General features: G+C 64.1%; 53 protein-coding genes. 25 read left to right on the top strand and 28 right to left on the bottom strand.

Annotation, left to right across the window (positions count from 1 at the left end; translation table 11 throughout):
* Positions 1-268 precede the first annotated feature (268 nt).
* Positions 269-547, top strand: a complete 279-nt coding sequence (rpsT, locus tag ACYPXD_RS00820) for a 30S ribosomal protein S20 (protein ID WP_219797856.1) — start codon at positions 269-271, stop codon at positions 545-547.
* 174 nt (positions 548-721) lie between these two features.
* Here rpsT and ACYPXD_RS00815 read toward each other — a convergent pair whose 3' ends face one another.
* Entirely contained in the window at positions 722-1057 is a 336-nt protein-coding gene (locus ACYPXD_RS00815; RefSeq protein ID WP_459706355.1) for a DUF3579 domain-containing protein, read from the bottom strand.
* 473 nt (positions 1058-1530) lie between these two features.
* Here ACYPXD_RS00815 and argF point away from each other — a divergent pair, with 473 nt between their 5' ends.
* Positions 1531-2460 carry an ornithine carbamoyltransferase gene (gene argF, locus ACYPXD_RS00810; protein ID WP_459706353.1) on the top strand — a complete coding sequence of 310 codons (930 nt, stop codon included), beginning with the start codon at positions 1531-1533 and terminating at the stop codon, positions 2458-2460.
* Between the two features lie 165 nt (positions 2461-2625).
* Positions 2626-3855 carry an argininosuccinate synthase gene (locus tag ACYPXD_RS00805; RefSeq protein WP_459706351.1) on the top strand — a complete coding sequence of 410 codons (1230 nt, stop codon included), beginning with the start codon at positions 2626-2628 and terminating at the stop codon, positions 3853-3855.
* 167 nt (positions 3856-4022) lie between these two features.
* On the opposite strand, the gene murB is transcribed toward ACYPXD_RS00805, so the two are convergent.
* Complete coding sequence (gene murB / locus ACYPXD_RS00800; protein ID WP_459706349.1) at positions 4023-5102, bottom strand: UDP-N-acetylmuramate dehydrogenase; 1080 nt, start codon at positions 5100-5102, stop codon at positions 4023-4025.
* A 305-nt stretch (positions 5103-5407) separates the two neighbouring features.
* Here murB and ACYPXD_RS00795 point away from each other — a divergent pair, with 305 nt between their 5' ends.
* Positions 5408-5893 carry a YajQ family cyclic di-GMP-binding protein gene (locus ACYPXD_RS00795; RefSeq protein WP_459706347.1) on the top strand — a complete coding sequence of 162 codons (486 nt, stop codon included), beginning with the start codon at positions 5408-5410 and terminating at the stop codon, positions 5891-5893.
* 112 nt (positions 5894-6005) lie between these two features.
* On the opposite strand, the gene plsY is transcribed toward ACYPXD_RS00795, so the two are convergent.
* Positions 6006-6656: a glycerol-3-phosphate 1-O-acyltransferase PlsY gene (gene plsY, locus ACYPXD_RS00790; RefSeq protein ID WP_459706345.1), complete on the bottom strand. Its 651-nt coding sequence runs from the start codon at positions 6654-6656 to the stop codon at positions 6006-6008.
* Positions 6657-6877: 221 nt separating this feature from the next.
* Complete coding sequence (ybaK, locus tag ACYPXD_RS00785; protein WP_459706343.1) at positions 6878-7369, bottom strand: Cys-tRNA(Pro) deacylase; 492 nt, start codon at positions 7367-7369, stop codon at positions 6878-6880.
* Between the two features lie 270 nt (positions 7370-7639).
* On the opposite strand from ybaK, the gene ACYPXD_RS00780 reads away from it, so the two are divergent.
* A complete protein-coding gene (locus ACYPXD_RS00780; RefSeq protein WP_459706422.1) occupies positions 7640-9136 on the top strand; it encodes a class I adenylate-forming enzyme family protein in 1497 nt (498 codons plus the stop codon).
* Between the two features lie 220 nt (positions 9137-9356).
* Here ACYPXD_RS00780 and xerD read toward each other — a convergent pair whose 3' ends face one another.
* The 3 genes from xerD to queG all read right to left on the bottom strand — a co-directional run bounded on the left by xerD (position 9357) and on the right by queG (position 12253).
* Positions 9357-10301 carry a site-specific tyrosine recombinase XerD gene (gene xerD / locus ACYPXD_RS00775; protein WP_459706341.1) on the bottom strand — a complete coding sequence of 315 codons (945 nt, stop codon included), beginning with the start codon at positions 10299-10301 and terminating at the stop codon, positions 9357-9359.
* Positions 10298-10768: a methylated-DNA--[protein]-cysteine S-methyltransferase gene (locus ACYPXD_RS00770; RefSeq protein WP_459706339.1), complete on the bottom strand. Its 471-nt coding sequence runs from the start codon at positions 10766-10768 to the stop codon at positions 10298-10300. Before ACYPXD_RS00770 ends, xerD begins: the two co-directional genes overlap by 4 nt.
* 111 nt (positions 10769-10879) lie before the next feature.
* The gene (queG, locus tag ACYPXD_RS00765; protein WP_459706336.1) at positions 10880-12253 is read right to left on the bottom strand and encodes a tRNA epoxyqueuosine(34) reductase QueG; all 1374 of its coding nucleotides are present in this window, start codon (positions 12251-12253) and stop codon (positions 10880-10882) included.
* Positions 12254-12270: 17 nt separating this feature from the next.
* Between queG and tsaE the strand changes: the two genes are divergently transcribed.
* Together tsaE and ACYPXD_RS00755 are read left to right on the top strand one after the other, a co-directional pair.
* Positions 12271-12822: a tRNA (adenosine(37)-N6)-threonylcarbamoyltransferase complex ATPase subunit type 1 TsaE gene (tsaE, locus tag ACYPXD_RS00760; RefSeq protein ID WP_459706334.1), complete on the top strand. Its 552-nt coding sequence runs from the start codon at positions 12271-12273 to the stop codon at positions 12820-12822.
* Positions 12804-14408 (top strand): N-acetylmuramoyl-L-alanine amidase, encoded by a 1605-nt coding sequence (locus ACYPXD_RS00755; RefSeq protein ID WP_459706332.1) that lies wholly within the window; start codon positions 12804-12806, stop codon positions 14406-14408. The genes tsaE and ACYPXD_RS00755 overlap by 19 nt, the downstream gene beginning before the upstream one ends.
* Before the next feature lie 48 nt (positions 14409-14456).
* Here ACYPXD_RS00755 and ACYPXD_RS00750 read toward each other — a convergent pair whose 3' ends face one another.
* Positions 14457-15338, bottom strand: coding sequence for an EamA family transporter (locus ACYPXD_RS00750; protein WP_459706330.1), 882 nt, complete (start codon positions 15336-15338; stop codon positions 14457-14459).
* A 171-nt stretch (positions 15339-15509) separates the two neighbouring features.
* Between ACYPXD_RS00750 and ACYPXD_RS00745 the strand changes: the two genes are divergently transcribed.
* The gene (locus ACYPXD_RS00745; protein WP_459706328.1) at positions 15510-16385 is read left to right on the top strand and encodes a pirin family protein; all 876 of its coding nucleotides are present in this window, start codon (positions 15510-15512) and stop codon (positions 16383-16385) included.
* 152 nt (positions 16386-16537) lie between these two features.
* Complete coding sequence (gene trxA / locus ACYPXD_RS00740) at positions 16538-17386, top strand: thioredoxin (RefSeq protein ID WP_459706326.1); 849 nt, start codon at positions 16538-16540, stop codon at positions 17384-17386.
* Positions 17387-17397: 11 nt separating this feature from the next.
* On the opposite strand, the gene tcdA is transcribed toward trxA, so the two are convergent.
* Positions 17398-18258, bottom strand: a complete 861-nt coding sequence (gene tcdA / locus ACYPXD_RS00735; protein WP_459706323.1) for a tRNA cyclic N6-threonylcarbamoyladenosine(37) synthase TcdA — start codon at positions 18256-18258, stop codon at positions 17398-17400.
* A gap of 359 nt (positions 18259-18617) precedes the next feature.
* Between tcdA and pdxH the strand changes: the two genes are divergently transcribed.
* The 3 genes from pdxH to ACYPXD_RS00720 all read left to right on the top strand — a co-directional run bounded on the left by pdxH (position 18618) and on the right by ACYPXD_RS00720 (position 21833).
* On the top strand, positions 18618-19256 hold the full coding sequence (gene pdxH / locus ACYPXD_RS00730; protein ID WP_459706321.1) for a pyridoxamine 5'-phosphate oxidase: 639 nt from the start codon (positions 18618-18620) through the stop codon (positions 19254-19256).
* A 202-nt stretch (positions 19257-19458) separates the two neighbouring features.
* A complete protein-coding gene (locus tag ACYPXD_RS00725) occupies positions 19459-20673 on the top strand; it encodes a class I SAM-dependent methyltransferase (protein ID WP_459706319.1) in 1215 nt (404 codons plus the stop codon).
* The gene (locus tag ACYPXD_RS00720; protein ID WP_459706317.1) at positions 20670-21833 is read left to right on the top strand and encodes a DUF72 domain-containing protein; all 1164 of its coding nucleotides are present in this window, start codon (positions 20670-20672) and stop codon (positions 21831-21833) included. Before ACYPXD_RS00725 ends, ACYPXD_RS00720 begins: the two co-directional genes overlap by 4 nt.
* Before the next feature lie 139 nt (positions 21834-21972).
* Here the strand turns inward: ACYPXD_RS00720 and msrA are convergent, their stop codons facing one another.
* Positions 21973-22527, bottom strand: coding sequence for a peptide-methionine (S)-S-oxide reductase MsrA (gene msrA, locus ACYPXD_RS00715; RefSeq protein ID WP_459706315.1), 555 nt, complete (start codon positions 22525-22527; stop codon positions 21973-21975).
* Positions 22528-22763: 236 nt separating this feature from the next.
* On the opposite strand from msrA, the gene ACYPXD_RS00710 reads away from it, so the two are divergent.
* The gene (locus tag ACYPXD_RS00710) at positions 22764-23273 is read left to right on the top strand and encodes a flavin reductase family protein (protein ID WP_459706313.1); all 510 of its coding nucleotides are present in this window, start codon (positions 22764-22766) and stop codon (positions 23271-23273) included.
* Positions 23274-23275: 2 nt separating this feature from the next.
* Here the strand turns inward: ACYPXD_RS00710 and ACYPXD_RS00705 are convergent, their stop codons facing one another.
* A complete protein-coding gene (locus tag ACYPXD_RS00705; RefSeq protein ID WP_219797875.1) occupies positions 23276-23767 on the bottom strand; it encodes an Lrp/AsnC family transcriptional regulator in 492 nt (163 codons plus the stop codon).
* Between the two features lie 106 nt (positions 23768-23873).
* On the opposite strand from ACYPXD_RS00705, the gene kynB reads away from it, so the two are divergent.
* The 7 genes from kynB to ACYPXD_RS00670 all read left to right on the top strand — a co-directional run bounded on the left by kynB (position 23874) and on the right by ACYPXD_RS00670 (position 32769).
* The gene (gene kynB, locus ACYPXD_RS00700; RefSeq protein WP_459706311.1) at positions 23874-24554 is read left to right on the top strand and encodes an arylformamidase; all 681 of its coding nucleotides are present in this window, start codon (positions 23874-23876) and stop codon (positions 24552-24554) included.
* A gap of 48 nt (positions 24555-24602) precedes the next feature.
* A complete protein-coding gene (kynU, locus tag ACYPXD_RS00695; protein ID WP_459706309.1) occupies positions 24603-25853 on the top strand; it encodes a kynureninase in 1251 nt (416 codons plus the stop codon).
* A 58-nt stretch (positions 25854-25911) separates the two neighbouring features.
* On the top strand, positions 25912-26874 hold the full coding sequence (kynA, locus tag ACYPXD_RS00690) for a tryptophan 2,3-dioxygenase (protein ID WP_459706307.1): 963 nt from the start codon (positions 25912-25914) through the stop codon (positions 26872-26874).
* Positions 26875-27150: 276 nt separating this feature from the next.
* Positions 27151-28560: a D-arabinitol 4-dehydrogenase gene (dalD, locus tag ACYPXD_RS00685; RefSeq protein WP_459706305.1), complete on the top strand. Its 1410-nt coding sequence runs from the start codon at positions 27151-27153 to the stop codon at positions 28558-28560.
* 135 nt (positions 28561-28695) lie between these two features.
* On the top strand, positions 28696-30183 hold the full coding sequence (xylB, locus tag ACYPXD_RS00680; protein WP_459706303.1) for a xylulokinase: 1488 nt from the start codon (positions 28696-28698) through the stop codon (positions 30181-30183).
* Positions 30184-30233: 50 nt separating this feature from the next.
* Positions 30234-31217, top strand: coding sequence for a sugar-binding transcriptional regulator (locus tag ACYPXD_RS00675; RefSeq protein WP_459706301.1), 984 nt, complete (start codon positions 30234-30236; stop codon positions 31215-31217).
* A 262-nt stretch (positions 31218-31479) separates the two neighbouring features.
* On the top strand, positions 31480-32769 hold the full coding sequence (locus ACYPXD_RS00670; protein ID WP_459706299.1) for a styrene monooxygenase/indole monooxygenase family protein: 1290 nt from the start codon (positions 31480-31482) through the stop codon (positions 32767-32769).
* Here the strand turns inward: ACYPXD_RS00670 and ACYPXD_RS00665 are convergent.
* The 15 genes from ACYPXD_RS00665 to ACYPXD_RS00595 form a co-directional block, all read right to left on the bottom strand.
* Entirely contained in the window at positions 32730-33659 is a 930-nt protein-coding gene (locus ACYPXD_RS00665; RefSeq protein ID WP_459706297.1) for an amidohydrolase family protein, read from the bottom strand. The genes ACYPXD_RS00670 and ACYPXD_RS00665 overlap by 40 nt on opposite strands.
* A gap of 143 nt (positions 33660-33802) precedes the next feature.
* The gene (locus ACYPXD_RS00660; protein ID WP_459706295.1) at positions 33803-34060 is read right to left on the bottom strand and encodes a hypothetical protein; all 258 of its coding nucleotides are present in this window, start codon (positions 34058-34060) and stop codon (positions 33803-33805) included.
* Positions 34061-34178: 118 nt separating this feature from the next.
* Positions 34179-35591 (bottom strand): NAD(P)(+) transhydrogenase (Re/Si-specific) subunit beta, encoded by a 1413-nt coding sequence (locus ACYPXD_RS00655; protein WP_459706292.1) that lies wholly within the window; start codon positions 35589-35591, stop codon positions 34179-34181.
* 10 nt (positions 35592-35601) lie between these two features.
* Positions 35602-37203: a Re/Si-specific NAD(P)(+) transhydrogenase subunit alpha gene (locus tag ACYPXD_RS00650; RefSeq protein WP_459706287.1), complete on the bottom strand. Its 1602-nt coding sequence runs from the start codon at positions 37201-37203 to the stop codon at positions 35602-35604.
* A gap of 264 nt (positions 37204-37467) precedes the next feature.
* The gene (locus ACYPXD_RS00645) at positions 37468-37899 is read right to left on the bottom strand and encodes a PAS domain-containing protein (RefSeq protein ID WP_459706285.1); all 432 of its coding nucleotides are present in this window, start codon (positions 37897-37899) and stop codon (positions 37468-37470) included.
* A 180-nt stretch (positions 37900-38079) separates the two neighbouring features.
* Positions 38080-39333, bottom strand: coding sequence for a formyl-CoA transferase (frc, locus tag ACYPXD_RS00640; RefSeq protein WP_459706283.1), 1254 nt, complete (start codon positions 39331-39333; stop codon positions 38080-38082).
* 24 nt (positions 39334-39357) lie between these two features.
* Positions 39358-41103 (bottom strand): oxalyl-CoA decarboxylase, encoded by a 1746-nt coding sequence (oxc, locus tag ACYPXD_RS00635; protein ID WP_459706281.1) that lies wholly within the window; start codon positions 41101-41103, stop codon positions 39358-39360.
* A gap of 391 nt (positions 41104-41494) precedes the next feature.
* On the bottom strand, positions 41495-42244 hold the full coding sequence (locus tag ACYPXD_RS00630) for a GntR family transcriptional regulator (RefSeq protein WP_459706279.1): 750 nt from the start codon (positions 42242-42244) through the stop codon (positions 41495-41497).
* On the bottom strand, positions 42244-43515 hold the full coding sequence (oxlT, locus tag ACYPXD_RS00625; RefSeq protein ID WP_459706420.1) for an oxalate/formate MFS antiporter: 1272 nt from the start codon (positions 43513-43515) through the stop codon (positions 42244-42246). The genes ACYPXD_RS00630 and oxlT overlap by 1 nt, the downstream gene beginning before the upstream one ends.
* Positions 43516-44057: 542 nt before the next feature.
* The gene (locus ACYPXD_RS00620) at positions 44058-45167 is read right to left on the bottom strand and encodes an ABC transporter ATP-binding protein (protein WP_459706276.1); all 1110 of its coding nucleotides are present in this window, start codon (positions 45165-45167) and stop codon (positions 44058-44060) included.
* 22 nt (positions 45168-45189) lie between these two features.
* On the bottom strand, positions 45190-45882 hold the full coding sequence (locus ACYPXD_RS00615) for an HAD family hydrolase (protein ID WP_459706274.1): 693 nt from the start codon (positions 45880-45882) through the stop codon (positions 45190-45192).
* Between the two features lie 35 nt (positions 45883-45917).
* Positions 45918-46799: a carbohydrate ABC transporter permease gene (locus ACYPXD_RS00610; protein WP_459706271.1), complete on the bottom strand. Its 882-nt coding sequence runs from the start codon at positions 46797-46799 to the stop codon at positions 45918-45920.
* Positions 46796-47731, bottom strand: coding sequence for a carbohydrate ABC transporter permease (locus ACYPXD_RS00605; protein ID WP_459706269.1), 936 nt, complete (start codon positions 47729-47731; stop codon positions 46796-46798). Before ACYPXD_RS00605 ends, ACYPXD_RS00610 begins: the two co-directional genes overlap by 4 nt.
* A 199-nt stretch (positions 47732-47930) precedes the next feature.
* Positions 47931-49253 carry an ABC transporter substrate-binding protein gene (locus ACYPXD_RS00600; protein ID WP_459706267.1) on the bottom strand — a complete coding sequence of 441 codons (1323 nt, stop codon included), beginning with the start codon at positions 49251-49253 and terminating at the stop codon, positions 47931-47933.
* Positions 49254-49355: 102 nt separating this feature from the next.
* On the bottom strand, positions 49356-50138 hold the full coding sequence (locus tag ACYPXD_RS00595) for an L-iditol 2-dehydrogenase (protein WP_459706265.1): 783 nt from the start codon (positions 50136-50138) through the stop codon (positions 49356-49358).
* A 270-nt stretch (positions 50139-50408) separates the two neighbouring features.
* Here ACYPXD_RS00595 and ACYPXD_RS00590 point away from each other — a divergent pair, with 270 nt between their 5' ends.
* The 4 genes from ACYPXD_RS00590 to ACYPXD_RS00575 are packed head-to-tail and all read left to right on the top strand — an operon-like array spanning position 50409 to position 53673.
* Entirely contained in the window at positions 50409-50888 is a 480-nt protein-coding gene (locus ACYPXD_RS00590) for a Fur family transcriptional regulator (RefSeq protein ID WP_459706261.1), read from the top strand.
* A gap of 58 nt (positions 50889-50946) precedes the next feature.
* Positions 50947-51915, top strand: a complete 969-nt coding sequence (locus ACYPXD_RS00585) for a metal ABC transporter solute-binding protein, Zn/Mn family (RefSeq protein WP_459706259.1) — start codon at positions 50947-50949, stop codon at positions 51913-51915.
* Positions 51912-52898: an ABC transporter ATP-binding protein gene (locus tag ACYPXD_RS00580; RefSeq protein ID WP_459706257.1), complete on the top strand. Its 987-nt coding sequence runs from the start codon at positions 51912-51914 to the stop codon at positions 52896-52898. Before ACYPXD_RS00585 ends, ACYPXD_RS00580 begins: the two co-directional genes overlap by 4 nt.
* On the top strand, positions 52891-53673 hold the full coding sequence (locus ACYPXD_RS00575) for a metal ABC transporter permease (RefSeq protein ID WP_459706255.1): 783 nt from the start codon (positions 52891-52893) through the stop codon (positions 53671-53673). Before ACYPXD_RS00580 ends, ACYPXD_RS00575 begins: the two co-directional genes overlap by 8 nt.
* 22 nt (positions 53674-53695) lie before the next feature.
* Here ACYPXD_RS00575 and fghA read toward each other — a convergent pair whose 3' ends face one another.
* Positions 53696-54541, bottom strand: a complete 846-nt coding sequence (gene fghA / locus ACYPXD_RS00570) for an S-formylglutathione hydrolase (protein WP_459706252.1) — start codon at positions 54539-54541, stop codon at positions 53696-53698.
* 21 nt (positions 54542-54562) lie between these two features.
* Complete coding sequence (locus tag ACYPXD_RS00565) at positions 54563-55669, bottom strand: S-(hydroxymethyl)glutathione dehydrogenase/class III alcohol dehydrogenase (protein WP_459706249.1); 1107 nt, start codon at positions 55667-55669, stop codon at positions 54563-54565.
* Positions 55670-55921: 252 nt separating this feature from the next.
* On the opposite strand from ACYPXD_RS00565, the gene ACYPXD_RS00560 reads away from it, so the two are divergent.
* On the top strand, positions 55922-56389 hold a 468-nt coding region (locus ACYPXD_RS00560), incomplete at its 3' end, for an enoyl-CoA hydratase/isomerase family protein (protein ID WP_459706247.1).

The following is a 56389-nucleotide window of genomic DNA, read 5'->3' as shown; positions in this document are numbered from 1 at the left end:
GGTCGGAATTTGCGCGGCTTGTCAGGTGGCGGTTCTATTGCTATACTCGTCCGTTTCGAAGCTTGTCCGCCTAGCATAGGGGCGCGACATAGGCCAACGCAATACAGGTCAGTCTAGGCCCGTCTTCGCATCGTTGTCGTACTTCGAATCAGATCAACGCTCGCGGGCAATCGCTTTCGCGGGTTGAATCCAGAAGCAGCGCCGGGTCGGCCGTCGGTCGGTCGAATGGGCCGGTACTGGAAACAGGAACAGGATAAGGAACCACGTCATGGCTAATACCAAACAAGCACGCAAGCGCGCCCGTCAGGCCGCCAAGGCCAACTCGCATAACTCGGCGCTGCGCTCGAAGTTCCGTACGGCAATCAAGGCCGTGCGCAAGGCAATCGAAGCCGGCGACTCGGCGAAGGCTGCCGAAGTTTTCAAGGCATCGTCGAAAACCATCGACATCATTGCCGACAAGAAAATCGTTCACAAGAACAAGGCCGCTCGTCATAAGAGCCGCCTCGCTGCAGCCGTCAAGGGCCTGCAAGCGCCCGCAGCACAGTAAATTCGCAAGTCCTGCCAACCCGCACGATGCGGGTTGTTTCCTGTTTCCGCTGCTACATTGAAGCCCGCCTCGGCGGGCTTTTTTGTTGGCCGCCCGGTCGTAAAGAATCGCCGACGCCAGTCGGGCATAAAAAAACCCGCCGTGCGGGTTTCCGGGTTCGATCGGGTCGGGTCTTTAGAACGTCCTGCCCTGCTGCGTCCCGTGATGCGGTGGCAACTCGCACGCTTCGGTCACGACGAGATCGTTGTCTTTTGCGAAGTTCATCACGAAGTCAAACGCCATCGGTTCGATATCGCGCAACCGCGAATCGAGGATCACGCATTTGAGGTCACCCAGGATGGTAGGACGTACGTACAGTGAATATTGCAGGCGCGCATTCGGCCCTCTCGCCCCCGGGCCGAAACCCGACATCACACCAGCAAGACGCTCCGACCAGTCGCTCGGCCGAAACTTCTTTCCCTTGCTGGTGATGCCTTGAATGAAGAACTCGGTTGGGGGTGTGTCGGCCATGTAGGAAACCCTGTGTGACTGCCCAGCGGAGCGCCAACGGAAAAGCTACCTGAAACACGACCACGCGAGAATCTATACGCGTACCTTGTGCGTACCTCGGTTACGAACAATACGCCCGAAATGTTCGTCGCAATGCGTTGGCGTGTTCAGGTCCTACCCACGTGCATTCCACGTGCACTTATACGCCGCGCCTTGTTCGCAAGCCGTGTTCCGCAAGCATGGAGCCTGCCTGCTGGGCTTTGAAAAGCCTACGGATTATATCGCAGCGAGGCTCTTTCCGCACTGCACACAAGACTTTCGCGAACGATACGGCAACAATTTTTCTCGCTGTCGAAGTGATCGGTCATAGGGCCGACCGTCCGTCTGGCTGACTCGTCAAACCAGGGAAAATCCTTTATGCTGCATTGACTTATCACAAACGACGGCGGCGCCGTCCGGCTCTTTAAGCCGGGTGAACCCGCCGTATTTGTTTCATGACCGCCAAAACTATCCGCCACTATCTGCAGTTCAAGGACTTTTCGCTAGGCGACTATGAATATGTGCTCGAACGCGCACGCATTCTGAAACGCAAGTTCAAGAACTACGAAACCTATCACCCGCTGCACGACCGCACGCTCGCGATGATCTTCGAGAAAAACTCGACGCGCACGCGCCTGTCGTTCGAAGCGGGCATCTTCCAGCTCGGCGGCCACGCGGTGTTCATGAGCACGCGCGATACGCAGCTGGGCCGCGGCGAGCCGATCGAAGACGCCGCGCAGGTGATCTCGCGGATGGTCGACATCATCATGATCCGCACGTTCGGCCAGGACATCATCCAGCGCTTCGCGGAAAATTCGCGCGTGCCGGTCATCAACGGCCTCACGAACGAATATCACCCGTGCCAGGTGCTAGCCGACATCTTCACGTACTACGAGCATCGCGGGCCGATTCGCGACAAGACGGTCGCGTGGGTCGGCGACGCGAACAACATGCTGTACACGTGGATCGAGGCCGCGCAGATTCTCGGCTTCAAGCTGCGTCTATCCACGCCGCCGGGCTACAAGCTCGACCGCGGGCTCGTGGCGTCCGAAAGCGCGCCGTTTTACCAGGAATTCGACGATCCGCATGAAGCATGTGCCGGCGCGGACCTCGTCACGACCGACGTCTGGACCAGCATGGGCTTTGAAGCAGAAAACGAAGCACGCAAGAAAGCGTTCGCGGACTGGTGCGTCGATGCGCAGATGATGGCGCGCGCCAATAAGGACGCGCTCTTCATGCACTGCCTGCCCGCGCATCGCGGCGAGGAAGTCAGCGCGGAAGTGATCGACGGTCCGCAAAGCGTCGTGTGGGACGAAGCGGAAAACCGTCTGCACGTGCAGAAAGCGCTCATGGAGTTTCTGCTGCTCGGCAAGCTCAATCACTGAGCTTCGTCTTCAATTTGCGGAAGCACGCTACTGCTGCAGCAGCGTGCGCCTCACCTGCCGCCGTCCGTCCAAAACGCGGGACATGCGCCGGTTTAGTGTCAAAATAGCGTTTTTCCGCGCACCGGGGCCGCCGGCGCGCACTAGTCTTCCAGCTACGAGTCCATCATGAGCGATATCAAGAAAGTCGTGCTCGCCTATTCGGGCGGCCTCGACACCTCCGTCATCCTGAAGTGGTTGCAGGACAACTACGACGCCGAAGTCGTCACGTTTACGGCCGACATCGGTCAGGGCGAAGAGCTGGAACCGGCGCGCAAGAAAGCGCTGCAACTCGGCATCAAGCAGGACAACATCTTTATCGACGACCTGCGCGAAGAGTTCGTGCGCGACTTCGTGTTCCCGATGTTCCGCGCCAATACGATTTACGAAGGCGAATATCTGCTCGGCACGTCGATCGCGCGTCCGCTGATCGCGAAGCGCCAGATCGAGATCGCGCGCGCGACGGGCGCCGAGGCGGTGTCGCACGGCGCGACCGGCAAGGGCAACGACCAGGTTCGCTTCGAACTCGGCTACTACGCGCTCGAGCCAGGCATCAAGGTGATCGCGCCGTGGCGCGAGTGGGATCTGCTGTCGCGCGAGAAGCTGCTCGCGTACGCGGAAAAGTCGGGCATTCCGATCGAAATGAAGCACAAGCAAGGCGGCGCGCCTTATTCGATGGACGCGAACCTGCTGCATATCTCGTTCGAAGGCCGTCACCTCGAAGATCCGAAGGCCGAGGCGGAAGCGGATATGTGGCGCTGGACCGTGTCGCCGGAAGCGGCGCCGGATCAGCCCGAGTTCGTCGATATCGAGTACGAGCACGGCGACCCGGTCGCACTGAACGGCAAACGCCTGTCGCCGGCTGAAATGCTGACCGAACTGAACCGCCTCGGCGGCAAGCACGGCATCGGCCGTCTCGATCTGGTCGAAAACCGCTATGTGGGCATGAAGTCGCGCGGCTGTTACGAAACGCCGGGCGGCACGATCATGCTGAAGGCGCACCGCGGCATCGAGTCGATCACGCTCGACCGCGAAGTCGCGCATCTGAAAGACGACCTGATGGCGCGTTACGCCTCGCTGATTTACAACGGCTACTGGTGGAGCCCGGAGCGCCGCGCGATCCAGGTGCTGATCGATCACACGCAGGAAAAGGTCAACGGCTGGGTGCGCGTGAAGCTGTATAAGGGCAGCGTGTCGGTCGTTGCGCGCGATTCGAAGGAAACGCTGTTCGACAAGACCATCGCGACCTTCGACGATGACGGCGGCGCGTACAACCAGGCGGACGCCGGCGGCTTTATCAAGCTCAATGCGCTGCGGATGCGGATTGCGGAGAATGCGCGTCGTAAGCGCGGGGCCTGATTCCCGGGCTTAGACTTTATTGGCCTCAGGCTTCGGCCAAGTCGAAGCCCAGTCTGACGTCGGAAAAGCGCTGGTGCACCAATGTGCGCCGGCGCTTTTTTTGGCCCGCGCCCGAAAAATCGTCACGATCGCAACGCCCTATTAGGCGCGTTTGGCGCCCGCCAGCCTCAAAGAAAGATCGGCTCCGGCTCGAGATCGACACCGAAGCGCTCTGCGACGTCGTGCTGAATCGCAGTGGCAAGCGCAAGCACGTCGGCGCCTGTCGCGCCGCCGCGGTTGACGAGCACCAGCGCCTGACGGTCGTGGACAGCCGCCGCGCCCAACGCGCGCCCCTTCCATCCGCACCGGTCGACAAGCCAGCCTGCCGCCAGCTTCACACGCCCATCGGGCTGCGGATACGACACGAGACCCGGCTCCCGCTTGAGCAGCGCATTGAACTGCGCCGCGTCCACCACGGGATTCTTGAAGAAGCTCCCGGCATTGCCGAGCGCAAGCGGGTCGGGCAATTTCGCGCGGCGCACGCTGACGACCGCATCGAAAATTGCCTGAGCGCTTGGCGCGACCGCTGCCGCGGCTGCGTCCGCGCTTCCATTTGCGACGCCGCTGCCGTTCTGCCGGGCCGCCAGTTCGCGCGCGACATCCGCATAGCCGGCACGCGGCGTCCACGCCTTCGGCAACCTGAACGTGACCGACGTGATCACGAAGCGGTCGCGCCCCTCCCGCTTGAAGAAGCTGTCGCGATAGCCGAACCGGCACGCACTGGCGTCCATTTCGACAGTCTCGCCGGATGCGAGATCGACCGCGCGCAGCGATGCGAAGCGCTCGCCCATTTCGAGCCCGTACGCGCCGATGTTCTGGATCGGCGCCGCGCCGACCGTGCCTGGAATCAGCGCGAGATTTTCGAGCCCGGGCAAACCGCGCTCGAGCGTCCATGCGACGAACTCATGCCAGTTCTCGCCGGCCGCCGCCTCGACAAACCACGCGTCGGCGTCTTCGCGCACGATGCGCCGGCCGCGCAGCACGATCAGCAACACCAGCCCGGCGAAATCGCGCGTCAGTACGATATTGCTGCCGCCGCCCAGTACGAGCCGCGGCAGCCCTGCCGCGCGCGGATCGCGCACGGCCGCCAGCAACTGGTCTTCGTGTTCGATCCGGCACGCCAGCCGCGCGCGCACGTCGAAGCCGAAGGTGTTGTGCGCGCGCAGCGGATAGTCGGCGATAAGCGGGACGGAGGCGGTTTCAGACATCGGATCGTGAGTTGGCAAGGCGTCGAACGGTTGCGTATCGGCGGTTTCAGGTGCGTTTCAGGTAGCGCTCGGGTGGCGCTCGGGTGGGCTATGGCCGTTCAGGACCGTGTCGGCATCAACCCTGCGCCGAGGCTGGACGGCAGGAAAAGCGATGCGAAAAGCCGTACCGGCAACGTGCGAACCTTGTGCGAACTTGGGCAAACGAAAAGGCGTCGGTAAAATGACATCGGTTCATGATTATAGCGAGTGCATCGCGCGCGCCCGGTGGGCGGCATGGGGGCACCGCGGCACTATGGGAGAGAAAGATGCCATCGTTCGACGTCGTCTGCGAAGCCAACATGGTTGAGGTGAAGAATGCGATCGAGCAGTCGAACAAGGAAATTTCGACGCGCTTCGACTTCAAGGGATCCGATGCCCGCGTCGAGCAGAAGGAACGCGAGCTGACCGCGTATGCCGACGACGAATTCAAGCTCGGTCAGGTAAAGGACGTGTTGCTCGGCAAAATGGCCAAGCGCAATGTCGACGTGCGCTTCCTCGACTACGGCAAGATCGAGAAGATCGGCGGCGACAAGGTCAAGCAGGTCGTCACGATCAAGAAAGGCGTATCGGGCGACCTCGCGAAGAAAATCGTGCGACTCGTGAAAGACAGCAAGATCAAGGTGCAGGCGAGCATTCAGGGCGACGCGGTGCGTGTGACCGGCGCCAAGCGCGACGATCTGCAAAGCGTGATCGCGATGCTGCGCAAGGACGTGACGGATACGCCGCTTGACTTCAACAACTTCAGGGATTAAGCCCGCGTAGCTACGCGGGCCGTCGCGGCTTCGATGTCACAGCCGCACCGCCACCGCATACCGCCGCGAGGGCCTCACTACCGGGGCGTCACCGTCGTGGCCTGTTGTGGGCTTACGGTTCGCGCGGCCCCGTGCCGCCTGCCACCCCGCCCGCCGCCTCTTTCTTCTTGTCGCCGATACGGCTTTCCTTCCCCGCCACGAGCTTCGCGATGTTCCCGCGGTGACGCCAGACGAGCAGCGCGCTCATCGCGACAACCGCAAGCGCAATCACGTTCGCACCGAACAGAAAGCCGTCGAAAAGCGGCGCGAACACGGCCGCGCAAATAGCCGCGAGCGACGAGTACCGCGTGAAGAAGGCGACGATGAGCCAGGTCAGAAGCGTCGCGATGCCGAGTATCGGGTTGATCGCGAGCAGCACGCCCGCCGCGGTCGCCACGCCTTTGCCGCCCTTGAAGCGGAAGAACACGGGGTAAAGATGGCCGAGGAACACGGCGATGGCGGCAATCGCGACGGCCGACTCATCGAGACCGAAGCGCGCGCTGAAATGTCCGGTGAGCCACACGGCCACCCACCCTTTGAACGCGTCGCCGATCAGTGTCAGCACCGCGGCCATCTTGTTGCCCGTGCGCAGCACATTGGTCGCGCCGGGGTTGCCGGAGCCGTAGGAACGCGGATCGGCGAGTCCCATCGCCGCGCTCACGACCACGGCAAACGACACCGAGCCGATCAGATAGGCAACGACGGCGACAATCAGGTTTTCCATGTCAAAACTCATATAGGAATCACAAAGCGCGATGCGGGCGCTTTCCGCTATGCGCTGCTTTTCAGCGGCATTTCAGCCGCTTTCCGCAATTTCTCAGCAACTACGCACGAGCATCGTTCAGCCTTCCGTTGCGACACCCCGCATTTCGCGACGGCGCACATTCTACCGAAGCCGTCAGCGCCGGTCTGCGCGGCCGGAGCACGCGTGGCGCTCCACGCTGCTCAATCGACGCTCGCGCACTGTACCGGTTGCGCGCGCAGCAGCCCGGTCACCACGGACGGCTCGATGCTGACAAGAAACCCGCGCCGCCCACCATTGATCCATATCCGCTCCAGTTCCAGAATGGACGATTCGACGTAGACCGGCATGGTCTTGCGCGTGCCGAACGGCGACGTACCGCCAATCAGATAACCTGAATGCCGGTTCGCAACCTCGGGCTTGCAAGGTTCGACGCGCTTCGCCCCGATCTGCCGCGCGAGGTTTTTGGTCGATACGGTGCGGTCGCCGTGCATCAGCACGATCAGCGGCTTCGCATGTTCGTCTTCCATGACGAGCGTCTTCACGACGTGATGCTCATCCACGCCAAGCTGACGCGCCGACTCCTCGGTGCCGCCATGCTCGACGTAGTCGTACGGATGCTCGCCGAATGCAACGCCGTGGCGGCGCAGGAACTGCGTCGCGGGCGTCTCGGACACGTGTCTGGATTTGCTCATGCGGGGGATTGTAATGTCGGTGCGCGGTGGCGCGCCATCTGCCGAATGGCCAGGATTGTGCGGCCTTAACGCCTGTGGCACGATTTTCGGCGATTCATCGGTGGATTGATGAAGCGGCGTCGATCGCCGCTCCCCCCCTCGCTGCCAGGGAGATATGCATTGAGTGCTTCGCCGTACCCGCCATCCGCATCGGAACCGACCGCCGCGCCGCCCACGCCCGCGAACGCCGCCGTCGATGCCACGGCGCTCGTCGCATCGCTCCCCGCGCGCATCGCCGGCATTCCCGCGCGCGGCGCCGCGCGCGATCCCGAGCATCTCGCGCTGATCGAAGATGCGCGGCGCCTCACCTATGCGCAACTGGCCGCGGCCACGAATGAAATGGCCGCGCGCTTGCGCGAACTCGGCGTGCGCGGCGGCGACCGCGTCATGATCGTTGCGGAAAACTGCGTCGCGCAAATTGTGCTGCTCCTCGCCGTGGCACAGCTCGATGCCTGGGCACTGCCCTGCAACGCGCGGCTTGTGCCGGCGGAACTCGATGGAATCGTCGACCACGCCAGGCCGCGCATCACCGCGTTTGCGACAGAAACGTCATCCGAGGCCGAGCGGCATGCGCAGCGCCGCAACGCCCGGCGCGCGCCTGCGCTTCAAACCGATATCGGCGCGTGGTCATTCACGTTCGACGCGACCGCGCCGGCCGAACCTTTGGAAACTGCACCCGACCGGCAATGCGCGGCGCTGATTTACACCACCGGCACCACCGGCGCGCCCAAAGGCGTGATGCTGTCGCATCGCAATCTGCTGTTTATCGCCGCGATGTCGAGCACGCTGCGCCGTGTCGGTCCCGACGACGTGGTCTACACCGTCCTGCCGGTGTCGCATGTGTATGGGCTCGCGTCGGTATGTCTCGGCAGCCTGTATGCGGGCGCGACGTTGCGGCTTGCGCCGCGATTCGCGCCGCAAGCCGTGCATCATGCGCTCGCCGAAGAGCAGATCTCGATCTTCCAGGGCGTGCCCGCCATGCACGCCAAACTGCTCGACTACCTGCAGACGCACCGCCTGCGCTGGCGCGCGCCGCGCTTGCGCTTTGCGTACTCGGGCGGCTCGCCGCTCGACGCGGCACTGAAGGCGAGCGTCGAAAACCTGTACGGCGTCGCGCTGCACAACGGCTACGGCTTGACCGAGACCAGCCCGACCGTCGCGCAAACGATGCTCGATGCGCCGCGCGCCGATTGCTCGGTCGGTCCGCCGATTCCGGGCATCGCCGTGCGCTTGATGTCGTCCGACGGAACGGATGTCGCAAGCGGCGAAGTCGGCGAGCTATGGGTGCGCGGCCCGAACGTGATGCTCGGCTACTATCGCGACGCCGCCCTGACACGCGCCGCGATCACCGACCACGGCTGGCTCAAAACCGGCGACCTCGCACGGCAGGACGCGGACGGCGCGATACATATCGTTGGGCGCAGCAAGGAATTGATCATCCGCTCGGGTTTCAACGTGTACCCGGCGGAAGTCGAGCAGGTGCTGAACGCGCACCCGGAGGTCGTGCAATCGGCGGTAATAGGCCGTCCGGCAGCGGGCGGCAATGAAGAAGTGGTCGCCTTCGTCGAACTGGCGGCGGGTGCGCGCGTGCGGCCGGCGCAACTGATCGAATGGTGCGGAACGCGGCTTGCGCCGTACAAGCGGCCCGCCGAAGTGAAGCTGCTGCACGCGCTGCCCGCCGCATCGACCGGCAAGATACTGAAGCACAAGCTGCGCGAGCTGGCGTAAATTCCGCCACAAGCGCCGGCAGAAGCGCTCGCGCGGGCGCCCGCCATCGCGCGCCGGCCGTCAATCACCGGTGACGCGACCGCCGCGGCGCGATCGGCCCAACGAAAGACTGCCGGGCCACCACTGCCGCGCCGTGTTCAGCCCCAACGAGCCCGCACACCGATGGAGCCCGCACACCGATGGAGCCCGCACACCGACGCGCCGCCACCGCCCCGCCCGCTCACCCGCGCGGATGATGCGCCGCATGCAGCGACCTCAGCCGCTCGCGCGCGACGTGCGTATAAATCTGCGTCGTCGAAATATCGGTATGCCCAAGCAGCAGTTGCACGACACGCAAGTCCGCGCCGTGATTCAGCAGATGCGTCGCGAACGCGTGCCGCAGCGTATGCGGCGACAGCGGCGCATGCACGCCGGCCGCTGCCGCGTGGCGCTTGATGATGTTCCAGAACTGCTGGCGTGTCATGCCTTCCGCACGCGCCGTGACAAACAGCGCATCGGCCGAACGCGCGCCCAGCAGCGCTGGCCGCGCCTCGCGCAAATACCGCTCGATCCAGCCGTGCGCCTCTTCGCCGAATGGAATCAGCCGCTCTTTCGCGCCCTTGCCCAACACCCGCACGACGCCCTCGTTGAGCCCGACCTCGACGGTCTTCAATGTGACGAGTTCGGTCACGCGCAGGCCGCTCGCGTACATCAGCTCGAGCATCGTGCGGTCGCGCAAGCCAAGCGGCGTGTCGATATCGGGCGCACCGAGCAGCGCCTCGACCTGCGCTTCGGTCAGCGTCGACGGAAAACGTGGCGGCTGCTTGGCCGAGCGGATGCGCAGCGTCGGGTCGGCCGTCGCGCGATGCTCGCGCACCGCCCAAGCGTAGTAGCGCCTAAATACCGACAGGCGCCGGTTCGAGGAAGTCGATTTGTCCTTCTGGCGTACTGCGCTATAAGCGGTCAGGTCGGCCTCGCCGGCCGTGTCGAGCGAGGCATTGCGCGTCGACGCGAGCCATTCGGCGAACAACCGCAAATCGCGCCGATACGCGTCGAGCGTGTTGCGCGACAGGCCGTGCTCGAGCCACAACGCGTCGCAGAACGCATCGATCGACGCGTTGCTCGACTGGAACAGAGGCGACGCAACGGGCGCGCCGGCGGTATCGGTGGTAACGGCGTCGCTCATGCGTAACTCACGCCTTCGTGCGCCAGCAGCCAGCGCTTGACCTTGCGGTAATAGCCATCGTCGCCGTGATGCGCGAAGCCGCCGATGCCGCCCGACGCGACGACGCGATGGCACGGAATCACAATCGGGTGCGGGTTCGACCCGCACGCCTGACCGACCGCGCGCGGCACGCTGCCGATCTCCTTGGCAAGCTGTCCGTAGGTCAGCACGACGCCGGGCGGAATCGCGCAGATGCCCTGCCACACGCGCCGCTGGAACGCGGTGCCGAGCTCGGCGAGCGGCAAATCGAAGGTTGCCGACGCGCGTTCGAGATAGCGCCCGATCTGCCTGACCGCTTCCTTCGCGAGCGCCGTGTCGGGCTCGATGCTTTGCACGGACGCGGGCAGATAGACGATCTCGCGCACGTTAGCGCCTTCGACGCGAATACCGATCTTGCCGAACGGCGCATCGATCACTGCGTTGTACATGATGAACGTTTCCTCCCGAAAACACCGGCCGTTGCCTGCGTCACGCACGCCGTGCACCGGCACGCGACAGCCACGCACGCGCGATTGCGCCAATCGATCGATCCCCGCACTCTACGCCGCCTCCAGCGCCCATTGCACATGCTCGCGCACGAGCGGCGAAGGGTCGTCGACGCGGCCGCGCAGCGCATCGACGATGCCGGCCCGCGCATGCGGCGCGAGCGTGGCCGGGTCCGCACGCAACGCATTGCCCATGCCGACCGCGAGGTTGCGCAGCCAGCATTCGTAGCCGATCCGTCGAATCGCGCTGCCTTGCATGCGCGTCTCGAAGTCGTCCGCGCTCCAGCCGAACAGTTCGGTCAACGATGCGCGATCGAGCGCATGTCTCACATCGAAGTCCGCGACCGGCGCGGCCTTAGCGAACTTGTTCCACGGACACACGAGCTGGCAGTCGTCGCAGCCGTAGACACGATTGCCGATCAGCGGCCGCAAATCCTGCGGAATACTGCCCTTCAGTTCGATCGTCAGATACGAGATGCAGCGCCGCGCGTCCACTTTGTACGGTCCGACGATCGCCCCGGTCGGGCACGCATCGATGCAGCGCGTGCAGTGGCCGCAATGCGCGCCCGCGGTCTGCGGCGCGCGCTCGGGCGCGCTCTGCGCGTCGGTCGGTAGCGGCAGATCGACATAGATCTCGCCGAGAAAGAACAGCGACCCCGCGTCGCGTTGCAACAGCAGCGTATGCTTGCCGCGCCATCCGACACCGGCCTTCTGCGCGAGTTCGACCTCGAGCACAGGCGCCGAATCGGTAAACACGCGAAAGCCATACGGACCGATTTCGGCTTCGATACGTTGCGCAAGCTGCTGCAGACGATGGCGCATCACCTTGTGATAATCGCGGCCGCGCGCGTAAATCGACACGACCGCCGCGGACGGATCCGCGAGGCGCGCATACTCGCGACTGCGCCAGTCAGGCTCGCCTGGCACTGCTGCGCGCTGCTTGCCGCTCAGTGTTGCGTCCGGTGTCGCGCCCGGTGTCGCGTCCGGTGTCGCGCCGGACGTTCCACTCGCCGTGGCGGCCGGCCCGGCACCCACGCCCCCGCTTTCATCCCCCTTTCCGGCATCTATCGAAGTGGGCAAATGAGCGGGCAAATAAGCCATGCGCGCGGTAATCACGCGTAGCGTGCCGGCCACAAGCTCGGCAGGCCGTGCACGTTTCATCCCATGTTTGGCCATATAATCCATCTCGCCGTGCCAGCCCGCGTGAAGCCACGCCGCGAGGCCCGCTTCGGCATCCGCGAGGTTCGTGTCGCTGATACCCACCTCGCCGAAACCCAGCTCGCGTCCCCACGTCTTGATGCGTGACGCGAGCGCAGCCAGCGCGTCTTCATCGGCTGCATCGACTGGATGCTCAAGACGATGTGTAGCGCGCGGGCCGCCGGTGGAGTCGGGCGTGCCGGAAACGGGATGCTGCTGGCTTTGGTCCATCACATCATTTTACGAGAATGCCCGTTCAACCCGATCACGCGACACCGCCTTCTGCCGACGTCCTGCTCGAGCGCACCACGATGCTCGCGGACGAAGCCGCGACCGCGGCGTTCGGCGCACGATTCGCGCAAGCGCTCGAGGCCGTGCGCAGCGAACGAGGCCAAGGCGAGCACGGGTTCAAGGGTTTGCAGGTGCAGCTGATCGGCGACCTCGGCGCGGGCAAGACCACGCTTGTGCGCGCCACGCTGCGGGCACTCGGTCACACCGGACGCGTACGCAGCCCGACCTACACGCTCGTCGAGCCGTATACGGTGGGTGATGCCGGCAGGGAACTCGCCCTCTATCACTTCGATCTGTACCGTTTCAACGATCCGGCCGAATGGGCCGACGCGGGCTTTCGCGAATATTTCGACAGCGGTGCGATCTGTCTCGTCGAATGGCCGCAGCGTGCAGGCGCTTTGCTGGGTGTGCCGGATCTCGTCTTCTCGCTCGAAGTGGATGGCGAAGGACGCAGGCTGACCGCCCAGGCGTATAGCGAATCAGGAAAAGCATGTCTCGAAAGATGTTGATCAAACCGTTCCGCTCGATCGAATCCGCCGCCACCGCTTCGCACAACTGGCGGCGCCGCCAGATTCTGCGCGCCGGCGCATCGACGCTCGTACTGGGCCTCTCGGTATCGGCGCCGCGCCTCGCCTGGGCAAGCTCGGTGCTCGGCGTGCGCGTCTGGCCCGCACGCGACTACACGCGCGTGACGATCGAATCCGACCAGCCGCTGCAGACAAGCCAGCAGATGCTGCAAGGCCCGGACCGGCTCGTCGTCGACCTGAACGGTCTCGACCTCGACCAGGCGCTGAAAGACCTCGTCTCGAAGATCGCGCCGAACGACCCGCAAATTCAGTCGGTGCGCGTTGGGCAGTACCAGCCGCACGTGGTGCGGATGGTGTTCGACCTCAAGGGCTCGGTGAAGCCGCAAGTCTTCACGCTGACGCCGGTCGGCTCATACAAGTACCGGCTCGTGTTCGACCTGTACCCGGCCGTCGCGCCCGACCCGCTGATGGACCTGCTCGCGCAGACCGAGCGCAAGGAGCAGCGTCTGCAGGAGCAAAGCGCGCCGCCGAATGCCACGCTCAACGGCCCGTCGTCGCCGCCCGCGTCGGCCGATAACAGCGATGCGTTCTTCCAGAAGTACGCGCAGAACGATACGTCCGCGCCGTCGGGACCGTCCGCAACGCCTGGCGCTCCGCTCACGCCGCTCACGCCGCGCCCGCAAACACAAGCGCAGGCGCAGGCCCGCATCAATCCAACGCCGACACCCGCGCCGCACGCGCCCGCAAAACCGGCGCAGCCGCCATCGGCATTGGCGCGCAACAACGACAACAGCGCGGGCGACGACGACACCGACGACACTTACACATTCACCACGCCGAAAGGCAAGAGCAACACGGTGCGGCTGCTGACGGTGGCGATCGACCCCGGCCACGGCGGTGAAGACCCGGGCGCGATCGGCAGCAGCGGTACGTATGAGAAGCACGTCGCGCTCGATATCGCGAAGAAGCTGCGCGCGAAGATCGACGCGCAACCGAACATGCGCGCGATGATGACGCGCGATCAGGACTTCTTCGTGCCGCTCAACGTGCGTGTGCAGAAAGCGCGGCGCGTCGGCGCGGACCTGTTCGTGTCGATCCACGCCGACGCATTCACGACGCCCGAAGCGCACGGCTCATCGGTATTTGCGCTGTCGGAGCACGGTGCGTCGAGCGCCGCGGCGCGCTGGATGGCGAATAAGGAAAACTCGTCGGATCAGATCGGTGGCATCAATATCAAGTCGGCCGACGCGGCCGTGAACCGTGCGCTCTTCGATATGTCGACCACCGCCCAGATTCGCGACTCGCTGCGCTACGGCGACTTCGTGCTGAAGGAAGTCGGCGAGGTCAACAAGCTGCACAAGGGCTCGGTCGAGCAGGCGGGCTTCGCCGTGCTGAAAGCGCCCGACATTCCGTCGATCCTCGTCGAAACCGCCTTTATCAGCAACCCCGACGAAGAGCGGCGCCTGAACGACGACGCGTATCGCGACCGCATGGCGAGCGCGATCATGAACGGCATCAAGCGCTATTTCGCGGCGAACCCGCCGCTGGCGAAGAGCCGGATGACGTAAGCGCAAGGCGGCGCATGCCGCCTGCCTCTTCGTTATGCTCGAGGCCGCTCAACGCGCGAGAGCAAGGCGCCGGATCACCCACCCGCCGAACACATTCACCGCGAGGCCCACCATCACGATGGCCGCGCCGGCGATCTCGGCAGGCGCCAGACGTTCGCCGAGCAGCATCGCCGCGGATGCCAGACCGACGATCGGCACAAGCAGCGAGAACGGCACCACCTGGCTTGCCGCGTGACGCGACAGCAATCTGCTCCACAAGCCGTAGCCGAGCAGCGTCGCGAGATACGCGAGATAGGCGACCGCCAGCACCGAATTCACGCTGATGTTCGACAGCGCGGCGACGATCTGCCGAGGCCCTTCGAGCCAGTACGACAACAACAGGAACGGCACCGGCGGAATCAGGCTCCCCCACACGACGAGCGCGACGAGGTCGACCTTGCCCACCTTCTTCGTGACGATATTGCCAAGCGCCCACATCACCGCGGCACACAAGGTGAGGATGAAACCGGCGATGGTCATCGCCTGGCCGCCCCGCATGCCGATCACCGCGAGACCGCCCGCCGCGATCACGAGGCCCGCGATGTTATGCGCGCGAAACCGCTCATGCAGAAACAGCGCGGCGAACAGCAACGTGAAGAATGCCTGCGCCTGCAGCACGAGCGACGCGAGGCCGGCCGGCATGCCGACATACATGGCCGAAAAGAGAAATGCGAACTGACCGAGCGAAATCGTCGCGCCATACGCGACGAGCCAGAACCATGGGATACGAGGCCGCCTCACGAAAAACACCGCCGGCACCGCGGCGAACGTGAAACGCAGCACGCCGAGCAGCATCGGCGGCACGCCGTGCAGGCCCACCTTGATCACGACGAAGTTCACGCCCCACACCACGACCACCACGAGCGCGAGCAACAGGTCTTTCGGCGACATTCGCGCGTCTCCGTTTCTATTCTGCGTTGGCGAAAACATCAGAGCTTACCGAAGCGGACGAGCCGGCCCAAGCGCGCCGCGAGCGGTCAGCCCGGACACACGATGCCTGCGTGATGCAACCTTCGGGCAGTAGAATGACCATCCCGCCCCACTGACCGAGCTTCCGTCACCATGTCCTCATCGATCAAAGCGGTTCTGAAGCCCCACTTGCGCGACATCGGCAACCTCGCTGTCCGCCGCGTGCTGCCCGCGATGGCCGCGCGCCTCGTCGGCCCGTTCATCTTCTTCGATCACATGGGCCCGGCCACGCTGCCGGCGGGCATCGGCCTCGACGTACGTCCGCATCCGCATATCGGCCTCGCCACCGTCACCTATCTGTTCGACGGCGCGATCATGCACCGCGACAGTATCGGCTCGGAACAGAAGATCGTGCCGGGCGACGTCAACTGGATGACGGCCGGCGCCGGCATCGTCCATTCGGAACGCACACCCGACGAAGAACGCGCGCGCGGCTCGCGCGTGCACGGCATCCAGACCTGGGTCGCGCTGCCGCTCGCCGATGAAGACTGCGCGCCGTCGTTCGAGCATCACGCGGCGCATACGCTGCCGGAGCTCGAGCGCAACGGCGTCACGCTGCGTGTGATCGCCGGCACCGCGTTCGGCCATACCGCACCTGCACACACGTTTTCCGGCACGCTGTACGTCGCCGCGCGCTTCGCGCCCGGCAGTGCGCTTGCGCTCGAACCCGAGCACGACGAGCGCGGCGTTTATCTCGTCGAAGGCGATCTGTCGATCGACGGCACACCGCTCGAGCCCGAGCAGATGGCCGTGCTCACGCCCGGCGAAACGGTGACGCTCGCGAGTCGCGACGGCGCAACCGTGATGTTGCTCGGCGGCGAAAAGCTCGAAGGCGAGCGCTTTATCGAATGGAATTTCGTCTCGAGTTCGCGCGACAAGATAGAGCGCGCCAAAGACGCGTGGACGAATCAGCAAATGGGCCAGGTACCGGGCGAAACCGAATGGATTCCGCTGCCGGTACGGAAATGAGCGCAAATGAGCGCAAACGAGCGCCGCGCATACGGGTCATTCGGCGAGGCGCGCGGCAAGCCGCTTGCTCGTCATACGATATTGAACCGGCGCTTTTTGCCCACAATTAACAACCTCAGCCAATCCGCTGAACAGTTGACGACGAGGATGCGATGGACACCACTCTGGCCACTTTCGAAAAAGACGTAATCGCCGGCTCGACGCTCGCGCCGGTGCTGGTCGACTTCTGGGCGCCGTGGTGCGGGCCGTGCAAGACCTTGAGCCCGATGCTCGAGCGCCTCGAAGCCGAATACGACGGCAAATGGAAGCTCGTGAAGGTCAATGTCGACGAAAACCAGGAGCTCGCCGCGCATTTCCAGGTGCGCAGCATCCCGCACGTGGTGGCGTTCGCGGACGGGCGGCCCGTCGATCAGTTTATCGGCGTGCTGCCCGAAGGCCAGTTGCGCGCCTTCCTCGACCGGCTCGTGCCGAACGGCGCGGAAGCGGCGCGTGCGGCGGCCGCGGCGGCCGTAGCGGAAGGCCAGCGCGACGTAGCTTACGATTTCCTTAAAGAAGCGCTTGCATTCGATCCCGGCTTCGAAGACGCGCGCATGGACCTGATCGAACTGCTGCTCGCGGACAGCCGGGTCGACGAAGCGAAGCAGCAGATCGACCTGCTGTCGCCGAAAACGACGCAAGGCATCGATGCGCGCTTCAATGCGATCAAGACCCGCCTCGACGCACTCGACGCCGCCGCCGATCTGCCGCCAACCGACGCGCTCGAAGCGAAAGTCGTCGAGCACCCGGAGGATCTCGACGCGCGCTTCGACCTCGCGAGCGCGTTTATCGCGCGCCACAAATACGAGGGGGCGCTGGAACAGCTACTGGAGATCGTGAAACGCGATCGCGGCTTCCGCGACGATATCGGCCGCAAGACGATGCTGTCGGTGTTCGATCTCGCGGCGCACAACCCGGAACTGGTGGCGAAGTGGCGCCGCAAGCTCAGCGCCTCGCTGTTCTGATTGCCCGCCGCTTAAGCCGCGACCCGCTGCGCAATCGCGCGCAGCACATGTGACACCGCCGCGAGCCCAAAGCTCGCGGTCACGCAAACACTCGAGCCGAACCCCGCGCAATTGAGCCCAACCGGCCCGGCATGCCCCGGCGACGTCGCGACGTGCTCGGCTTCTGCGTCGATATCGCAAACGGCCGCTTCCGGGTAGATCAGCGGCTCGTCCGAATAGACGGCGCTCACCTTGAACTTCGCCTTCGGCCCGCGCGGGAAGCCGTGATGCTTGCGCAGTTGCGCGCGCACCTGCGATAGCAGCGGGTCTTGTATGGTCTGCGCGAGATCGTCGATGCGAATGCGCGTCGGGTCGAGCTGCCCACCGGCGCCGCCGACTGTGATGAGCGGCTGTCCGTGCTCGACGCACCACGCGATCAGCGCAGTTTTGGTGCGCACGCTGTCGATCGCGTCGATGACATAATCGAAGCCGCCGCCGAGCACCTTGTCGAAGTTGCCGGGCTCGATAAAGTCTTCGATCAGGCGCACGTCGCATTGCGGATCGATCAGCGCAATGCGCTCGGCCATCGCGTCGACCTTCGGCTTGCCGTAGTTGCCGTCGAGCGCGTGGATCTGCCGGTTCGTATTGCTTTCGGCGACGTTGTCGAGATCGATCAGCGTCAGTGTGCCGATCGCGCTGCGCGCGAGCGCTTCGACGGCCCACGACCCGACGCCGCCGATGCCGATCACCGCGACATGCGCACGCTCGAACGCGGCAAGCGCCGGCGCGCCATAGAGCCGCGCGATGCCGCCGAAGCGCCGCGCGCGGTCGGCTTCAACACCCGTATGGCTGGTAGTAACATCGATAGGCACGGTGACGTGAGGGGCTGACATGATCGGCTTGATATTGGGGCAAACCGCGTGGACAACTGCCGCGGCTGACAGATGCGAAAGCCGGCGCGAAAGCCGGCGCGGGAACCGGGGCAAAAACGGGCGAAGCCTCTATTTTGCCTGATCGGGCAGTGGCCGATTTCCGCGCTCAATTCAGCCCTGGTCATCTTTGTCATTTCAGCCATGACCGTCCGCAACCCCATGACGCACCGGGTCGTATCGCATGGGCAGGTCACGCGTTCGCGAACGCTCCGCTTCGCGGGCCATTTCTCCGCCACAGTAAAGAGACTTATTGACCGGGATGACTACAAGAAAATGCGTCCTTCGCTATACTGGCCCCACTGTAGCGCTTGCATAAGAACATGAGCTCACTTGCTGAACTTCGAAAAAATTATTCGCTCGGCTCGCTGGACGAAGCCGATCTGGATCGCGACCCGATCCGTCAGTTCGAGAAGTGGTTTGCTCAGGCGATCAAGGCCCAGTTGCCGGAGCCGAATGCGATGACGCTCGCCACGGTCGACTCGCGCGGCCATCCTTCGGCACGTATCGTTCTGATCAAAGGCGTCGACCCGCGCGGCTTCGTCTTCTTTACCAATTACGAAAGCCGTAAAGGCCGCGAGATCGCGGACAACCCGCGCGCGAGTCTGCTATTTCACTGGATCGAACTCGAGCGCCAGGTGCGCATCGAAGGCCGCGTCGAAATGACCAGCGCCGCGGAAAGCGATGCGTACTACGCGTCGCGGCCCCTCGCATCGCGAATCGGCGCGTGGGCCTCGGCTCAAAGTCAGGAAATTGAAAGCCGCGCGGCGCTCGAAGCGCGCGAGCGCGAAATCATCGCGCAATACGGCGAACATCCGCCGCGGCCGCCGCACTGGGGCGGCTATCGCGTGGTGCCCGACACAATGGAATTCTGGCAAGGCCGGCCTTCGCGGCTGCACGACCGGATGCGCTATACGCGCGACGGCAGCGGCGCCTGGCGAATCGCCCGCCTCTCGCCGTGAATGCGACTGTGATGTCGACCTGATCTGAAGCTGTACATAGTAAGACCGGCAATACCGGCAAGAGGGCGCGGCTGCGAGCAGTGGCAAGCGGCCGCAGATGCCGACCGGATCGCGCTCACCGCCGCGCAAGCTGCACGGCATCCCGCAGGCGCTAGCCGATTCGGCAGGCTTTGCTTTGATTCATAGGATACGGAGAGATCGCATGTTCTGGGAAAAGAAGCTCGCGCAGTGGGTCGACGAGGTGCGGACAAAATCGAATCTGCCCGCTCGTCTGGTGCTATGGGACGGTCAGAAACATGACTTCGGCCAATTCACGGAGCCGCAAGTCACGTTGAAGGTCAAGAGCGCATCGGCGATGCCGCTGCTGCTCGATCCGAGCCTCGACAATCTCGGCGAAGCCTACGTGAAGGGCAAGATCGACATCGAGGGCAAGCTCTCGGATGTGATCGACATCGGCTATTCGCTTGCGCGCAGCACGGTCACGAATACGAGCAAGCTCGCGCGCGTGACACGCTACTTTAATCATACGAAGTCGTCGGACAAGAAGGCGATCCAGTACCACTACGACGTGTCGAACGAGTTCTACAAGCTGTGGCTCGACGAGAACATGGTCTACTCGTGTGCGTACTTCGAGAACGGCGACGAAGACCTCGGCACCGCGCAACTGAAGAAGATCGACCATATTCTGCGCAAGATCCAGGTGCAGCCGGGCCAGCGCCTGCTCGATATCGGCTGCGGCTGGGGCGCGCTCGTGCTGCGCGCGGCGCAGAAGTTCGGCGCGCAGTGCGTGGGCGTCACGCTGTCGCAGAACCAGTTCGATCTCGCGACCGAGCGTGTAAAGGCCGCGGGTCTCTCGGACAAGATCGAGATCCGCCTGCAGGATTATCGCGACGTCGAAGGACAATTCGACCGCATCACGAGCGTCGGCATGTTCGAGCACGTCGGTCGCAAGAACCTGCCCGGGTACTTCAGGAAGATTCACGACCTGCTCACCGAAGACGGCGTGGCGATGAATCACGGCATCACGTCAAGCGATGCGGACAGCGGCGAGACGTCGCTGGGCGGCGGCGAGTTTATCGACCGCTATGTGTTCCCGGACGGCGAACTGCCGCATATCGGCCTCGTGCTCGAAGCGATGCAGCGCGGCGGCATCGAGGCGATCGATATCGAAAGTCTGCGCCGCCACTACGCACGCACGCTCGATATCTGGGCCGAGAGCTTCGAGGCGAAGGCGGCCGAGGCGAAGAAGCTCGTCGACGACGAGAAATTCCGCATCTGGCGCGTGTATCTCGCGGGTTGCTCGTATGCGTTCGAGCACGACGATGTCTCGCTCTACCAGGTGGTGTGCCGACGGGCGGGACGCAGTGCCAAGACGTTGCCGTGGTCGCGCCGGTATATTTACGACACGCCGCTTTGAGCGTTGCCTTGAAGGCCGGGCAGCTCGATATGTTCGGGGAAGCGGCGGACGATGCTGCCGGCAATGCAGCGGCGGCGGCATCGTCACTGTCTGAGACCGAGGGCCGATCCAGCGCGGCAAACACTGCGCGTCAGCCCGCTTCCACCGAACCGAAAAAGCCCCGCGCCAAAGGCGTACTTGCCGCCGAACCCGACGCCGATGCGGTCGCAATCGCCGCCAGGTTGCCGCCTCACCTACACCTCGGCACATCGACGTGGTCGTTTCCGGGCTGGCGCGGCATCGTCTACGGCGACGAGTACAGCAACAGCAAGCTGTCGCGTGACGGCCTGACCGCGTACGGAGCGCATCCGCTGCTGCGCACCGTCAGCATCGACCGCTCGTTTTACACGCCGCTGACGCTCGCGGAATACCTGCGCTACGCGCAGCAGGTGCCCGAGCACTTCCGCTTTATCGTAAAAGCGCCGGCGCTCGTCACCGATGCGACCGTGCGCGCCGAACGCGGCGAGCCTGTCTCGCCGAACCCGTGTTTTCTGAACGCGCAGCTCGCTGCCGATGAATTCGTGCGGCCTTGCATCGACGGGCTCGGCGCGAAGGCCGGCGCGCTCGTGTTCCAGTTCTCGCCGCTGCCGGACGCCATGCTCGCGCAGCCGGCGGAACTGATCGCGCGGCTTGCCGCGTTTTTTGCCGCCCTGCCGGCGCTGCCCGCAGGCAGTTGCTATGCGATCGAAATCCGCGACGCATGCGTGCTGACGCCGCGCTTTATCCGCATGCTGAAATTGGCGGGCGTCCGCTATTGCGTCGGCCTGCACGCACGCATGCCGGACACGCTGCGGCAGGCTGCCGCGCTCGCGCTGCTCGACGAAGTCCCAGCCGGTCCGCTGATCGTGCGCTGGAGCTTGCATAGCGGCTTCAAGTACGAACAGGCGAAGGCCAGATACGATCCGTTCGACAAGCTCGTCGACGAAGACCCAACCACGCGCACAGCGCTCGCCGAGCTTGCGGCGCGCTACGCGATCGCGGGCCAGCCGGTGCTGATTGCGGTGAACAACAAGGCGGAAGGTTCGGCGCCGCTAAGCTGCGTGGAGCTTGCACGCGAAATTGCAGCCGCATGGGTACGGCTGCGCGAAGAAAGTGCTGCGGCGGCCACCGCCGGCGCGTGAACGAAGAACCGCGAGGAAAATCGCGGGAATCATTGCGCCGAAGGCTCCAGCAGGACTAGCGACCGGCGTTGGAACAGGCGCAAACATAGACCGGTGATAGACCGGTGAGCGCCCCGCAAAAGGGGCGCGCCGCGCCTACTTACACCCGGCTGCTCTTGATCCGATGCGCGAACTTCTGCCGGAATTTCGCGACCTTCGGCGCCACGACAAACGAGCAGTAGCCCTGGTTCGGATGCTGTGCGAAATAATTCTGATGATAGGCTTCAGCGGGCCAGTAATTGCCGTCGAACGGCAGTATCTGCGTGACGATCTGGCCGTCGTAAATGCCTTCCGCGCCGATCTGGCGAATGGTCTGCAACGCCGTATCGCGCTGCGCGTCGGAGTGCGTATAAATCACCGACCGGTATTGCGTGCCGACGTCGTTGCCCTGCCGGTTCAACTGCGTCGGGTCGTGAATCGCAAAGAAGATATCGAGAACTTCGCGATAGCTGATCTTCGCCGGATCGAAGTCCACCTTCACGACTTCCGCGTGGCCGGTGTTACCGTCGCACACCTGTTCGTACGACGGATGGTCGACGTGACCGCCCGCGTAGCCGGATTCCACCGATACGACGCCATCGACGTCCAGATACACCGCTTCGAGACACCAGAAACATCCGCCGCCTAGCGTGGCGGTTTCGACTGACTGACTCATGCTGCTCGCTCCTTGATCGAGTTCTGTCTTGCGACTCATGCACCAACCGTTCCACGCAAGCGATCCCGCCGCACGCAGCTTGCTACGCAACCGTAGGGCCTTGGCGGGATGGCCGCGCGATTCCGCTAAAATTGGGTCAATTCGCCGAAAATCTACATGACCTTCATTCCAGTTTTTTCCATTCACGCGGGGCACGTTGCTCACAAGGCGCAAACACCGCGGGGGTTCCCGAACCGATGAAACGCGCCGCGCCGCCCAATTTCGACGCCGTCACGTTCCGCAGCGCGCTAGGCGAATTCGCCACCGGCGTCACCGTCGTCACGACGCGCGCGCCGACGGGCGAGCTCATTGGCATCACCGCCAGTTCGTTCAATTCCGTGTCGCTGTCGCCGCCGCTCGTGCTCTGGAGTCTCGCCACGCGCTCCGCGTCGATGCCGGTATTCCGGACGAATAGCCATTATGTCGTCAATGTGCTCGCGGCATCGCAACTGGATTTGTGCAAACGCTTCGCGACGCTAAAGGGCGATCGCTTCGAGGGGGTCTCGCACGCGGCCGGGGATAGCGGCATGCCGGTGCTGGACGGTGCGCTGGCGTGGTTCGAGTGCCATAACCGCAGCCGCTATGAAGAAGGCGACCACGTGATTTTCGTGGGCGAAGTGGAGCGCTGCGGTGTGCGCGACGATGCGAGACAGGCCGGGCCGCTCGTGTTCCAGAACGGCGAATTCCATACGCTCAAGCCGCTGTAGCGCTAAGCCTTCACGCCCGGCACGAGGCTGACGGGAACGCCCGAATCTTCCTTTAGCGTCTGCAGCACGATATTCGAGCGGATATCGAGCACGCCCGGCGCTTTATATAAGCGCGTGAGCACGAAGTCCGAATAGTGTTTGAGGTGATGCGCGAGCACGTGCAGCAAGTAGTGCGTCTCGCCCGTCACCACGAACGCGCCGATGACTTCCGGCCATTCGCGCACCGCTTCCGCGAAACGCTCGTGCCAGTTTTCCTGTTCGTTGCGCATCGACACCTGCACGAACGCTTCGAGTTCGAAGCCCAGCACTTCGCGGTTCAGACATGCGCGATAGCGTTCGATGACACCCTGTTCCTCGAGCAGGCGCAAACGCCGCAAACAGGCGGATGGCGACAGCGATATGCGCTCCGCCAGATCGAGATTGCTGATTCGTCCTTCGTGCTGAAGCACCGTCAAGATACGGCAATCGGTGGCGTCGAGCGAGATCGCGTTCATTTTCGGTCTCCCTTTCCCGTTCTCGCCAAATTATGTTCCAAACAAGCAGAAATAACGAGTTTTTTTCGCAACCCTATTTCGTGCGGGCCGGCCTATCATCGAGATCATGGATACGACAGCGAAACCCCATCGCGGCAGCCGCACGCTGTGGGACATCACGCCGGCCGTCGACGCCGGCACGCCCGTATGGCCCGGCGACACGCCGGTCGGCATCGACCGGGTCTGGCGCATGGAGGCGGGCTCGCCCGTCAATGTCGCGCGGCTGACCTTGTCTCCGCATACCGGCGCGCATACCGATGCGCCGCTCCACTATGACCCCAAAGGCGCGGCGATCGGCGAAGTCCCGCTCGAGGCCTACCTCGGTCCGTGTCGCGTGATTCATTGCATTGGCGCGGCGCCCGTCGTTGCGCCCGAGCACGTTCAGGCGGCACTCCACGGCGTCCCGGCCCGCGTGTTGCTGCGCACCTATGCGCAGGCGCCGCTGCACGAGTGGGATAACGCGTTCTCTGCCGTGGCGCCGGCAACGATCGATCTGCTCGCCACGCACGGCGTGCGATTGATCGGCATCGACACGCCGTCGCTCGATCCGCAAGACTCCAAAGCGATGGACGCGCACTTGCGCGTGCGGGCACACGGCATGGCCATTCTGGAAGGCATCGTGCTCGACGATGTCGAAGCGGGCGACTACGAGCTGATTGCGCTGCCGCTCAAACTGACGACGCTCGACGCGAGCCCGGTGCGCGCGGTGCTGCGTGCGCTGGACGGCGGGTCGGCCCCGCATGACTAACGAGCCGGTTGCAAATGAGTGCGACCGGTTTTGACTGACGGAACCACCATGAATACCCGAGACGAAGCCGTAGCCCTCGACGAAGCCGACCCGCTCGCGCCACTGCGCGCGCAGTTCGCGCTCGCGCCCGACACGATCTATCTGAACGGCAATTCGCTCGGCGTGCCGCCCGCGGCCGCCGCGCAGCGCGCACAAGTCGTGATCGCGGCCGAATGGGGCGAGGGGCTCGTGCGCAGCTGGAACACGGCCGGCTGGTTTGCGCTCGCGAAGCGCCTCGGCAACAAGCTCGCGCCGCTCGTCGGCGCCGCGCACAACGAAATCGTGGTCACCGATTCGATTTCGGTGAATCTGTTCAAGCTGCTGTCGGCCGCCTTGCGTTTCCAGAGGCAGCGCGATCCAAAACGGCGCGTGATCGTGGCCGAACGCGGCGATTTTCCGAACGATCTGTATATCGCGCAGGGCCTCGTTGCACAGTTCGACGGCGCGTACGAGCTGCGTCTCATCGACGATCCGTCGGAACTGCCGGCCGCGCTGCAGCCCGACACCGCGGTGGCGATGCTGACGCACGTCAACTACCGCAGCGGCTATATGCACGATATGGCCGCGCTCACGCAACTGATCCATCAGAAGGGCGCGCTCGCCCTCTGGGATCTCGCGCATTCGGCCGGCGCGGTACCGCTCGACCTGAACGCCGTCGGCGCGGACTGCGCAGTCGGTTGCACGTACAAGTACCTGAACGGCGGCCCCGGCTCGCCCGCGTTCGTCTGGGTGCCGCACCGGCATCAGAATGCGTTCGCGCAGCCGCTTTCCGGCTGGTGGGGACATCGCGCGCCCTTCGCGATGAATCCCCTCTACGAACCGGACGACGGCATCGGGCGCTTTCTGAGCGGCACGCAGCCGATCGTCTCCATGGCGCTCGTCGAATGCGGACTCGACGTGTTTCTGCAAACCGACATGCCGGCGATTCGCAAGAAATCGCTCGCGCTGACCGATCTGTTTATGGAGCTGCTTCAGGCGCGATGCGATGCATTTCCGTTGCGCCTCATCACGCCGCGCGAGCACGCGCAGCGCGGCTCGCAGGTGAGCGTCGCGCATCCAAACGGCTATGAAGTGATGCAGGCGCTGATCGCGCGCGGCGTGATCGGCGACTATCGCGAGCCGCACGTGCTGCGCTTCGGCTTGACGCCGCTCTACACGCGCTATGTCGACGTATGGGACACGGTCGAAGCGTTGCGCGATGTGCTCGCGAACGAAACCTGGCGAGCCGCGGAATTCGCCCACCGCGCGACGGTGACCTGAACGGGCGAAGCCGCGGCTGAAACGCAGCGGCTCAAACGCAGCGGACAAGGAACGCACGATGACCACCGACCCGATGAAGCTGCAGGACAACGAGCGCCCGCACGGCTCGGGCGCCGCCGCGCGCGACAGTGCGCATGGAGCGCACGGGCCGCATGCGCCGCATATGGCCGCGGGCGACGGCAGCGACCGCGGCAACCGCGCCGACAAAAAAGCGGGCGAAGACAGCGGTACGTCGAAGTCGATGACCTATGCGGACTACCTGTCGCTCGATACGCTGCTATCCGCGCAGCATCCGCTATCGCCCGATCCCAACGAAATGCTGTTCATCATCCAGCATCAGACGAGCGAGCTGTGGCTCAAGCTTGCGCTTTACGAACTGCGCGGCGCGCTCGCCGCCGTGCATCGCGACGAACTGCCGCGCGCGTTCAAGATGCTGGCGCGCGTGTCGCGCATCTTCGAGCAGCTCGTGCAGGCGTGGGACGTGCTCGCGACGCTCACGCCGTCCGAATACACGTCGATGCGGCCGTACCTCGGCAGTTCGTCGGGATTTCAGTCGTTCCAATATCGCGAGCTGGAATTTCTGCTCGGCAACAAGCACGAGGAAATGGTGACGCTCCACGCGCAACGGCCCGAGGCGATGCACGCCATTCGCACCTTGCTCGAAGCGCCGTCGTTCTACGACGAAGTGGTGCGCCTGCTGGCGCGGCGCGGCCTCGCGATCGCGCCGGAGCGGCTTGCGCGCGACTGGACCAGGCCGACCGAATACGACGCGAGCGTCGAGGCCGCGTGGCTCGAGGTCTACCGCAATCCGTCCAAGCATTGGGAACTGTACGAGATGGCCGAAGAGCTGGTCGACCTCGAAGACGAGTTTCGCCAGTGGCGCTTCCGGCATGTCACGACAGTCGAGCGCACCATCGGCTTCAAGCAGGGCACCGGCGGCACGCCCGGCGTGCCGTATCTGCGCAAGATGCTCGACGTCGTGCTGTTTCCCGAACTGTGGCACGTGCGCACCGTGCTGTAGGCCGCCGCGCCCGCCTGCCCTTCTGCGCTTTCATGCCGCACTGCCGCACGAAAACCTCGTCGTGCCGCCTTGACTTTCGTCGCAGCGAATACGATCATAAGTTCACAAACTGAGCAAATGCTCCACGTCGGTCGGCACACGGCTGCGACCGACGCGTGATGCACGGCTCATTCGCGCACTGACAAGCCCTCGCGGCACCGGCAACACCAACAGCACGAAATCGACGCGGGTCGCGCCCACCACGGCCACGCGCGCAGAAGACTTAGGAGACACATCATGAACAGCGTCCCGAGCGGCAGCGGCGCGAATGCGCACGTCATCCTGCATATCGGCGCAGGCTCGTTTCATCGCGCGCACCAGGCGTGGTATCTGCACCGGCTCAACGAAGCACGTGTCGAGGGCGAGCCGCACTGGTCGCTTTCCGTCGGCAATATCCGCAGCGACATGAATGCCGTGATGGACGCGCTGGCCGCGCAAAACGGCGTCTACACGCTCGAAACCGTGACGCCGCAAGGCGAGCGCGCGTACGAGGCGGTCCACTCGATCACGCGCGTGCTGCCGTGGTCCGCCGACCTGAAAGCGCTGATCGACGCGGGCGCCGATCCGGCCTGCAAGATCATCTCGTTCACCGTCACCGAAGGCGGCTACTACCTCGACGAGCACGATCATCTCGATACGGCGAACCCCGATCTCGCGGCCGATCTGAACGGCGCGCGCATCACCATTTATGGCGCGCTCGCCGCGATTCTCGAGGCGCGCATGCAGCGCGACGCCGGCCCGGTCACGCTGCAGACCTGCGACAACCTGCGCAGCAACGGCCACCGCTTTCATGCGGGCATGACGGCGTTTCTCGACCGGCGCGGCGCGACCGCGCTGCGCGCGTGGTTCGAGGCGAACACGGCGAGCCCGAGTTCGATGGTCGACCGCATTACGCCGCGTCCGACGCCCGACGTGCGCGAGCGTGTGCGCGCGGCGACCGGCATCGACGACGCATGCCCGGTGATGGGTGAATCGTTTATCCAGTGGGTGATCGAAGATCAGTTTCGCGCGGGGCGCCCTGCGTGGGAGAAAGTCGGCGCCGAACTGGTCGACTCGGTGGTGCCTTATGAAGAGGCGAAAATCCGCATCCTGAACGCGACACATAGTTGCATCGCGTGGGCCGGCACGCTGATCGGCTTGCGCTATATCCACGAAGGCACGATCGACCGCGAGATCCAGCAGTTCGCGTACGACTATGTGACGCAAGACGTCATACCGTGCCTGACGCCGAGCCCGATCGACCTCGGCCGCTATCGTGACGTCGTGCTCGAACGCTTCAGCAATCCGTTTATCCAGGACACGAACCAGCGCGTGGCCGCCGACGGCTTTTCGAAAATCCCCGGCTTTATCGCCCCGACGCTTTCCGAAACGTTCGCGCGCGGCAAGACGCCGGCCGCGACCGCGATACTGCCCGCGCTGTTCTTCCGCTTTCTCGACCGCTGGCAGCAAGGCAAGCTGCCGTACACATACCAGGACGGCGTGATGGACGAAAAGGTCGCGCGCGGTTTCTTCGCGGCGGCGGACCCGGTCAAGGCGTATTGCGCGGACCGGCTGCTGTGGGGCCGCATGGCGCAGACGCCGCAACTCGAGAATGCGGTGCGCGCGGCGCTCGCGCGGGTCGACGCGTGGCTCGACACGCGCGCTTGAGGACGCGCGTCACGGACCCACGATTGCAAAGTCCCAAAGTCCATTATGAAAACGCGTTTAGGGTCTAACGCGCATGGCATCGGCCGCCGCATGCGGCTAAAGTAGCGCATCTTTATCGACGAAGGTACCGCGCACATGTATCTCGGCATCGATCTCGGCACGTCCGAAGTAAAAGTCCTGCTGCTCGCGTCCGATGGACGCGTAATCGGCACCGCGGGCTCACCGTTTACGGTGTCGCGACCGCATCCGCGCTGGTCCGAGCAGAACCCGACCGATTGGTGGGAAGGCACGCGCGCCGCCCTGTTCGCGTTGCGCGACAAGCACCCCGACGAATTCGCGCAGATTCGCGGCATCGGCCTGTCGGGCCAGATGCACGGCGCCGTGCTGCTCGATGCGCAAGACCGCGTGCTGCGCCCGGCGATCCTGTGGAACGACATGCGCAGCGTCGAAGAATGCGCGGAGCTGACCGAGCGCGCGCCGGAGCTGCATCGTGTGGCCGGCAATCTCGCGATGCCGGGCTTCACCGCGCCGAAACTGCTGTGGGTCGCGCGGCACGAGCCCGAAATTTTCAGGCAGACCGCGTGCGTGCTGTTGCCGAAAGACTATTTGCGTCTGCAACTGACGGGCGGCAAGGTGTCCGACCCGTCCGATGCGGCCGGCACGCTGTGGCTCGACGTCGCCAAGCGCGACTGGTCCGACTCGCTGCTCGCCGCGTGCAATCTGTCGCGCGCGAACATGCCGAGTCTCGCGGAAGGCAGCGCGCCGTCGGGCATGCTGAAGCCCGAGCTGGCGCGCGAGCTCGGCTTGCGCGAGCCGGTCGTCGTGGCGGCAGGCGGCGGCGACAATGCGACGAGCGCGATCGGCATCGGTGCGACGCAACCGGGCGACGGTTTCGTGTCGCTCGGCACGTCGGGCGTGCTGTGCGTGATCGGCGACAGCTTCCGGCCGAATCCGGAGTCCGCGGTGCACGCGTTCTGCCATGCGATTCCGGATCGCTGGCATCAGATGAGCGTCGTGCTGTCGGCGGCAAGCTGCCTGCGTTGGGTCTGCAAGCTGACCGGCACGAACGAGACGTCGCTGCTGCCCGAAATCGAAGCGCTGCCCGAAGACGCGCTCACGCATGCGCCGATTTTCCTGCCGTATCTGTCCGGCGAGCGCACCCCGCATAACGACCCGTACGCGCAAGGTGTGTTCTTCGGCATGACGCATGCGACCGATCGCGCGCTGCTCGGTTACGCGGTGCTCGAAGGCGTCACGCTTGCGTTGACGGACGGGCTCGATGCATTGAAGGCGGCCGGCACGGAAGCGAACGCGTTGTCGCTGCTCGGCGGCGGCGCGCGCAGCAATTACTGGGGGCAACTGCTCGCGGACGCCCTCAATACGAATACGCGCAAGCATGGCGGCGGCGAAACGGGCGCCGCGCTCGGCGCGGCTCGTCTCGGCTGGCTCGCGGCCGGCGGCGACCCCGCGCAGGTGCTGACGAAGCCGCCCGTCGAAATCGAGTTCACGCCGAACCCGCGGCGGCATGCGGTGCTGCGCCGGCGCCTCGAGAACTACCGCGCGCTGTATCGGCAACTGAAGCCGCTGTTCGCGCAAACGGCGACCAGCGACTCGACAGCGTAACGTTCACGTCGAAACGCTTGTCGGGTTGAAGCCCCACGCATCCATTCACCGTGCCCAAGTCCAGCGAAAAACTCGATCTCGCGACGCGCGCTGCCTGGCTCTACTACGTGGCCGGCAACACGCAGAACGAGATCGCCGAAAAATTGCAGGTGTCGCGCCCCGTCGCGCAGCGGCTCGTTGCGTTCGCGGTCGAGAAAAACCTGATTCGCGTGCGCGTCGATCATCAGCTGGCCGAGTGCCTCGCGCTTGCCGATGAATTGTCGAAACGCTACGGGCTCTCGATGTGCGAAGTCGTGCCCGTCGACAACGATACACAGGAAGAAATCGACCGCAAGCTCGCGGTTGCCGGCGCGCAGGTCATGGAGCGGTATCTCGGCGAAGAGAAGCCGATGGTCGTCGCGGTCAGCAGCGGGCGAACGCTGAAGTCCGTCGTCGATCAGGTCGGGCAGCTCGAGCGGCCGCAGCATCGGCTCGTGTCGATGGTCGGCGCGATCGCGCATGACGGGTCGTCGAATCGTTATGACGTCGCGCTCCATATCTCCGAGAAGACCGGCGGCAAGTACTTTCTGTTGCCCGCGCCATTGATTGCGGATAGCGAAACCGAACGCGCGCAATGGTGCAATCACCGGCTTTACCGGATCGTCGAATCGCTTTCGGGCGAAGCGGATGTGGCGTTCGTCGGCATCGGCAATATCGGGCCGCAGTGTCCGCTGCATGAGGACGGCTTTATCACGTCCGATGAAGTCGCCGAATTGATGCAGGTCGGCGCGGTCGCCGAACTGCACGGCTTGCCGATTTCCGCGGACGGCGGACGCATCGAGTCGCCGACCGAACGGCGTGTAACCAGTATTCGCCCGGTTTCCCCGCCGAAGCGGCCGACAATCGGCTTCGCCTGCGGCGAACGCAAGCGCACCGCCATCATTGCCGCGCTCAAAGGCGGCTGGCTGTCGGGGCTCGTGACCGATGAGCTCTGCGCGCGCGCGGCGCTCGAAGAAGCAGTCGATGCCGAGGAGGTGAAAGAAACCGCGCGGTAATCTTGCCTGTTGGCCGCTTCAGTCGGCGCTTCAGTGCCACCTTGGTTGCGGCCTTGCTTGCCCCCTTCATTGCCCCCTTCATTGCCGCATTAGTTGCCGCATTAGTTACGGCCAGATTGCACCGCGTGGTCCTCGCCGGCGCCACGTGTTCCTTATTACCTCGCCGTGTCTTCGCCGCTCTGGCGACGCTTTCGTATCGCCTGTATCGCCGATACCCCTTTGTTAGGTAGCGTCGAACGCTGACTAACCGAGGAGAAATCGAATGCATCGAATCGCGATTGTGGGCGCGGGCCAGGCGGGCTTGCCGCTCGCCTTCGGACTGCTCGACAAGGGCTACGAGGTCACCGTCGTATCGGATCGCACACCGGATCAGATTCGCAGCGGCAAGGTGCTGTCCTCTCAATGCATGTTCGGCGCCGCGCTGCAGATCGAGCGCGATCTCGGCATCAACGATTGGGACAGCACCTGTCCACCCATCGACGGCATTTCGTTTTCGCTGCAAAGCCCCGATCCGGGCGGCGGTCCGCTGATCGACTGGAAAGCGCGGCTCGACCGGCCCGCGCAATCGGTCGATCAGCGTATCAAGATGTCCGCGTGGCTCGCGAAGCTCGAATCGCGCGGCGCCCGCGTGCTGATCCAGAAAGCCGGCGTCGCGGAGCTCGAAGCGCTTGTCGATACGCATGACCTTGTGATCGTGTCCGCCGGCAAGGGCGATGTCGCGCAACTGTTCGAACGCGATGCATCGCGCTCGACGTTCGACGCGCCGCAGAGAGTGCTTTCGCTTGCCTATGTGCATGGCCTCACGGAGGCCGACGACTATTCTCGGGTCTCGTTCAACGTGGTTCCATCGGTCGGCGAATACTTCGTGATTCCCGCGCTTACGCTAAGCGGCCCGTGTCACATCATGTTTTTCGAGGGCGTTTCGCAGGGGCCGTTCGATATATGGCGCGACGCGATCACGCCGGCCGACCATCTCGATACGGCCAAACGCTTGCTGCGAACGTGGCTGCCGCGCGAAGCCGACCGCGCAAAGCGCGCGGAGTTGACCGACGCGCGCGGTATTCTGGCCGGCACGTTTGCGCCCGTCGTGCGCAAGCCGGTGCTGCAATTACCGTCGGGGCGGCTCGTCTTCGGGCTCGGCGACGCGGTCGCGCTCAACGATCCGATTTCCGGCCAGGGCTCGAGCAGCGCGACGCACGCTTGCAAGGTCTATCTCGATGCGATCCTCGCGCACGGCGACGCGCCGTTCACGCGCGACTGGATGGAGCAGACCTTCGAGCACTACTGGACGTACGCGCAGGCGGTCACGCAGTGGACCCATTCGCTGCTGATGCCGCCGCCGCAATTTCGGTTGAGGCTGCTCGATGCCGCCGTGCGGTCACCCGCGATTGCCAGTGCGATCGTCAATGGCTTCGATGATCCGCCGTCGTTTTTCCCGTGGTGGTCGGATGCAGAGGCATGCGAACGGTTTATCGCGGAGCGGCAGGATAGCGTGTCCGCCGCGCCCGTCTCTCAAACGGGCGGCATGAACCAGCGGTTCGCAACGCCGTAAAACATCTCGTCGGCTTCGCTTGCGGAGAACCCGCGCACCATCGCGGCATAGCGCCGATAAACCTCGCCGAAGCCGACGGAAAGCCCGGCGATCGGCATATGGCTGCCGAACATGCAGCGCGATACGCCGATCGTTTCGATCGTCGTCGATACCCATCGCGCTGCTTCCTCCCTCTGCCATTGCATGCCGAACAGGCATTCGAGCGCGGAGATGTCCATGCGTACGTTGTCGCATGCGGCAAGTTCGATCAGATTGCGCTTCCAGCGCGCGAAGCCTTCGTCGGACAGGTCGAGCGGCCAGCCGATCAATGCGCTCGTGAAGCCGATGTCGGGATGCTTGCGCACGACTTCGATCACATCGGGCAGTTGATGCGCGAACGCATAGAGCCCGCATTTCAGGCCATAGCGCTTTAACAACGGAAGCGGCTTGCTCCAAGCGGGGTCGCGCATCACATGCGGATGTGTCGAAAACCGCCTGAGCGGATTCGTGTCGTCCCAGATGACGTGCTCGCGAACCGCGGTCAGATTCGGCAAGCTCGCGTACCGGTCGAGCTTCGCTTCGAGCTCGGGGTCGAGAAACTCGACGAGCGCGCACAACGCGATGCGGAATCCCGAGCGAGCGCTCTCGTCGGCGAGCTGTTGCGCCCACGCCGCTTCCTTGTATGCGTCCGTTGAAAGAAACTCATGCCAGACGGCGCCTTCGACGCGATAGTCGCCTGCGTCGGCGACAGCGGCAAGATAGTCGGCCGGCAGAAAGCGGCGCGGCAGTGCGTCGTAGTTGCCGACGAATGCTTCGAACCCCGGATCGCGGCGTTCGAAGAACGGATGGGTGTTTTGTGTGTGATCGAAGAAGTGGAGGTGCGAGTCGATGATTCTCTGCGGGATGGTCATGGCGCGGCCTCGTCTCGATGGCGCTGCCGCTACGGGCGCAGCACATCGAAAAGCTTAGGCGTTCATGGGGCCGAGTCCAAGGCAACTGCCCACACTATTTCCGGGACTCGCGCGTGCGCGCCGGCACGCGCGACCCGTCGATGTCACATCGCGCCGCTTGCCGCGACCTTCGCCCCCGACGCGATCGCCTGCAGCGCGGCGCTGCGCGCGCTTTCGATCGCCGCAGCCTCGCTCGCATACAGCGTATCGATTTCCACACGCTGATACGGCAGGATCTCGGCGTCTTCGGCCGCCTGCGTGGACATGGTGCGCACCGCCGCGTACGCGGTCCAGCCGCCGTTCTGAATCGACTGCATCGCCGACAGTACGAGTTGATATCGTCCAAGCGTTTCGATGTGCATATTCATCTCCAGTCAAAAGGGGCTTGTTTTGCAGCGCGGATAACGCTCCACCATGCGCAGCGTTATCCGCTCCATTGCGCGTGCTCGACCCGGTGTGCTCGACCGCACGCGCCCGGCTTCACGCGCTCAACTGCGCGAGCAGCGCTTCGACGCTGCGCTTCGCGTCGCCGAACAGCATCCGCGTGTTCTCCTTGTAGAAGAGCGGATTGTCGACGCCCGCATAGCCGCTCGCCATGCTGCGCTTCGACACGATCACGGTGTTCGCCTTCCACACCTCGAGCACCGGCATGCCGGCAATCGGGCTGCCCGCATCTTCGAGCGCGGCCGGATTGACGATGTCGTTCGCGCCGATCACGAGCACGACGTCGGTGCTCTTGAAGTCGTCGTTGATCTCGTCCATTTCGAGCACGATGTCGTACGGCACTTTCGCTTCGGCGAGCAGCACGTTCATATGGCCAGGCAGGCGGCCCGCGACCGGGTGAATGCCGAAGCGCACTTTCACGCCCTTGTCGCGCAGCTTGCGCGTGATTTCGCTGATCGTCGTTTGTGCCTGCGCGACGGCCATGCCGTAGCCGGGCACGATCACCACTTCCGACGCATCGCGCAGCAGCGCGCCGACTTCATCGACCGATACCGCCACCACTTCGCCTTCGATCGCTGCGGCGGTCGTCGATACGGTGCCGAAGCCGCCGAATATCACCGACACGAACTTGCGGTTCATCGCGCGGCACATGATGTAGCTCAGAATCGCGCCGCTCGAGCCGACCAGCGCGCCGGTCACGATCAGCAGATCGTTGCTGAGCATGAAGCCGGTTGCCGCCGCCGCCCAGCCCGAATAGCTGTTGAGCATCGACACGACCACCGGCATGTCGGCACCGCCGATCGCCATCACGAGATGCACGCCGATCAACGCGGCGATCGCGGTCATCGTCAGCAGCGGACCGATGCCTTGCGCGGGCTCGGGCGCCGTCAGGAACAGATAGCCGAGCGCCACGCAGGCAAGCATGCCGACGATGTTGAGCAGATGCCGCATCGGCAGAATCAGCGGCTTGCCGCCGATCGTGCCTTGCAGCTTCAGGAACGCGACGATCGATCCGGTAAACGTCACGGCGCCGATGAATACGCCAAGGTAGATCTCGACGTCATGGATCGATTGCCCGGCACCGCTGAACGTCGCCGCACTCTCCGAAGCCGGCGACAGATAGCTCGCGATCGCGACGAGCACCGCGGCGAGGCCGACGAAGCTGTGCAGCGCCGCGACGAGCTGCGGCATTTGCGTCATCTCGACACGCCGCGCGAGCACCGCGCCAGCCGCGACGCCGATCGCCATCAGCGCGACGACGACCGGCAGCGCCGCGCCGCCCGAAAGCCATAACGTCGTGACGATCGCGATCGCCATGCCGGCGACGCCGTACAGATTGCCGCGTCGCGCGGACGCGGGGTGGCTCAGGCCGCGCAGGCTCAAGATAAAAAGCGCGCTTGCGGCCAGATAGGCCATGCTGCCGATTCCGCTGCTTGTTCCGATTTGCATGTCGGTCTCCTTATTCGCCGCGCTGGAACATGTTCAGCATGCGTTGGGTCACGAGGAACCCGCCCGCGATATTGATCGTGGCGATCAGCAGCGCGAGACCCGCCAGCACGACGACGAGCGGGTGCGGTGTGCCGACTTGCAGCAGCGCGCCGATCACGATGATTCCGCTGATCGCATTGGTGACGCTCATCAGCGGCGTGTGCAGCGCAGGCGTCACGTTCCACACAACCTGGTACCCGATGAAGATCGCCAGCACGAACACCGTGAAGTGCGCGACGAACGCGGGCGGCGCGACGGCGCCTAGCGCGACGATCAGCACGGCGGCCACGATCAGACCGACGATGCCGAGGGTCGTGGCACGGCGGCGTTGTTCCGCGGTCACCGCTGCGGCGCCGTGACCGGCCGGTTTCGGTTGTTGCGCGGCCGCGTTTGCCGCATTCGATGCCGCGGGCGCAGCGGGCGCGGCGCGCTTCGGCGTCGGCCACTTGATTTCGCCGTTGCGAATCACGGTCATGCCGGCGATCACTTCGTCATCGAGATTGACGACGATCTCGCCGTTCTTTTCCGGCGTGAGATCGGTAAGCAGATGCCGCAGGTTCGTGCCGTACAGCTGGCTCGATTGCGTGGCCATTCGCGACGGCAGATCGGTGTAGCCGATCATCGTCACGCCTTCGGCCTGCGCCGTGACGCCCGGTTGCGTGAATTCGCAATTGCCGCCCTGCTCGGCCGCGAGATCGACGATCACGCTGCCGTAGCGCATGCTGCGCACCATGTCCTTCGTGATGAGCTTTGGCGCGGGCTTGCCCGGAATCAGCGCGGTCGTCACGATCACGTCGACTTCCTTTGCCTGGGCGGCAAAGAGCGCCATTTCCGCTTCGATAAACGCGGCGCTCATTTCTTTCGCGTAGCCGCCCGAACCGCTGCCGTCTTCCGTGTAATCGAGCTCGAGGAATTCGGCGCCCATGCTCTCGACCTGCTGCCGCACTTCAGGCCGCGTATCGAAGGCGCGCACGATTGCGCCGAGACTGCGCGCGGCGCCAATCGCGGCAAGCCCCGCGACGCCGGCGCCGATCACCATCACTTTCGCCGGCGCGATCTTGCCCGCGGCCGTGATCTGCCCCATGAAGCCGCGGCCGAACTGATGCGCGGCTTCAATAATCGCGCGATAACCGGCCATGTTCGCCATCGAGCTCAGCGCGTCGATTTTCTGCGCGCGCGAGATGCGCGGCACGCAGTCCATCGCGAGCACGGTCACGTTGCGCGCGCGCAGCCGTTCGAGCAGCTCCGGATTCTGTGCCGGCCAGATAAAGCTGATCAGCGTCGTGCCTTCGCGCAGCAGCGCGATTTCGTCGACGCCGCCCGCGGCCTCGGGCGACGGCGCGCGCACCTTCAGGATGATGTCGGCCGCCGCATGCAATGCAGTCGCGTTTTCCGCGATCTGCGCGCCGGCTGCGCGATACGAATCGTCGGAAAACGCGGCGAGTTCGCCCGCGCCTGTCTCGACCGTGACGTTAAAACCGAGCTTCGACAGATGCCCGACCACCTCCGGCGTCAATGCAACACGACGCTCGCCCGGATAGCGCTCCCGCGGTACTCCAATCATCATCGGCATGGCAATGCTCCCAATCGACGTTTCAAATCCTGTTCTGCGGCGCGCGGGATGCCGCGCGATTGCACGCATCGCGCGCGCAGCCGCTCGCGCCTTGCGAGGGCGTCGCGCCTTCGCAAGGTCCGAAATCCTGTTGTCAAATGGTCGGTCAGCCGCCGCAGTACGGTCTTTCGGCGGTCTTTCAGGCGCGGTCCGGTGTCAAAGCCGTACAGCGGTCCGCGCAGTGGTCCATCTGGGGAAATGGACCGTGCTTCGAGCGTTAGCGCGTCAGGCGCTGACTTTTGCCTCCAGCTCGGCCACGCGCTTCTTGAGCGCGCGGTCTTCGGCGAAGCGCGCGGTTTCGTCGCGGATGATCGCGACAATGCCGCTTATGGCGCCGTCGGGCGCATGCAATAGCGCGACCGTAAACGCGATCGACATCGCGCGTCCCTGCTTGTCGACGGCCGGCACTTTCAGCAGATCGTGGCCGTAGCGCGTCTGCCCGGTCGCCATCGTCTTGCTGTAGCCCTCCCAATGACGGCCGCGCAGCCGTTCGGGAATGATCAGGTCGAGCGACTGGCCCAGCGCTTCTTCCTGCGTGAAGCCGAACATGCGCTCGGCCGCCGGGTTCCATAGCGTAATCGCGCCGTCCGGACCGGAGACGATGACGGCGTCGCCGATTGCATTGACCAGCTGTTGAAAATCGATGGTGGGGGCCATAGTCTGTCGTCCGGGGCTGTGGGCGATGCCCGCGTTGCGAGCAAGTGTCTCTGTGTCTGTCGTTCATTGTTCGGCCGCCGCTCCGTTTTTTGCTGCTGCTGCAAAAAGGAACGGCGGCCGTTTGCTTCAACTGCGTGTTACGTACGGCGTGTCACTGACTGCATGCCGGTTATACAACGATCAAACCGCACGCGCTTCGCGCATCGACGCGATCTGGTCGTTGCTGTAGCCCAGTTCCGCCAGCACTTCGTCGGTATGCTCGCCGAGCAGCGGCGACGACTTGATCTCGGGCTTCAGGTCCGAGAACTTGATCGGGCTGCCAACCGTCAGGTACGTGCCGCGCACCTTGTGGTCCACTTCCACGATCGTGCCGCTCTTGCGCAGCGATTCGTCGTTCGCGAGCTCCTTCATCGTCAGCACCGGTGCGCACGGAATGTCGAACTTGCGCAGGATGTCGACGGCCTCGAACTTCGTCTTGTCGGCAAGCCACCCTTCGATCGTCGCGAAGATGTCGAAGATGTGCGGCTGACGGGCTTCGGCCGTCTTGTAGTGCGGATCGTCGATCCACTCCGGCTTGCCGATTGCGCGGCAGATCGGCTCCCATGCGTGGCCCTGAACCGTGAAGTAGATGTACGCGTTCGGATCGGTTTCCCAGCCCTTGCACTTCAACACCCAGCCCGGCTGGCCGCCGCCGCCCGCGTTGCCGCCGCGCGGCACCACATCGCTGAACGTGCCGTGCGGGTACTGCGGATACTCTTCGAGGTAGCCGAGGCGATCGAGACGCTGCTGGTCGCGCAGCTTCACGCGGCACAGGTTCAGCACGCTGTCCTGCATCGACACCGCCACCTTCTGGCCCTTGCCCGTTTGCTGGCGGCCGATGATCGCGGTCAGGATGCCGATCGCGAGGTGCATGCCGGTGTTGCTGTCGCCGAGCGCCGCGGCGCTGACCGTCGGCGGGCCGTCCCAGAAGCCGGTCGTCGAGGCGGCGCCGCCTGCGCACTGCGCGACGTTTTCATAGACCTTCAGATCCTGGTAGTGGTGGCCGTCGCTGAAACCTTTCACCGAAGCGACGATCATCTTCGGATTCAGTTCGTTGATGCGCTCCCACGAGAAGCCCATCCGGTCGAGCGCGCCCGGGCCGAAATTTTCGACCAGCACGTCCGATTCCTGAATCAGCTTTTCCAGCACTTCCTTGCCGGCGGCCGTTTTCGTGTCGAGCGTCAACGAGCGCTTGTTGCTGTTGAGCATCGTGAAGTACAGCGCGTCGGCATCGGGAATGTCGCGCAGCTGGTTGCGCGTGACATCGCCCGAGCCCGGACGCTCGACCTTGATCACGTCGGCGCCGAACCACGCGAGCAATTGCGTGCACGCCGGGCCGGCCTGAACGTGCGTAAAGTCGATGATCTTGATGCCTTCAAGGGGTTTGTTGCTCATTCGTCTTCTCCAGTGGGCCGGGGCTTACTTCTTCACGCCGCTTTGCGGGTTAAGGTTGGTCAATCGGCCGCTTTCGGTACCGGCCGCTTCGTCGATGACTGCGTTGATCAAGGTGGGCTTGCCCGATTTGATCGCTTCCTGCAGTGCCTTCGTCAGTTCTTCCGGCGTCGTCGCGTTGAAGCCGACACCGCCGAACGCTTCGATCATCTTGTCGTAACGCGCGCCCTTCACGAACACGGTCGGCGCGACGTCCTTGCCGCCGGTCGGGTTCACGTCGGTGCCCTTGTAGACGCCGTTGTTGTTGAAAACGATCGTGCAGACCGGCAGGTCGTAACGGCAGATCGTCTCGAGTTCCATGCCGGAGAAACCGAATGCGCTATCGCCTTCGATCGCGACGACTTGCGTGCCGCTCGTCACCGCGGCGCCGATCGCGAAGCCCATGCCGATGCCCATGATCCCCCACGTGCCCGAGTCGAAACGGCGGCGCGGTTCGTACATGTCGATCACGGCGCGCGCGTAGTCGAGCGTGTTCGCGCCTTCGTTGACGACGTTGATGTCGGGACGCGTCTTCAGCACGTCGCGGATCGCGCGCAATGCGCTGTGGAAGCTCATCGGCGACGGATCCTTGGCAAGCGTCGCGGCCATCTTTTCGAGGTTCTTGTTCTTTTTCTCGGTGACGGCGGCGACCCACTCCGACGGCGGCTTCGGGAAGCTCGCGCCCATGCCGGCCACGAGTTCCGACACGCACGAACCGATATCGCCGATCAGCGGCGCTTCGATCGCGACGTTGCTATCGATTTCCGTCGGGGCGATATCGATCTGCACGAAGCGCTTCGGCGCCGCGCCCCAGGTCTTGCCCTTGCCGTGCGCGAGCAGCCAGTTCAGACGCGCTCCGATCAGCACGACGCAGTCCGATTCCTGCAGCACGTACGAGCGCGCGGCGGACGCCGATTGCGCATGCGTGTCGGGCAACAGGCCCTTGGCCATCGACATCGGCAGATAGGGAATGCCGCTCTTCTCGACCAGTTCGCGAATCTGCTTGTCGGCCTGCGCGTAGGCAGCGCCCTTGCCGAGCAGAATCAGCGGGCGCTTGGCGCCCTTGATCACGTCGAGCGCACGCTTGACCGAATCCGGCGACGGCAACTGGCGCGGCGCCGGGTCGACCACCTTGACGAGCGACTGCTTCGCTTTGACTGCGTCGATCGTTTGCGCCAGCAGCTTGGCCGGCAGGTCCAGATAGACGCCGCCCGGACGGCCCGACACGGCCGCGCGAATCGCACGCGCGACGCCAATGCCGATGTCTTCGGCGTGCAGCACGCGGTACGCGGCCTTGGCGTACGGCTTCGCCGCATTCAGCTGGTCCATCTCTTCGTAATCGCCCTGCTGCAGGTCGACGATCTCGCGCTCGCTCGAACCGCTGATCAGAATCATCGGGAAGCAGTTCGTCGTGGCGTTCGCGAGCGCGGTCAGGCCATTCAGGAAGCCCGGCGCCGACACCGTCAGACAGATGCCCGGCTTTTGCGTCATGTAGCCGTGAATCGCGGCCGCATTGCCCGCGTTCTGCTCGTGACGGAAGCCGATGAAGCGCATTCCTTCAGCCTGCGCGAGACGCGCGAGGTCGGTGATCGGAATGCCGACGAGACCGAAAATCGTATCGATATCGTTCAGCTTCAGCGCATCGATAACGAGGTGAAAGCCGTCGGTCGTGGCGGCTTGGTCGCTCCCCTGCGCAGTCGTAGCGTCAGGGCGCGCAATTTCAACAGTAGACATTCACTCTTCTCCGGATCGTTATGACTGTTAGGCCGTCGCGCCTCGTGTGTTGGCAATCGGTGCTGAAGACCTTCGATCGGACTCTTCACAGCACTGTGATATACCATATATCACACACCAAGTTTGATTCAATAGCTTTTTGCCCTTAGGGCGTCGGTTTATGCAGCACGGAAGCCGACAAATTTCACCTATCGCCGAAAGCTTTCCCGTAGAAACTCCATTAATTTCAGTGGTCTGCTCCTTTCGCTGACTTTTTGTGCAATACAACACGACGTCTAACGATATCTGGAATGTGATATATCACATTGTTACAAACAAAGGCCCGTAAGGGCCATGTCAGCGCGCCTTCGGCCGCGCGCCGGGCGATCCGCCTTCGAACCTCCGTCCCGTCTCACTCCAGAAAATCGCAATGCGCGTTCACGTAGGTCGCAAGTTCGAGCGAATGCTGCCGCGCGAGCCGCTCCGCGCCTTCCGTGTCGCGCGCCTCGAGCGCTTCGATGATCTGCATGTGATCGGTGATCGAGCGCGACGCGCGGTCGCTCTGCGAGATCGTCAGCTTGCGGATCGCCCGCACATGCGCGAACACGTTGCGGATCGTGTGCGCGATCGAATGCGACTTCGACAGCTTCACAAGCGCCTCGTGAAACGTGATGTTCGCCTCCGAGTACTCGTCGATATGCCGCGCCGGCGCCAGCCGTTCGCCGTCGAAGCGGTCGAAGAGACGCCTTAAGTCCGCGATCTCGTCGTCGCTGGCCTTCAGCGTCGCGAGGCGCGCGGCCATGCTTTCGAGCGCCGCCCACATCTGGATCATCTCGACGATCTCGCGCCGCGTCTTGCGCCGGATAAACACGCCGCGTCGCGGCACCGCGCGCAGAAAGCCTTCCTGCTCGAGCAGCGTCATCGCCTCGCGGATCGGCGTGCGGCTCACGCCGAGCGCTTCGGTGATCGTGCGCTCGTCGAGCCGGATCGGTTCGCGCGAGCCGTAAATATCGGCTTCCGCGATCGCCTGGCGCAGCTTCGCGTACGCGAGATCGCGTAGCGACGCGCCCGGATTCAGCGGCTGCAGCGAAAGCGCAAAAGGCGCCGCACGCACCTCCGAAGAGGCCGGCGACGCCGGTAACGTCAATGTCGCGTCGTCCATTACTCGTTGGACCCCAGCGGCGTCGGCCGGTAGGCATTGCGAGCGTTGGCTGCATTCGCGGTCGCGTAAGCGAGCTGTTCGCTTTGCTTCGCCGAGTTTTCGATCCACCGCTGCCGCATCGGCGCGAGCACGAATTTCGCCGACACGCTGCCCGCAATCGCGATGCACGCGCAGAAGATAAACACCGTGTTCCAGCCGCCATGCTCGGCCAGTACCGACGCGATCGGCACCAGCATCGCGGCCGTGCCCTTCGCGGTGTACAGCGTGCCCGCGTTGCCGGCCGCGTATTTCGCGCCGAACGTGTCCGCGCAGGTCGCCGGGAAGTTCGAGAAGATGTCGCCGTAGAACACGAAGATCAGCCCGGAGAACGCCATGAACAGATACGGGTTGTGACCGAAGTGCATGAGGCCGAGCAGCGCGAGCCCTTCACCGAGGAACGTGATGAACATCGTGTTCTCGCGGCCGATGCGATCGGAGATCGCTCCGCAAATCGGTCGCGTGAAGCCGTTGCAGACGTTGTTGATCGACAGCGTCAGCGTGAGCAGCGGCAAGGTTGCGGCGAAGAACGCGATCGGCGTCTCGGCGAAACCATATTCCTTCGCGATCGGACCGATCTGCGCGGTCGCGATGATGCCGCCCGTCGCAACGCAGACGAACATCGCATACAGCACCCAGAACACCGGCGCGCGGACCATTTCGCCGGTCGTATAGTCCATCTTCGTGGCCACGATGCGCTTGACATTGCGTGCGAACTCGGGCGGCTTCGGGCGCACGAGCAGGGTCGCGAGCAGCAGGATCACGCCGCCCTGCAGGCAGCCGAAGAAGATCAGCGCGTGCTGATAGCCGGAGTGCTCGATCATCGACGCGATCGGAATCACGGTCAGCGCGGCACCCGCGCCGAAGCCCGCGGCGGTCAGGCCGGCGGCAAGACCGCGCCGGTCCGGAAACCACTTGAGCGCATTGCCGACGCAGGTGCCGTACACGCAGCCCGCGCCGACGCCGGAAATCACCGCGGCGAGATAGAGCACGCCGAGATTCGGCGCGTATGCATCGAGTATCCAGCCGAGACCCGCGCAGATGCCGCCGCCGATCACGACCGGGCGCGGACCGAAGCGATCGACGAGATAGCCTTCAATCGGCACAAGCCACGTTTCGGTGACGATAAAAATGGAGAAAGCCGTTTGAATCGATGCGAGGCCCCAATGATGCGCGGCATTCATCGGCTCGACGAAGAGCGTCCAGGCATATTGGAGGTTCGCGACGAGGCCCATACAGACGACGCCGATCGCGAGTTGCACCCATCGGCTGGGCTGGCGGCTTGAATGGCGTTTCGCATCGCCGCCTTGTGCGTTGACTGGCTGTCGCAAGAGTCGTCTCCGTTAATGGCTTCTGGTATGACGTCGATGCTCGGGTTCCGGAGACAACATGCGATGCAGGCAGTACCGAACGGGATGCAGTTGACGCCCGTCGATGGTGGAGCGTTTTGTACTGCAGCAAAAATCAAACTTTTTTATCGTTTGAATAAGGCGGCGTGAATGGCCGTCATCTAACGTTATAAGTCAGAAAGGCATTGGTAATGAAGCTCACCGCGAATGTGCGAGCAAAGTGGATGGCCGGATGACGCGCATCCGGCCTTGTCCTGAAGGCGCGTGAAGGGATGTGACGGGATGTGAAGGGACGTCCAGCCGGACAGGCACCGCTTTGACATACGAATAGTTCGCGGTCCGACTGGACCTGCCGACTGGCGCGCTGTCCAGTTCGTTCGTTTGACTATATATATAGCGCGCCGCGGCGGCGCGCTCGATCCCGGCAATCAGGCTGCCAGCTCCTGCGCCATCCTGCGACGGAACGCCTGGCCGTTGCTATCGAACAGGTGGCAATGGTCCGGCTCCGCGCCGAGCTTGACCGTCTTGCCCTTCGCATGCCGTTCGAGCGGCGGAATCCGGGCGATCAGCCCTTCCGGCGCAACGCTGCTCTCCGCATACAGATACGCGGCATCGCCGAGCGACTCGACCGTCATCACGTTCGCGGCGATACCGAACTCGGTCGAATCGACATGCATATGCTCGGGCCGGATACCGACCGTCACCTTGTCGCCTTCCTTCGCGCTGCCGGGTTCCACCGCGACGCGTTGCGTCTCGCCGGTTTCATAGCGCACGAGCACGCCGTCAGGCATGACCGACTGCACGACGCCGTCCATGAAGTTCATCTTCGGCGAGCCGATAAAGCCTGCGACAAAGCGGTTCGCGGGAGCGTGATACAGCGTGTTAGGCGTGCCAACCTGTTCGAGATTGCCGGCCGACAGCACGACGATCTTGTCGGCGAGCGTCATCGCTTCGACCTGATCGTGCGTGACGTAGATCATCGTCGTCTTCAGCTCGTCGTGCAGCCGCGCGAACTCGAGGCGCATCTTCACGCGCAGCGCGGCGTCGAGGTTCGACAGCGGCTCGTCGAACAGAAACACCTTCGGCTTGCGCGTGATGGCGCGGCCGATTGCGACGCGCTGGCGCTGCCCGCCCGACAGTTGCTTCGGCTTGCGCTCGAGCAGATGGTCGATATGCAGGATCTTCGCCGCATTGCGCACCGCCTGATCGATCTCGGGCTTTTTCGCGCCGGCGAGCTTGAGACCGAACGCCATGTTGTCGTACAGCGTCATATGCGGGTACAGCGCATACGACTGGAACACCATCGCGATGCCGCGCTTCGCGGGCGGCACCTCGTTCATGCGCGTGCCGTCGATGCTCAGATCGCCGCTGCTGATGTCCTCGAGGCCCGCGATCATCCGCATCAGCGTCGACTTCCCGCAGCCGCTCGGACCGACGAACACGACGAACTCGCCATCGGCGATGTCGAGATTAATGTTGCGCATTACTTCGTTGTCATCGTAGCGCTTGCTGATATTGCGCAATGCCAGGCTAGCCATGATGTGTCTCCAATGTTGCTTGCTAATGCTGCTGTTGCGAGATGCTGCGATGTTGCATCCAGAGCGCGACCAGTTCCGGCAGTTGCCGCATCTCGTCGAATACCTGCTGCGCGCCAGCCGCGCGCAATGCGCCAACCTGCGCCTCGCTCGCATGGCCGCCGCCGACGAAACCGAGCACCGTCATGCCGGCCGCGGTCGCCGCGGTGACGCCGGTCACGCTGTCCTCGACGACGAGGCACGCCTCGGGCGTCAGGTTCAGACCGCGCGCCGCCGCCAGATAGACATCGGGCGCCGGTTTCGGCCGCTCGACCGCATCCGCGCAGAACAGCCGGCCGCCAAAGAACTTCGCGAGGCCCGTGCGCGCCAGCGCTGCTTCGACATACGGACGAAAGCTGTTGCTCGCGCACGCTTTCGTCAACGGAATCGCCGCGAGCGCCTCGCCGATGCCGTCGACGGTCGGTGCCTGCACGGCCGCCGCTTCGACCTTGGTGCGAATCGCGGCGATGTCGCCGTCGGCAAACTGCCGGCCCAGTTGCGCGGCCGTGCCTTCGAGCACGCGCTCGATGCGCAGGCCGAGCAGCGGCATCACGACCGGCGCGACGTCGGCATCGGGCCAGCGCGCCTCGAGTTCGCGCACGAGCATCGCGGCCGCGACGGCTTCGCTGTCGATCAGCACACCGTCGCAATCGCAGATCAGCGCGAGCCCGGGTTCCATGCGAGTTTCGATGCGGGGTTGCGTCCGGGTTTCCGTCACTTGACCGCCCCGAATGTAAGGCCGCGCACAAGCTGCTTCTGCGACAGCCAGCCGACGATCAGGATCGGCGCGACCGCCAGCAGCGACGCAGCCGACAGCTTCGCCCAGAACAACCCTTCCGGGCTCGAATACGACGCGATAAATACGGTGAGCGGCGCCGCGTTCGAACTCGACAGGTTGATGCTCCAGAACGCTTCGTTCCACGACAGAATCACGAGCAGCAGCGCCGTCGATGCAAGCCCCGGCAGCGCCATCGGCATCAGCAGGTAAACGATTTCCTGCCACGTCGCCGCGCCGTCGATGCGGCCGGCTTCGAGAATGTCGCGCGGAATCTCGTTGAAGTACGTGAACGCCATCCACACGGCAATCGGCAGATTGATCAGCGTATAAACGATGATGAGCCCGGTCACCGTATCGAGCAGGCCGCTGTTCTTCCACAGAAGATAGATCGGCACGAGCACGCCGACCGACGGCATCATCTTCGTCGACAGCATCCACAGCAGCGTTTTCTGCGTGCGCTTGCTCGGGAAAAACGCCATCGCATAGGCGGCGGGCACCGCGAGCACCAGACACACGATCGTCACGCCGACCGAGATCAGCACCGAGTTCCATGCAAAACCGAAGTAATTGCTGCGCGCGAAGACCTCGCGGAAGCTGTCCAGCGTCGGCGTGAAAAACACCGACGACGAATACGCCTGCTGCTCGGTCTTGAACGCGGTGATCGTCATCCAGAAGATCGGGAAGAACAGCGCGATCGAAATCAGCCACGCGAGAATGCCGGGAATACTGCGTCGCACGGTGGCCAGCGGCGATGCCGCCGGCGCGGTCGTTGCGCTCGCAACGGGTGTTGCAGCCGGTGTAGCAGCGACTTGACTCATTTTTCGTACTCCCCTTTCAGGTTCTTCGCGAGCATCTTCACGAGGAAGAACGACACGATATTCGCGACGACCACCGCGAGAATCCCGCCCGCGGAGGCGAGGCCAACGTCGAACTGCTGCAGGCCCAGTGCGTAGATCAGGTACGACAGGTTGGTCGTGGCGTTGCCGGGGCCGCCGCCGGTCGTCGTATAGATTTCAGCGAAGATCGACAGCAGGAAAATCGTCTCCATCATCACGACCACGGCGATCGCTCGTCGCAAGTGCGGCAAGGTGATGAAAAAGAACATCGCGAATGGGCCGGCGCCGTCGATCTTTGCCGCTTCCTTCTGCTCCTGGTCGAGCGACTGGATCGCCGTGAACAGAATCAGAAACGCGAACGGCAGCCACTGCCACGCGACGATGATGATCACCGACGTCAACGGATAGGTCGCGAACCAGTCGATCGGCGTCAGGCCGACCGCGCGCATGCCATCGGCAACGAGGCCGTACACTGGGTGCAGGATCATGTTCTTCCAGATCAGCGCGCTCACTGTCGGCATCACGAAGAACGGCGCGATCGCAAGCAGGCGCGCAATGCCCTGCCCGTAAAACTTGCGGTCGAACAGCACGGCCATCAGCACGCCGCCCACCACCGTGATCACGAGCACCGCGATAATCAGTTGCAGCGTATGCAGGATCGACGGCCAGAACGACGGGTCGGTGGCGAGATAGTGGTAGTTGTCCAAGCCGGCAAACCCTTTTTCGTCGGGGTTCAGCAGGTTGTAGCGCGTAAACGAAAACCAGATCGTCATTGCGAGCGGTATCGCCATCCACAGCAACAACACTGCCACCGAAGGCGATACGAGCCAGCGCGCGGACGCCGCTTTGCGCGACTCGCGTTCCTGTTCGGTCTGGGGTTCGGCGTGCGACAGAGGAAGGCGCAGATGAGGCATGATGGGCCACCTGTTCGGAAGTGCGCGAGCCGCTGCGTTTTCGTGAAAGCCACGCATCGCGGTGCGCCGTGCTGCCGGGGGTCCGGCCAGGCGTTGCCGCCCGGCCGGGGTTTGCTTCAAACGAACGTTGCTTCTACAACGCTTGCTACGTTGATATGCGCCTGTTTCGCGCGCATGTCACGCTCGATTCGCCGTCGCGTTACTTCTGCAGACCGGCCTGACGCACCGCGCGATCCGCGGTGGCATTGCCCGCCTGCAACGCCTGGTCGACGCTCATCTGCCCGGCGACTGCGCCGGAGATGCTCTGGCCGACCACCGTGCCGAACGACTGGAACTCAGGAATACCGACGAACTGCACACCGGTATACGGCACGGGTTTCAAGGTCGGATGATTCGGGTCGGCCGTTTCGATCGCCTTCAGCACGAATTCCGCGAACGGCGCGGCCTGCTTGTACTCGGGGCGCTGATACGTCGACTGACGCGTGCCCGGCGGCACCGACGCCCAGCCTTCGTCCTTGGCGACCATCTCGATGTATTCCTTCGACGTTGCCCACTCGATAAACTTCTTCGCGGCGTCCTGCTGCTTCGACGTCTTCGGAATCGCGAGCGCCCACGCCCACAGCCAGTGCGAACCGTTCGGCGTGACCTGCGTCGGTGCCGCGGCGAAACCAACCTTGTCCGCAATCTGCGATTGCTGTTTGTTGTACAGCATGCCGGCCGCAACGGTCGCGTCGATCCACATCGCGCATTTGCCCGACGACATCAGCGTCAGGTTCTCGTTGAAGCCGTTCGAGCTCGCTCCCGGCGGGCCGTCTTTCTTCAGCAGATCGACGTAGAACGACACAGCCTTTTTCCATTCCGGCGTGGTCAACTGCGCATGCCACTTCTCGTCGAACCAGCGGCCGCCGAACGTGTTGACGAGTGTCGTCACGTAGGCCATGTTCTCGCCCCAGCCCGCCTTGCCGCGCAAGCAGATGCCGTAGGTGCCGGCCGACTTGTCGGTAAGCTTGTCGGCGAATTGCGCGATCTGGTCGTAGGTCGGGTTATCGGGCATCTTGAGGCCCTTCGCCGCGAACAGGTCCTTGCGGTAGAACGTCATCGAGCTTTCGACGTAGAACGGCAGCGCGTACAGCGTGTTGTTGTACGACAGCCCGTCGCGCGCCGTCTTCACAACGTCGTTGAGGTCGTAGCTCGCCGGCAGATCCGACAGCGGCGAGAGCCAGCCGCGCTTGCCCCATTGCGGCGTTTCATAGGCGCCGATTGTCATCACGTCGAACTGGCCGCTGCCGGTCGTGATATCGGTGGTCGCGCGCTGACGCAGCACGTTTTCCTCGAGAATCACCCAGTTCAGCTTGATGTCCGGATTCGCCTTTTCGAATGCGGGCGAGAGCTTCTTCAGCTCGATCATGTCCGGATTGTTGAGCGTCGCGATCGTCACGGTCGCCGCCGACGCATTGAGCGCCACACATGCGGCCGCCGCGGCGCCGATCGCCGTCAGCGCAGGTTTCAGGGCAGGTTTCATCGTTTGTCTCCTTTATCGTACGTTCGTGTTGGCTTGCGATGGGCGACTCACGGATCCTCGCAGTTCCGGCCGGCAGCCGAGTCGCTGGCGGTGGTAAAAAGGTCAGCTCATCCAGTTGCCGCCGTCGACATTCAGGGTTTGCGCGGTGATGTAGTCCGCATCCGCCGATGCGAGGAACAGCGCCGCACCGGTCAGATCCGCCGGCAGCCCCATCCTGCCGAGCGGCACCGCTTCGCCGACGAGACGCTTCTTCTCGCCGGGCGGCCGGTTCTCATAACGTGCGAAAAGCGCATCGACCTGCTCCCACATCGGCGTATCGACGACGCCCGGTGCGATACCGTTCACGTTGATCCCGTGCGGCGCGAGGGCGAGCGCCGCCGATTGCGTATAGCTAAGTACCGCGGCCTTGGTCGCGCAGTAGTGCGAGACGAGCGCCTCGCCGCGGCGCCCGGCCTGCGACGACATATTGATGATCTTTCCGCCGCCGCCCTGATCGACCATGCGCTGCGCGGCCGCCTGCATCAGGAAGAACATGCCTTTGACGTTGACCGCGAACAGCTTGTCGTAGATGTCCCACGATTCGTCGAGCAGCGGCCGCATATCGAAGAGCGCCGCGTTATTGAAAAGAATATCGATGCGGCCGAAGCGTTCGACCGTCTGAGCGACGATGCGCGCGATGTCGTCGCGCCGCGTGACGTCCGCGCTGATGGCAAGCACGCGGTCGGGGTGCGTTTCGCGCAATTCATGAGCGAATCCGGCGGCCGGCTTGACATCGACGAGCACGCAGCGCGCGCCTTCGTCGAGATACCGGCGTGCGACCGCTTCGCCAATGCCGCTTGCCGCGCCAGTGAGAATGGCCACCTTGTCTTGCAATCGCGCTGCCACGCCGTGTCTCCCAATCGTTCGTCTGGTGCGAGTCTTTGCGCCAGTGAGCGAACGCTCGCTGTGCGATCAATTGCTCTCTTTGTGATCGAATGATCGGATACGTGTCCGACCATGTCAAGGCACGCCGCAAGATTTCGATGGTGCAGCGCGGTAGTTCGCAGTCCGCGCCAGCCTCTGCCTGCCCTATCAATTTAGACGGCACCGGCATTCAATCAATGGCAAGATGTTTGGATACGTTATATCATTCCGGCCTTGTCACGGAGCAGCACCATGTCCGCTTCATCCGATCACCGCCTCGCTCACCGGCTTGCGCGCGCACAAGCCGTTGCCGACGCACGCGGCCTCGCGCTCACCACGCTGCGCCGCCAGGTCTACACGTTGATCGCCGCAAGCGAGCGGCCGATCGGCGCCTACGATCTGCTCGCCGCGCTCGAACCGCAGCGCGGCCGCGTGCCGCCGACCACCGTCTACCGCGTGCTCGACTTTCTGGTCGAGCACGGCTTCGTGCATCGGATCGAGTCGAAGAACGCGTTTTTTGCGTGCTGCGATCTCGAGCATCCGCATCAAGGCCAGTTTCTGATCTGCGAAGCATGCGGCGAAACGGTCGAGATTCCCGGCGCTGAGCTGGCGCAACAGCTGGCCGGCAGCGCGCCTGCGCATGGCTTCGAAGTCCGCCGGCAGGTCGTCGAGCTGAGCGGGCTGTGCGCCTCGTGTCAACGCGATCAGCGCGATCAGCGCGGCCCGCGGTAACGCTTTTGTCTCCATTCAACCTTCCATCCAACCGATCACGCACAAACAGGGCAGCACGATGACCAAGAAGAACCCGAAATGGAATGCGGTACGCACCGCGTTGAACCTGACGAAGTATCTGTTCGCGGCGACACTCGCGCTCGCCATCGGCCAGGCGGCGGCGTATGCGCAGACTACGTCCGCCGCCGCAAACGGCGGCAAGATCCCGGTCGTTGCGGCCGAAAACTTCTACGGCGATGTCGTAAGGCAATTGGGCGGCAATCAGGTCGACGTCACGAGTATCCTCAGCAATCCCGACCAGGACCCGCACCTGTTCGAAGCGAGCCCGAAGACGGCGCGCGCGTTGCAGCATGCGAGCCTTGTCGTCTATAACGGCGCCGACTACGATCCGTGGATGGCGAAGCTGCTCGCCGCATCGAAGAATGCAAAGCGCACCGTGATCGTCGCGGCCGACCTCGTCGGCAAGAAAAGCGGCGATAATCCGCACCTCTGGTACGACCCGTCGACGATGCCGGCCGTCGCGCGCGCCGTGAGCGCCGCGCTCGCGGCCGCTGACCCGGCGCACAAGAGCGCGTACGATGCGAATCTCGCGAAGTTTCTCGATTCATTGAAGCCGATCGACGCGAAGGTCGCCGCGTTGCATGCGCGCTATGCGGGCGTGCCGGTCACGGCGACCGAACCGGTATTCGGCTATATGTCAGACGCGATCGGCCTCGATATGCGCAATCTGCGTTTCCAGCTGGCGACGATGAACGACACCGAAGCGAGTGCGTCCGACATCGCCGCGTTCGAGCGCGACTTGCGCGAGAAGCGCGTGCGCGTGCTGATCTATAACAGCCAGGCCACCGAAGCGCTGACCAAACGGATGTTGAAGCTCGCGCAGCAATCGCAGGTGCCGTCGATGAGCGTGACGGAGACGGAGCCCGCGGGCAAGAATTATCAGCAATGGATGCTCGCGCAGCTCGACGCGCTTGGCGCGGCGCTCGCGGCAGGCGACCATGCCGGCAGCAAAGGAACCCATCAATGACCGAACGTGATCGTCCGCCCTCCGCACCGTCTGCAGATACGACAACGAAAGCAGCAACGGATGCGGCGCCTGTGCTGGAGCTCGAGCGCGTCACGCTCGAGCTCGGCGGACGCACGATCCTGAGCGACACGAGCCTCACGATCCGGCAAGGCGAATTTGTCGGTGTGCTGGGGCCCAACGGCGCCGGCAAGACCACCTTGATGCGCGCGGTGCTGGGCCTGGTGCCGGCCGCGAGCGGCGTCGTGCGCGTGCTCGGCGAGCCGGTGGTCTGCGGCAATCCGTCGATTGGGTATATGCCGCAGACGCGCAGCGCGCTCGCCGGCCGGCGCGTGCGTGGGCGCGATTTCGTCGCGATGGCGGCCGACGGCCATCGCTGGGGCCTGCCGCACGCCGACGCGAAGACGCGCGCCGAGGTCGCGCGCGTGCTCGACCTCGTCGGCGCCAGCGCGCTGGCCGACCGGCCGCTGTCCGAACTGTCGGGCGGCGAGCGGCAGCGTCTGCTGCTCGCGCAGTGCCTGCTCGGCAATCCGCGCCTGCTGCTGCTCGACGAACCGCTGATCAGCCTCGATCCGCATCATCAGAGAAGCGTCGTCGAACTCGTGCGGCGCGTGCAGCAGGAACTCGGCATCGCGGTGCTGTTCTCGGCGCACGAGCTGAACCCGCTGCTGCACGCGCTCGATCGCGTGCTGTATCTCGGCAATGGCGTCGCGGCGCTCGGCACGGTCGACGAAGTGATCACCAGGCCAGTGCTGTCGCGTCTTTATGGATCGACGATCGACGTGATCCGCATGAACGGCCGCATTTTCGTGATGTCCGGCGACGTCGAAGTCGAAAAGCACGACCACGAACATGAAGACGATGGCGGGCATAGTCACGGTCACGGCGGACACGACCACAGCGGCGGCGGAGCACATGCGCATGGGCGCGGCCACGCGCACCACGATAACCACACGTCACGCGACGGGCACACACACGATGTTTGAATATGACTTCATGGTCAACGCATTCGCGGCGTCGGGGATCGTCGCGGTGCTGTCGGGAATCGTCGGTTACTTTCTCGTGATGCGCGGGCAGACGTTTGCCGGCCATGCGCTATCGCACGTCGGCTTTACCGGCGCGACCGGCGCCGTGCTGATCGGCATCTCGCCGATCTGGGGGATGATCGGCTTCACGCTCGCGGCCGGCGTCGGCATGGGCGCGCTCGGCGAGCGTCTCGCGGGACGCGACGTGGCGATCGGCGTGATCCTTTCGCTTGCGCTCGGCTTCGGGCTGCTGTTTCTGCATTTCTTCACCGCGTACGCGACGCAGGTCACCGCGCTGCTGTTCGGCAATGTGCTCGGCGTCAATACGTCCACGCTCGCGGTGCTCGCGGCGATCGGCGTGCTGAGCCTCGTCGCGCTTGCAGCGATCATGCGGCCGCTGCTGTTCGCCTCGTTGCAGCCGGAACTCGCGGAAGCGAAAGGCGTATCGCTGCGGCTCGTGTCGGTGCTGTTTCTCGCGATCGCCGCGCTCGCGGTGGCCGCCTGCACGCAGATCGTCGGCGTGCTGCTCGTGTTCACGCTGATGGTCGGGCCGGCCGCCGCCGCGCAGAACATGACGACGCGGCTGTCGATGGGCCTCGTGCTTGCCGCGGCGCTCGCGCTCGCGCAGGCGTGGCTTGGCGTCACGCTCGCGTTCTATACCGACTGGCCGACGAGCTTCTGGATTACGCTGCTCGCGGCTGCTGTGTACGGTGCGAGTCTGCTTGCGCGGCGCTAGCGGGTGGGCGCGCCGCGTACCATCACGCAAGCAACACCTTCGCGTGATGCGCGAGATGATCTTCGATGAACGTCGAAATAAAGTAATACCCGTGGTCGTAGCCCGCATGACGCCGCAGCGTCAGCGGCTGACCGGCGGCAGCGCACGCCGCCTCGAATACGTCCGGATTGAGCTGCTCGTCGAGAAATTGATCGGCAAGCCCCTGATCGACGAGGATGCCCGCCGCGAACTTCCCTGACGCGCGCCCGACCAGTTCACTCGCGTCGTAGTCGCGCCACGCCTCGCGGTTCTCGCCGAGATAGCCGCCCAATGCCTTCTCGCCCCACGGACAACGCATCGGCGCCGCGATCGGCGCAAACGCCGACACCGACTTGTACAGCACCGGATTGCGCAGCGCGAGCACGAGCGCGCCGTGCCCGCCCATCGAGTGGCCGAATATGCCGAGCCGCGCCGCATCGATCGGCAGATTCGCGCAGACGGTCTCGCGCAAATCGTCGCGCACGTACGAGTACATCCGGTAGCGCGCCGCCCACGGTTCGCGCGTCGCATCGACGTAAAAACCCGCGCCGACGCCGAAATCCCATGCGTCGCTTTCGCCGGGCACATTGGCGCCGCGCGGGCTCGTGTCCGGCGCGATCAGCGCGATGCCGTGCTTCGCGGCGAAGCGCTGCGCGCCCGCCTTGATCGGAAAGGTTTCTTCGGTGCACGTGAGGCCGGCGAGATAGAACAGCGCCGGCACCTTGCCGTGCGCAGCCTGCGGCGGTAGATACGCGGCAAACCGCATCGGCAGGCCGATCGTGCGCGAATCGTGCTGATAGAACTGCTGCATGCCGCCGTGGCAGGCATGCGACGAGCGCGTCTCTAGCATCGCGGTCTCCTCAAGCGGGTCTTAGTACATCACGACAGAGCGGATCGATTCGCCCTTCTTCATCAGATCGAAGCCCTCGTTGATGCGCTCGAGCGGCAGATGGTGCGTAATCAGATCGTCGATATTGATCTTGCCTTCCATATACCAGTCGACGATCTTCGGCACGTCCGTGCGGCCGCGCGCGCCGCCGAACGCGGAGCCCTTCCACTGGCGGCCCGTCACGAGCTGGAACGGCCGCGTGCTGATTTCCTCGCCCGCCGCCGCGACGCCGATGATGAACGACTGGCCCCAGCCCTTGTGCGTGCACTCGAGCGCATCGCGCATCACCTTCGTATTGCCGATGCACTCGAACGAGTAATCGGCGCCGCCGTCGGTGATCTGCACGATCCGGTCGACCACATTGCCGACCTCCTTCGGGTTGATAAAGTCGGTCATGCCGAATTTCTTCGCCAGTTCGACGCGGCCCGGATTGATGTCGACGCCGATAATCTTGTTGGCGCCGACCATCTTCGCGGCCTGGATCACATTGAGCCCGATGCCGCCCAGGCCGAACACGGCGACGTTCGCGCCCGCTTCGACCTTCGCCGAATAGACGACCGCACCGACACCCGTGGTCACCCCGCAGCCGATATAACAGACCTTGTCGAACGGCGCGTCCTCGCGGATCTTCGCAACCGCGATTTCCGGCACGACGATGTAATTCGAGAACGTCGACGTGCCCATGTAGTGATAGAGCGGCTTGCCGTCGAGCGAGAAGCGCGTCGTCGCGTCGGGCATCAGGCCTTTGCCCTGCGTCGCGCGGATTGCCTGGCACAGGTTCGTCTTGCGCGACAGGCAGAATTTGCATTGGCGGCATTCGGGCGTGTAAAGCGGAATGACGTGGTCGCCCTTCTTCAGCGTGCCGACGCCGGGCCCGACATCGACGATCACGCCCGCGCCTTCGTGGCCCAGGATCGCCGGGAACAGACCTTCGGGGTCCGCGCCGGACAGCGTGTAGTAGTCGGTATGGCAAATGCCGGTCGCCTTCACCTCGATCAGCACTTCGCCGGCGCGCGGACCTTCGAGATCGACTTCCTCGACGGTGAGCGGTGCACCGGCTTTCCATGCGATGGCGGCTTTGGTCTTCATCAGCGGTTCTCCTCGGGTCTTGCGAAGCGGATAGCAGATAGTAAATAGCGGATAACGAATAGCGAATGGGGTCTTGCATGCGCACCGTGCATGTTGGCGGTGTGTGGCCGATCTGTAAAGGTCGCGATCGATAATGACGGCAGCGGCGCGGCGCATCGCGCAATAGGTATATCTTATTGACCGATCCACAGTCCGCGTTTTCGTATATCGGACTGACCTGCCCCGATCGACTGACTTTCGAAAGGCTCACACATGGCAAGCCATTCGCAGCCAAACAGCACGCAGGCGTCCGGCGATCCGATCCAGTTGACCGTCGACGACGGCGTCGCCCGCGTCACATTGAATCGCGCCGAGCGTCGCAACGCATTGACCTTCGCCCTGTGGCGGCGCCTCGGCGACACGTTCGACGCATTGAGCGCGGAGCGCGCGATACGCGCAATCGTGCTGACCGGCAGCGCAAACAGCTTCTGCGCGGGCGCCGACATCTCCGAGTTCGGCGAGGTGCGCGCCAACGCGGAGCAGGCGCGTGCTTACGAAGATGCTTATGAAGGCTGCTGCAACCGCATTGCCGCCTCGCCGAAGCCGACGATTGCCGCGATCAACGGCTACTGCATGGGCGGCGGCTGCAATGTCGCGATGTCGTGCGACTTCCGCTTCGCCACGCCGGGCGCGACGTTCGCGATTCCGGCCGCGAAGCTGTCGATCGTCTACGGCATCGCG

This window comes from Paraburkholderia sp. 2C (assembly GCF_054589215.1).
This window is presented reverse-complemented; position numbering and strand designations above follow the sequence as displayed.

Excerpts from the sequence above, each read along its gene's own strand:
- ACYPXD_RS00655 (WP_459706292.1), bottom strand. The coding sequence starts at position 35,591 with ATGCAAATCGGAACAAGCAGCGGAATCGGCAGCATGGCCTATCTGGCC.
- argF (WP_459706353.1), top strand. The coding sequence starts at position 1,531 with ATGACCGCCAAAACTATCCGCCACTATCTGCAGTTCAAGGACTTTTCG.
- ACYPXD_RS00615 (WP_459706274.1), bottom strand. The coding sequence starts at position 45,882 with ATGGAACCCGGGCTCGCGCTGATCTGCGATTGCGACGGTGTGCTGATC.
- xylB (WP_459706303.1), top strand. The coding sequence starts at position 28,696 with ATGTATCTCGGCATCGATCTCGGCACGTCCGAAGTAAAAGTCCTGCTG.
- ACYPXD_RS00725 (WP_459706319.1), top strand. The coding sequence starts at position 19,459 with ATGTTCTGGGAAAAGAAGCTCGCGCAGTGGGTCGACGAGGTGCGGACA.
- kynU (WP_459706309.1), top strand. The coding sequence starts at position 24,603 with ATGAATACCCGAGACGAAGCCGTAGCCCTCGACGAAGCCGACCCGCTC.
- msrA (WP_459706315.1), bottom strand. The coding sequence starts at position 22,527 with ATGAGTCAGTCAGTCGAAACCGCCACGCTAGGCGGCGGATGTTTCTGG.
- ACYPXD_RS00705 (WP_219797875.1), bottom strand. The coding sequence starts at position 23,767 with ATGAACGCGATCTCGCTCGACGCCACCGATTGCCGTATCTTGACGGTG.
- kynB (WP_459706311.1), top strand. The coding sequence starts at position 23,874 with ATGGATACGACAGCGAAACCCCATCGCGGCAGCCGCACGCTGTGGGAC.
- xerD (WP_459706341.1), bottom strand. The coding sequence starts at position 10,301 with ATGAGCGACGCCGTTACCACCGATACCGCCGGCGCGCCCGTTGCGTCG.
- ACYPXD_RS00665 (WP_459706297.1), bottom strand. The coding sequence starts at position 33,659 with ATGACCATCCCGCAGAGAATCATCGACTCGCACCTCCACTTCTTCGAT.
- ACYPXD_RS00770 (WP_459706339.1), bottom strand. The coding sequence starts at position 10,768 with ATGTACAACGCAGTGATCGATGCGCCGTTCGGCAAGATCGGTATTCGC.
- ACYPXD_RS00750 (WP_459706330.1), bottom strand. The coding sequence starts at position 15,338 with ATGTCGCCGAAAGACCTGTTGCTCGCGCTCGTGGTGGTCGTGGTGTGG.
- ACYPXD_RS00575 (WP_459706255.1), top strand. The coding sequence starts at position 52,891 with ATGTTTGAATATGACTTCATGGTCAACGCATTCGCGGCGTCGGGGATC.
- tcdA (WP_459706323.1), bottom strand. The coding sequence starts at position 18,258 with ATGTCAGCCCCTCACGTCACCGTGCCTATCGATGTTACTACCAGCCAT.
- ACYPXD_RS00815 (WP_459706355.1), bottom strand. The coding sequence starts at position 1,057 with ATGGCCGACACACCCCCAACCGAGTTCTTCATTCAAGGCATCACCAGC.
- kynA (WP_459706307.1), top strand. The coding sequence starts at position 25,912 with ATGACCACCGACCCGATGAAGCTGCAGGACAACGAGCGCCCGCACGGC.
- ACYPXD_RS00565 (WP_459706249.1), bottom strand. The coding sequence starts at position 55,669 with ATGAAGACCAAAGCCGCCATCGCATGGAAAGCCGGTGCACCGCTCACC.
- oxc (WP_459706281.1), bottom strand. The coding sequence starts at position 41,103 with ATGTCTACTGTTGAAATTGCGCGCCCTGACGCTACGACTGCGCAGGGG.
- pdxH (WP_459706321.1), top strand. The coding sequence starts at position 18,618 with ATGAGCTCACTTGCTGAACTTCGAAAAAATTATTCGCTCGGCTCGCTG.
- ACYPXD_RS00755 (WP_459706332.1), top strand. The coding sequence starts at position 12,804 with ATGTCTCGAAAGATGTTGATCAAACCGTTCCGCTCGATCGAATCCGCC.
- ACYPXD_RS00645 (WP_459706285.1), bottom strand. The coding sequence starts at position 37,899 with ATGGCCCCCACCATCGATTTTCAACAGCTGGTCAATGCAATCGGCGAC.
- plsY (WP_459706345.1), bottom strand. The coding sequence starts at position 6,656 with ATGGAAAACCTGATTGTCGCCGTCGTTGCCTATCTGATCGGCTCGGTG.
- ACYPXD_RS00710 (WP_459706313.1), top strand. The coding sequence starts at position 22,764 with ATGAAACGCGCCGCGCCGCCCAATTTCGACGCCGTCACGTTCCGCAGC.
- ACYPXD_RS00650 (WP_459706287.1), bottom strand. The coding sequence starts at position 37,203 with ATGCCGATGATGATTGGAGTACCGCGGGAGCGCTATCCGGGCGAGCGT.
- ACYPXD_RS00610 (WP_459706271.1), bottom strand. The coding sequence starts at position 46,799 with ATGAGTCAAGTCGCTGCTACACCGGCTGCAACACCCGTTGCGAGCGCA.
- ACYPXD_RS00630 (WP_459706279.1), bottom strand. The coding sequence starts at position 42,244 with ATGGACGACGCGACATTGACGTTACCGGCGTCGCCGGCCTCTTCGGAG.
- oxlT (WP_459706420.1), bottom strand. The coding sequence starts at position 43,515 with ATGGGCCTCGTCGCGAACCTCCAATATGCCTGGACGCTCTTCGTCGAG.
- ACYPXD_RS00670 (WP_459706299.1), top strand. The coding sequence starts at position 31,480 with ATGCATCGAATCGCGATTGTGGGCGCGGGCCAGGCGGGCTTGCCGCTC.
- dalD (WP_459706305.1), top strand. The coding sequence starts at position 27,151 with ATGAACAGCGTCCCGAGCGGCAGCGGCGCGAATGCGCACGTCATCCTG.
- frc (WP_459706283.1), bottom strand. The coding sequence starts at position 39,333 with ATGAGCAACAAACCCCTTGAAGGCATCAAGATCATCGACTTTACGCAC.
- ACYPXD_RS00605 (WP_459706269.1), bottom strand. The coding sequence starts at position 47,731 with ATGCCTCATCTGCGCCTTCCTCTGTCGCACGCCGAACCCCAGACCGAA.
- tsaE (WP_459706334.1), top strand. The coding sequence starts at position 12,271 with ATGCCCGTTCAACCCGATCACGCGACACCGCCTTCTGCCGACGTCCTG.
- trxA (WP_459706326.1), top strand. The coding sequence starts at position 16,538 with ATGGACACCACTCTGGCCACTTTCGAAAAAGACGTAATCGCCGGCTCG.
- ACYPXD_RS00795 (WP_459706347.1), top strand. The coding sequence starts at position 5,408 with ATGCCATCGTTCGACGTCGTCTGCGAAGCCAACATGGTTGAGGTGAAG.
- ACYPXD_RS00585 (WP_459706259.1), top strand. The coding sequence starts at position 50,947 with ATGACCAAGAAGAACCCGAAATGGAATGCGGTACGCACCGCGTTGAAC.
- ybaK (WP_459706343.1), bottom strand. The coding sequence starts at position 7,369 with ATGAGCAAATCCAGACACGTGTCCGAGACGCCCGCGACGCAGTTCCTG.
- ACYPXD_RS00660 (WP_459706295.1), bottom strand. The coding sequence starts at position 34,060 with ATGCACATCGAAACGCTTGGACGATATCAACTCGTACTGTCGGCGATG.
- murB (WP_459706349.1), bottom strand. The coding sequence starts at position 5,102 with ATGTCTGAAACCGCCTCCGTCCCGCTTATCGCCGACTATCCGCTGCGC.
- ACYPXD_RS00590 (WP_459706261.1), top strand. The coding sequence starts at position 50,409 with ATGTCCGCTTCATCCGATCACCGCCTCGCTCACCGGCTTGCGCGCGCA.
- queG (WP_459706336.1), bottom strand. The coding sequence starts at position 12,253 with ATGGACCAAAGCCAGCAGCATCCCGTTTCCGGCACGCCCGACTCCACC.
- ACYPXD_RS00745 (WP_459706328.1), top strand. The coding sequence starts at position 15,510 with ATGTCCTCATCGATCAAAGCGGTTCTGAAGCCCCACTTGCGCGACATC.
- ACYPXD_RS00580 (WP_459706257.1), top strand. The coding sequence starts at position 51,912 with ATGACCGAACGTGATCGTCCGCCCTCCGCACCGTCTGCAGATACGACA.
- rpsT (WP_219797856.1), top strand. The coding sequence starts at position 269 with ATGGCTAATACCAAACAAGCACGCAAGCGCGCCCGTCAGGCCGCCAAG.
- ACYPXD_RS00620 (WP_459706276.1), bottom strand. The coding sequence starts at position 45,167 with ATGGCTAGCCTGGCATTGCGCAATATCAGCAAGCGCTACGATGACAAC.
- fghA (WP_459706252.1), bottom strand. The coding sequence starts at position 54,541 with ATGCTAGAGACGCGCTCGTCGCATGCCTGCCACGGCGGCATGCAGCAG.
- ACYPXD_RS00600 (WP_459706267.1), bottom strand. The coding sequence starts at position 49,253 with ATGAAACCTGCCCTGAAACCTGCGCTGACGGCGATCGGCGCCGCGGCG.
- ACYPXD_RS00805 (WP_459706351.1), top strand. The coding sequence starts at position 2,626 with ATGAGCGATATCAAGAAAGTCGTGCTCGCCTATTCGGGCGGCCTCGAC.